Origin of the sequence: Rhizobium sp. PRIMUS64 (assembly GCF_023006465.1) — a bacterium.
GTDB classification, from domain to species: domain Bacteria; phylum Pseudomonadota; class Alphaproteobacteria; order Rhizobiales; family Rhizobiaceae; genus Rhizobium; species Rhizobium leguminosarum.
The window spans coordinates 1-57671 of sequence record NZ_JALBGX010000028.1 but is presented as its reverse complement, the minus strand read 5'-3'; the positions used below and the strand labels follow the sequence as shown (position 1 = coordinate 57671).

The following is a 57671-nucleotide window of genomic DNA, read 5'->3' as shown; positions in this document are numbered from 1 at the left end:
GGACGGCCTCTCGCTGAAGGCCGCCGGCAACGTCGCGATATCAGGCACCTCCGTTAAAACCCTCGACGTCAAGGCCGATCTCGCCAACCTGCCGGCAGGCCTCGCCAACGGCTTCGTCCCGGGTCTTGGCGCAGAGGGCACGGTGTCGGGAACGGCATCTGCCTCCGGAGCGCTTCCGAAACCGGCCGTCGATTTCAAACTCGACTGGAAGAACGCTGCGACCGCCCAGACCAAGAGCAGCGGCCTTTCGGGCCTGAGTGCTGCGGCGTCCGGCAAGTTCGCCAACGACCGGGTCGATTTCGATGCCAATCTCGCCGGCAAGGACGGCGTGTTGGCCAAGGCGACGGGCGGCGTCACGATCGCGGGAACGGCCATCCGGGACCTTTCGATCAATGCCGATATCCCGGCGCTGCCGGCAAATATCGCAAATGCTTTCGTTCCCGGTCTCGGTGCCGAGGGCACGCTTTCGGCAAGCGCCATAACGTCGGGAACGCCGGCAAATCCGATCGTCGATTTCAAGCTCAACTGGAAAGATGCCGCGACCAGCCACACCAAGGCTGCCGGCCTTTCCCGCCTTGCGCTGGCGGCGACCGGAAAATACGCCGGTGACAGGCTGGATTTTGATGCCGCGCTCAACGGCAGCGGCGGCATTGCGCTGAAAGCCACCGGCAATCTCGCCATCGCAGGCACGTCGATCAAGTCTCTCGATGTTACGGCGAATACCACCAATCTTCCGGCCAGCATCGCCAACGGCTTCGTTCCCGGCCTTGCAGCCGAGGGCGCGGTCTCAGCAACCGCAAAGGCCACCGGCGCGCTATCGGCGCCCTCCGTCGACTTCAAGGTCGACTGGAAGAACGCGGCGACGAGCCAGACCAAAGGTGCCGGCCTTTCGCCGTTCAGCATCGGTGCATCAGGCAAACTTGCCGGAAACAGGCTGACGGTCGACACCAGCCTTGCCGGTGACGCCGGCATGTCGCTGAAAGGCGGCGGCAGTGTCGTGATCACAGGCAATCGCGCCCTCGACATGCGATTCAACGGCAATCTTCCTTTCGCCGTGCTCGGCGCCCCGCTTGCGCAGCAGGGCCTCGTTGCGGACGGGGTCGCCACCGTCAACCTCCAGATTGGCGGAACGGCCGCAGCGCCCGTTATCAACGGCACTGTCTCGACATCAGGCGCCAAGCTCGTCGACGTCCGACGCAATCTTGCCGTCAACAATCTTGCGGCGACCGTGACCTTCAATGGCAGCCAGGCGGTGATATCGCGCCTCAGCGGCAACCTTGGCGGCGGCGGCACGATTTCGGCCAGCGGCACCATCGGCATCCAGCCGGCCGGCGGCTTTCCCGCTGACATTTCGATCAAGCTCGACAAGGCGGTCTATGTCGATGGAACGCTTGTCGTCTCGACCGTCAATGGCACGGTCGGCCTGCGCGGGCCGATCATGAATGCGACGCTGAGCGGCAAGCTTCGGCTCGACAAAACCTCGATCACGGTCCCGGAAAAATTGCCGACCTCGCTGAGAGAAGTCGACATCCGGCATAAGAATGCGCCGCGGGCGGTGCTTGCGCAGCTGCGCGATGACGGTGAGCGGAAACCCGGCGAGAAATCCTCCGTGATCACACTGGATCTCGAAATCGATGCGCCCTCGCATATCTTCGTACGCGGCCGCGGCATCGATGCCGAGCTTGGCGGCCGGGTGACCATCCGCGGAACAGCGGCTGCACCCATCGTGACCGGCGGTTTCATCATGCGCCGCGGTCGCATGACCATTCTCAACCGCCGCCTGGATTTCTCCGACAAGAGCAGGATCACCTTCGCCGGCGACCTGACGCCGGCGCTCGATATGGAAGCGACCTCGGCCTCCGGCTCGACGACGCTGACCGTCGACGTCGCGGGTCTCGCCACCGACCCCGCGATTACCTTTTCCTCCTCGCCCCAGCTGCCGCAGGACGAGGTGCTGGCGCAGCTGATCTTCGGCCAGTCGATGTCGAAACTCTCGCCGGTGCAGATCGCCCAGCTCGCCGACGCCGTCAGTCAGCTGGCCGGCAACCGCTCGACCTCGCTTTTCGAAGGCCTGCGCAATCAGCTTGGCGTCGACGATTTCGACGTCAGCACCGATTCCAAGGGCCAGACGAGCGTCAGCGTCGGCCGCTATCTTAACGATCGCACCTATTTCGAATTGCAGCAGGGCGGTTCGGCTGGCGCCAAGGCGGTGATCAACCTCGATGTCGGCCGCGGCGTCAAGCTGCGCGGGGGGGCCGGTGGCAACGGTGAGGGCGAAGCCGGGATTGTCTACGAACGGGAATATTGATCCATCTCGCCCGAAGCTGGCAGCGGCTTTGGACCGATGGCATGCAAAAGCTCTAACCCGGCTTAGAAACCGGTTTTGCTGGTCTTGAGAAGGATGTTGGTTTCTGTCGAATTGATTCCATTGATCAGCCGGATCCGGTGCAGCGTCTCGTCGAAGGCAGCAAGGTCGCGATCCTCGAGTTCGGCGACGAAATCCCATTTGCCGTTGGTGCTGTGAAGCGCCCGCACCTGCGGTAGGCCCCTCAACTGATCGGCCACCCTGTCGGCGAGCTTGCCGAGCACCTCGATCATGACGATGGCGCGCACGCCGGCGGACCGCGTCTCATGACCGGTGCGGATGGTGAAGCCGACGATGGTGCCGCTGGCGACCAGCCGCTCGATCCGGGCGGCAACCGTTGCCCGTGATGCACCCGTCAATGCCGCAAGCGAAGAGACGGAAATCCGGGCGTTATGGCGAAGTGCACTCAGAAGTTCAGTGTCGAGATCATCCACGCTGATCACTTTGTCAAAATAGGTTTATCAATCTGCGCAATCATAGTCCATTTCTGACACTTTTCCATCTTTTTGCCGCCAGCCCTTTATCCCACTATCGGCCGAAACAGGCCTCAACACGGAGCCCTCCAAAATGAATACCCAATCGCGATCTGTCACCCTCATCGGCGCGCCGCTGGAAGAAGGCTCCGGCCGCAGAGGGGCTGCCATGGGCCCTGCGGCCCTGCGCATTGCCGGCGTCGACCAGACGCTGATCGAGCTTGGCCATGACGTCGCCGATATCGGCGATCTCAGGATCGTGCCGGCGATGGATCTGCCGAACCACCCGAAGGCCCACAATCTGAGGATCGTCGGCGCCTTCACGCGCGCCCTCGAAAGTAGCGTCTACGACGTGGCCGCCTCCGGCCGTTTTCCGCTGATTCTCGGCGGCGACCACAGCCTTTCCATGGGCAGCGTTTCCGGCATGGCCCGCTATGCCGCCAGCAAAGACCGCCCGCTCTTCGTCCTCTGGCTTGATGCCCATGCCGATTTCAATTCTCCGGCCACGTCGCCGTCCGGCAATATTCACGGTATGCCTGTCGCCTTCTTCTGTGGCGAGGCGGAGTTCGCCGAGATCCTGCCGAAGGGACGTCCGTTCGTCGATCCAAAGAATGTCTTCCAGGTCGGCATCCGTTCGGTCGATGCGCGCGAGCGCGAGGAAATCCACGAACACGGTGTCAATGTCTTCGACATGCGCGCGATCGACGAGCAGGGCATCGGCGCCATCATGCGTGAGATCCTCGATGTCGTGACCAGGGCAAACGGCCTGCTGCACGTCAGCCTCGACCTCGATTTCCTCGATCCCGAGATCGCTCCCGGTGTCGGCACGACGGTCCCGGGTGGCGCGACTTTTCGCGAGGCGCATCTGGTGATGGAAATGCTCTCGGACAGCGGCCTCGTCTCGTCGCTCGATCTCGTCGAACTCAATCCGTTTCTCGACGATCGCGGCAAGAGCGCCCGCATCCTGGTGGAGCTGACGGCAAGCCTCTTCGGCCGCCGCATCTTCGATCGCCCGACACGCGCCGCATAAGAGCATGTCAGGCAAAAGTGTGCAGCGGTTTTGCGATAGCGACATGCGTTGAAATAAAACTAGAGGGAGAACGGCCATGAACACTTCGGAAAAACTGATCGCCACGGAACAACGGCTCGGCGCCCATAACTACAAGCCGCTCGACGTGGTGCTGACGCGTGGCGAAGGTGTTTATGTCTGGGATACCGACGGCAACCGTTATCTCGATTGCCTCTCGGCCTATTCCGCCGTCAACCAGGGCCATTGTCATCCGAAGATCCTCGCCGCCATGGTCGAGCAGGCGGGCAGGCTGACGCTCACTTCCCGCGCCTTCCGCAACGACCAGCTCGCCTATCTCTACGAAGAGCTTGCGGCTCTCACCGGCTCCCACAAGATCCTGCCGATGAATTCCGGCGCCGAAGCGGTGGAGACCGCCATCAAGGCGGTGCGCAAATGGGGATACGAGGTCAAGGGCGTGCCGGAAGGCAAGGCGGAGATCATCGTCTGCGCTGATAATTTCCATGGTCGGACGCTGAGCATCATCAGTTTCTCCACCGATCCCGAAGCCCGCGCCGGCTTCGGTCCCTATACGCCAGGCTTCCGCATCATTCCCTTCGGCGATGCCGAGGCTTTCGCCGCCGCAATCAATGCCAATACGGTGGCCGCCCTGATCGAGCCGATTCAAGGGGAAGCCGGCGTCATCATTCCGCCGGCAGGTTATTTCACCCGCATCCGCGAACTCTGCACGGCAAACAACGTCACCCTCATCCTCGACGAGATCCAGACCGGCCTCGGCCGTACCGGCAAGCTGCTGGCGGAGGAGCACGAAGGCATCGAGGCCGACGTGACGCTTATCGGCAAGGCGCTGTCCGGCGGCTTCTATCCCGTGTCGGCCGTGCTTTCGAATTCCGAAGTTCTGGGCGTGCTGCAGCCCGGCCAACACGGCTCGACCTTCGGCGGCAATCCACTCGCCTGCGCAGTAGCGCGTGCCGCGCTCAAGGTGCTGACGGAAGAGGGCATGATCGAGAACGCCGCTGTCATGGGCGACTACTTCCTCGAAGGCCTCGGGTCGATCCGCTCGAACATCGTCAGGGACGTGCGCGGCCGTGGCCTGATGATGGCCATCGAACTGGAACCCGAAGCCGGCGGCGCACGGCAATATTGCCATGCGCTGAAAGAGCGCGGCCTTCTCGCCAAGGATACCCACGACCACACAATTCGCCTCGCTCCGCCGCTGGTCATCACCAAAGAGCAGGTGGATTGGGCAGTCTCGCAGATTGAGAAGACGATAGGCTGAGTAAATCGGTGCAATTCTTCTTCACGACCTCGAACATGCATGGAAGATCCTGAATGCCGGAGATCGGCTGGAAGAGATCGACAGCAAAACCGCCTGGTTTTCATCCGAGATTAAAAACCTTCGCAATCGCGTCTCCCGATTTAGATTTGGGCAACACTCTTTCGCTAATGTCGTCGATAACCGTAACGATGCTTCGCCGAGCGCAAAGCCATCGCGTGGTATGAAGGCAAAGCTTGGCCGCGCCAATGGTGGCGCATCCGCTTCTGCCCTGGCTTACGATAGTTGGGAAGAATTCTAATGGCCACGATCAATTCGACTAACTTCAGCGGCGATACGCTCGAAATTATTGCCTTCCGCCTGCATGACCAGGAATTCTGCGTCAAGACCACGACCATCCGCGAAATCCGCGGCTGGGCGCCGTCGACGCCGATCCCGCATGCGCCGGCCGATGTCATCGGTGTCATGAACCTGCGCGGCTCGGTGATCCCGATCATCGATCTTGCTTTCAAACTCGGCATGAAAAGCACGGTCGCCAATGAGCGCAGCGCCATCGTCGTCGCCGAAGTTCACAGCATGGTCATCGGCATGCTTGTTGACCGCGTCTCGGATATCCTCACCATCTCCTCCAGCCAGGTCCAGCCGGTGCCCGAAGTGACCGCCTCCTTCGACCGCGCTTATTGCGAAGGTATCATTGCCTCGGAAAACGGAATGATCTGCTTCCTGAACCTCGCCAAGATGTTCAAGGAAAACGAGACGGATGAACTGGCGGCCTGATCGGCCAATATAATTCTCAATAAAAACCGCCCACACGGGCGGTTTTTTGTTGCGCATCGCGAGCAAGCCTCGGCCGCCACCATCCGCCTTGGCGCTTTTGATTAGAAACAGCTTCTATACCGGAAATTAACCACGTTCCGTCATCATGGGATACTCAAGGATGACACGTTTTCCGCCAATCTGGGAATGACAACCAGTACTGTCTGTCTTCTCATCACCGGCATTCCTTGTCCGATCGGCTTCGCCTTGCCAGACGAAGCAGCAGAAAACTGTGCATTTCAGAGGGACGGGAATGTTTGGTCTATCTTCCGATTCGAAATATATTCTCAATGCCATTTCCAAATCGCAGGCGATTATCGAATTCGATCTCAAGGGAAATATCCTCACGGCGAACGAGAATTTCTGCAATGCACTTGGTTATCGCCTGAGCGAGATCGTCGGCAAGCATCACAGCATGTTCTGCGAGCCGGCCTATACGGCAACGCCTGAATATCGTGCCTTCTGGGCACGGCTCGGGCGCGGCGAATATGATGCCGGTGCTTACAAGCGTCTCGCCAAGGGCAACAGAGAGATATGGATCCAGGCTTCCTACAATCCTGTTCTTAAGGGCGGCAAGCCATTCAAGGTGGTGAAATTCGCGGCCGACATCACTGCCGCCAAGAAGCAGGCGGTCGAGGATTCCGGCAAGCTGGAGGCGATCTCGCGTTCGCAGGCGGCGATCGAATTCACCCCGAAGGGCGAGATCCTGACCGCGAATGAGAATTTCTGCAAAGCCATGGGATACTCCCTGGCCGAGATCTCCGGCAAGCATCACAGCATATTCTGCGATCCGGCCTATGTCAGCACCGAGGATTACGGCAGCTTCTGGCGCCGTCTTGCCAATGGCGAATTCATTGCCAACGAATTCGTCCGCTTCGGCAAGGACGGCCGCGAAATCTGGATCCAGGCTGCCTATAACCCGATCGTCGATGCCGACGGCAAGGTCTACAAGGTCGTGAAGTTCGCAACCGACGTCACCCAACGCATGAGCGCGATTTCACTGCTTGGTGGCGCGCTGCGCCAGCTGTCCGAAGGTGATCTGACACGGACGGTGGACACGCCCTTCGTCCCGTCGATGGAACAGTTGCGGCACGATTTCAACACCGCAATCAAAGGTCTTGCCGAGACGATGAAGACGATCGGCGAGAATGCCAGCGCGATCGCCTCCGGCTCACGCGAGATTGGCGCATCGGCGGACTCCTTCTCCAAGCGGACGGAACAGCAAGCCGCATCCATCGAAGAAACCGCAGCCGCGCTGGAAGAGATCACCACCACCGTCAACGATTCCAGCCGTCGCGCCGATGAGGCCGGCCGCCTTGTCGCCATGACCAAGCAGGGCGCCGAGCAGTCCGGTATCGTGGTCCGCAATGCCGTCGCCGCCATGGGCCAGATCGAACAGTCCTCCCGCGAAATCACCAACATCATCGGCGTCATCGACGATATCGCCTTCCAGACCAATCTCCTGGCATTGAATGCCGGCGTCGAGGCGGCCCGCGCCGGCGAAGCCGGCAAGGGCTTCGCCGTAGTGGCCCAGGAGGTCAGGGAGCTCGCCCAGCGCTCCGCTAACGCCGCCAAGGAGATCAAGACGCTGATCAACACGTCGGGCGAGCATGTCAGGAACGGCGTCGGCCTCGTCGGCCAAACCGGTAAAGCGCTCGAGGAGATCGTCGCCCAGGTCGGCGATATCGACGGCAACGTCGTCGCCATCGTCGAAGCCTCCAGGGAGCAGGCAACCGGCCTCAAGGAAATCAACCAGGCGGTCAATACGCTGGATCAGGCAACCCAGCAGAATGCCGCCATGGTCGAGGAGAGCACCGCTGCCAGCCACAGCCTTGCGAGAGAGGCCGAAACGCTGCGTGTTCTGCTGACGAGGTTCCGTCTGCCAGGCCAGACCCAGACCACAGGCAGGCATGAGGCAAGACAGACGGGCTCACCGGCGCTGCATCTTGTTTCACGTGTCGCAAAGGCGCACGGGACTGCCGCTGCAACCGCCCAGAGCTGGGAAGAGTTCTGATCCCAGTCTCCGCACATCGTCATCTTACTGTGCCGCCGCCAGGCGGCACTTTGATCAGATTGCACCGTCTACGAAGATAAACGCGTCGTATGAACACCCATGCGACGCGCTTTGATGGCTCAGCCGAACAGCGCCAAAGTCGCCCGCAGCGTCACCCAGACACCCCAGAGCAACGGCACGCCGACGACGGCCCAGGCAAGCATCGCCTTGGCGTCCAGCCCGCCTGTGCCGATGCCGAAGGAACCCGTCGGACCGGCATTGACGGCCGCCGACTTCGCCTGCAGCGCAGCGACCTCGCCATCGGACATGAACCACTTGTCCGAAAGCGGCCTGATCAGCGAATTGGCAATGAGCCCGAGCGCCAGCATGCCGGCGAGGATATACATGGTGCCGGTATAGAGGGTTGGACCGGGCGCGACGCCGGCGGCGATCTGCGCTTCGCGGATATAGTTGACGACGACGGGACCGACGATGCCGGCCGTTGCCCAGGCGGTCAGCAGCCGGCCGTGGATGGCGCCGACGAACTGGGTGCCGAAAATATCGGCAAGATAGGCCGGTATGGTCGCGAAGCCGCCACCATACATCGACAGGATGATGCCGAAGGAAAGAACGAACAGCGCCTTGTTGCCCATGCCCGCGAAGGTGGGCGCCAATGCATAGAGCACGATGCCAAGGACGAAGAAGCAATAATAGGTATTCTTGCGGCCGATCTTGTCGGACAGCGACGCCCAGAAGAATCGTCCGCCGATGTTGAAGAGCGACAGCAAACCGGCAAAACCGGCGGCGATCGTGGCGATCGATGCCTTCTGGCCGGCGTCGAGCTGGGCGAAGCCGACGTCCGGCAGGCCGATCAGCGAGCCGGCGAAGATTTCCTGCAGCATCGGCGAGGCCATGCCGAGAACGCCGATACCGGCCGAAACGTTGAGGCAAAGCACGGCCCAGATCAGCCAGAACTGCTTAGTCTTGTGGGCATCGCGCAGGTGCACATGTTTGGTGGTGATCATCGTGCTCTTGGCCACAGGCGGTGTCCAACCCTCGGGACGCCAGCCGGCCGGCGGAATGCGATAGCCGAAGGCACCGCCCATCATGAAGACGAAATAGATCGCCGCCATGACGATGAAGGTCTGCCAGACGCCGACCGAACTGTCGGTCTTAAAAGTATTCATCAGCAGGTTGGCCAATGGGGCGCCGATCATCGCACCGCCGCCGAAGCCCATGATCGCCATGCCGGTCGCCATGCCGCGCCGGTCGGGAAACCACTTGATCAGTGTCGAGACCGGCGAGATGTAACCGAGGCCGAGACCGATGCCGCCGATGACGCCGGCACCGAGCCACATCATCCAGAGCTGATGAGTGATGACGCCGATGGCGGCAAGAATGATGCCGCCGCACCAGCAGCAAGCGGAAACGACGCCCGCCTTGCGCGGACCGGCCCGCTCGAGCCAGCCGCCCCAGATGGCGGCGGACGAACCAAGCAGAACGAAGAACAGCGTATAGATCCAGCCGAGGTCGGCAACACGCCAGTCGCAGGTCGTGGTGAACAGCGCCGAGGCGAGGGTCAGATCGGGGCAGGCCGTCGAGGCCGTGATTCCGAGCGACTTGGAAAGCGGCAGCCAGAAGACGCTGAAACCATAGGCCATGCCGATGCAGAGATGGATGGCGAGCGCTGCCGGCGGCACCAGCCACCGATTGAACCCGGGCCTTGCGATGATCCTTTCACGATCGAGCAGGCCTACCCCCGCCAACGCCCCATCTGTCTGTCTTTCCGCTGCGGTCATGAAAATCCTCCTTGATACAAATCTGCTTTGATTTCAGCTTTTGCGCAGGCAGGTTGCTCCTGCCTTCCCTCCCGCACGGACCGATCCTCGCTTTTTTTGAACTAAAGCATTGAAATAAATACCTAAAGCTCGAGGAACGCGCTTTAGTGTGTTACCGGCTCCGGCTTTCGGATAAGAGGAACGGCCTGAAGCACGAGTGCATCCAGGCCGTTCTCCTCATTCTCCAGAATTTCGAACAATTGCCGCCGCATGCGCGGGTCCCAGAATTTGTTGATATGGGTGGCGACCCCCTGCGCGGCCTCGCTTTCCGGCTGGCTCTTGAAGAAGGTGGCGATCTGGTTTGCCATATAGACGAGCTTGGTTTTGGTATCATGCGACATCGGCAATGCTTCCGGGCGAGATGCGGTGCGGGTGGGTGAAAATCTCGAAATCCTCACCGCGCACCAGTGCGACGAGCGTCATGCCGGCTTCTTCGGCCGTGCGGATGGCGAGAGCCGTCGGGGCGGAAATGGCGATAAGCACAGGGCTGCCGAGGATCGCCGCCTTCTGCACCATCTCGACGGAAAGCCGGCTGGTGACGACGACGGCGCCGTCGCCGCCTCTTTCACTGGCGCGGATGACGGCGCCGCAGAGCTTGTCCAGCGCATTGTGCCGGCCGACATCTTCGCGCACGGCAATCAGCCCTCTGCCGGGAAGATAGAACCCGGCGCCATGCACCGCCCGTGTCTCACGATGCAGCGGCTGTGCCTCGTTCAGAAGCGAAACGGCGCGGACGATATCCGCATGCGACAGCGCCAGCGGCGATGTCGAAACATCAGGCACCGGCCGTACCGCCTGTTCGATCGATTCGATGCCGCAGAGCCCGCAGCCGACCGGCCCCGCCATGCTGCGGCGCCGTGCCCGCAGCCGATCGGCGACATCGTCGACCAGGCTCACCTGCACATCGATCCCCGGCTCACCCTCGATGACCTCCACGCCCGATATCTCCGCCGGCCCGGCAATGATCCCTTCGGTCAGACTGAATCCGAGGGCAAAATCCTCGAGATCCGCAGGTGTTGCCATCATCACCGCATGCGAACTGCCGCCGTAGGAAAAGGCGATCGGCACCTCTTCCGGCACGATGCGAGAGCTGGTGTGCATAATGCCGTTGCGGCGGGCGGTTTCGGGCGCATGGGCAGTGACGGTGAAGGTCATAATGCGCGTTCCTGCTTACCGAGCCGCCCCCGCATCGTCACTCCGCTGCCTCGAGCTTGCCAGCGATGCGGCGTGATTGCCGCGCCTGCTCGTCATATTCCAGCTGCCATTCACTCGGCCCGTTGGAGGGCGAGACTTGCACCGCCGTCACCTTGTATTCGGGACAGTTCGTCGCCCAGTCGGAGAAATCGGTGGTGATGACGTTTGCCTGCGTATTGGGATGATGAAAGGTCGTATAAACGACACCCGGCGCGACGCGATCGGTGATCAGCGCCTTGAGCGTCGTGTCGCCGGAGCGGCTGCCGAGTTTCACCCAGTCGCCGTCGCGAACGCCGCGCTGCTCGGCATCGTGTGGATGGATTTCCAGCCGGTCTTCCGCATGCCAGACGACATTCTCGGTCCGCCGCGTCTGCGCCCCGACATTGTACTGGCTGAGGATGCGGCCGGTTGTCAGCAGCAGCGGAAAGCGCGGACCGGTACGCTCGTCGGTCGCTACGTATTCGGTGCGGATGAACTTGCCCTTGCCGCGCACGAAGCCATTGACATGCATGATCGGTGAGCCGAGCGGGTTCTTCTCGTTGCAGGGCCACTGCACCGAGCCCATTTTATCGAGATAGTCGTAGGAGACCATCGCGAAACTCGGCGTCGTTGCAGCGATCTCGTCCATGATCTCCGACGGATGGGTATAATGCCAGTCGAGCCCCATCGCCTGGGCAAGCTTCTGTGTCACTTCCCAGTCGCCATAGCCGTTGCGCGGCGACATCACCTTGCGCACGCGGTTGATGCGGCGCTCCGCATTGGTGAAGGTGCCGTCCTTCTCGAGGAAGGTCGAGCCCGGCAGGAAGACATGGGCGTAATTGGCGGTCTCGTTGAGGAACAGATCCTGCACGACGACGCATTCCATCGCCGCAAGCCCGGCTGCGACATGTTTGGTATCGGGATCGGACTGCAGGATGTCTTCGCCCTGGATGTAAATGCCTTTGAAGGAGCCGTCGACTGCCGCGTCCAGCATGTTCGGAATACGCAGGCCCGGCTCGTTGTTGAGCTTCACGCCCCAGAGCTTTTCGAAGATGTCACGCGTCGCATCGTCGGAAATGTGCCGGTAGCCCGGCAGTTCGTGCGGGAAGGAACCCATGTCGCAGGAGCCCTGCACATTGTTCTGGCCGCGCAGCGGGTTCACGCCGACGCCGGGACGGCCGATATTGCCGGTCGCCATCGCCAGGTTGGCGATCGCGATGACCGTGGTCGAGCCCTGGCTGTGTTCGGTGACGCCGAGGCCGTAATAGATCGCACCATTGCCGCCCTTGGCATAGAGCCTTGCCGCGCCGCGCAGATCCGCCGCCGGCACGCCGGTGAAGATCTCGGTCTGCTCGGGACTGTGCTGCGGTTCGGCGACAAAGGCCGCCCAATCCTCGAACTCCGACCAGTCGCAGCGCTCGCGGATGAACGCCTCGTCAAAGAGGCCTTCGGTGACGATCACATGCGCCAGCGCCGTCATGACCGCGACATTGGTGCCGGGCTTCAGCGGCAGGTGATACGAGGCCTCGATATGCGGCGAGCGGACGATATCGGTGCGGCGCGGATCGATGACGATGAGCTTGGCGCCTTGGCGCAGCCGCTTCTTCAGCCGCGAGCCGAACACCGGATGCCCGTCGGTCGGGTTGGCGCCGATGACGACGACGACATCCGAATGCTCGACGCTGTCGAAATCCTGCGTGCCCGCCGACGTGCCGAACGTCTGGCCGAGGCCGTAGCCGGTCGGCGAATGGCAGACGCGGGCGCAGGTATCGACATTGTTGTTGCCGAAGCCGGCGCGGATCAGCTTCTGCACCAGATAAGTTTCCTCATTGGTGCAGCGCGACGAGGTGATGCCGCCAATCGCCTCGCGGCCGTATTGATACTGGATGCGGCGGAACTCCATCGCCACATGCGCGAAGGCTTCGTCCCAGCTCACTTCCCGCCAGGGATCGCTGACCTTTTCGCGGATCATCGGATTGAGGATGCGGTCCTTGTGGGTGGAATAGCCATAGGCGAAGCGGCCCTTGACGCAGGAATGGCCGCGATTGGCCTGACCGTCCTTCCACGGCACCATGCGCACCAGTTCCTCGCCGCGCATCTCCGCCTTGAAAGAACAGCCGACGCCGCAATAGGCGCAGGTCGTCACGGCCGAATGCTCCGGCTGGCCGATCTGGATCACCGATTTCTCCGTCAGCGTCGCCGTCGGGCAGGCCTGGACGCAGGCGCCGCAGGACACGCATTCGGAATCGATGAAATGCTCGTGCATGCCGGGCGAAACGCGTGAGCCGAAGCCACGGCCCTCGATCGTCAGCGCGAAGGTGCCCTGCACTTCCTCGCAGGCGCGCACGCAACGCGAACAGACGATGCACTTGGAGGGATCATAGGTGAAGTAGGGATTGGATTCGTCCTTCGGCATCCATTTCAGATTGACGTCGCCATTGCTGCGCGCCTTGACGTGGTTGTCGCCCTCATAGCCGTAGCGCACATCGCGCAGGCCGACGGCGCCCGCCATGTCCTGCAATTCGCAATCGCCGTTGGCCGCGCAGGTGAGACAGTCGAGCGGATGGTCGGAAATATAGAGTTCCATCACGCCGCGGCGAATATCCTTCAGCCGCCCCGTCTGCGTGTGCACCACCATGTTCGCGGCCACCGGCGTCGTGCAGGAGGAGGGTGTGCCGTTGCGACCCTCTATCTCGACGAGGCAGAGCCGGCAGGAGCCGAAAGCGTCGACCATATCGGTGGCACAGAGCTTCGGCACCTTGATGCCGGCCTCCATCGAGGCGCGCATGATGGAGGTGCCCTCCGGCACGCTGATCTGCTGTCCGTCGATGGTGAGCGTCACCATGGCCTCGGACTTCGAAGCCGGGGTGCCGTAGTCGATTTCATGGATGAGAGACATGATTGGTCTCCTTGCTTGAGATGGTGACGTCAGCGCAGGCGTTCCATGAAAAACTCGTCATTCCGCCGCCTCCACCAGAGGTGCCGGCGAAAAATCCTCCGGGAAATGCGTCATGGCGCTCATGACAGGATAGGGCGTGAAACCACCCAGCGCACAGAGCGAGCCGAACTTCATCGTGTTACAGAGATCGGCAAGCAGCACCCGGTTCTTCTCCGGCTCGATACCGCGGGCGATCTTATCGGCCGTCTCGACGCCGCGCGTCGAGCCGATGCGGCAGGGCGTGCACTTGCCGCAGCTTTCGACGGCGCAGAATTCCATCGCGAAACGCGCCTGCTTCAGCATATCGGCCGTGTCGTCGAAAACGACGATGCCGGCATGGCCGATAAGCCCGTCCTTGGCGGCGAAGGATTCGTAATCGAACGGCGTGTCGAACAGCGCCCGCGGGAAATAGGCGCCGAGCGGTCCGCCGACCTGCACGGCTTTGACCGGCCGTCCCGTCACTGTACCGCCACCGATCTTGTCGACGATATCTCCGAGCGAAAGACCAAAGGCCGTCTCAAAGAGGCCGCCATATCTGACATTGCCGGCAATCTGCAGCGGGATGGTGCCGCGTGAGCGGCCCATGCCGAAATCGCGGTAGAAGGCCGCACCCTTTTCCATGATAACGGGTACCGAAGCCAGCGAGATCACGTTGTTGATGACGGTCGGACAGTTAAACAGCCCCTTATGCGCCGGCAGCGGCGGCTTGGCGCGCACGATGCCGCGCTTGCCCTCGAGGCTGTTGAGCAGGGCCGTCTCCTCGCCGCAGACATAGGCGCCGGCGCCGGTGCGCACCTCGATATCGAAGGCGCGGCCGGATCCGAGCACCGATGGTCCGAGGATACCGGCCTGGCGCGCGAGGCCGACGGCCTCGGTCATGACAGCGATCGCATGCGGATATTCCGAACGCGTATAGACGAAACCCTTGGTCGCCCCGGTCGCCAGCCCTGATATCGCCATGCCCTCGATCAACACGAAGGGATCGCCCTCCATGATCATCCGGTCGGCAAAAGTGCCGCTGTCGCCCTCATCGGCATTGCAGACGATATATTTACGTTCGCCGGCGGCATCGAGAACGGTCTTCCACTTGATGCCTGTGGGAAAGCCGGCGCCGCCGCGTCCGCGCAGGCCGGAATCGGTGACTTCCTTGACGATTTCGGCTGATGTCATCGAAACGGCGCGGCGAAGGCCGGCAAGACCGCCATGCGCCTCGTAATCCGCCAGCGAAAGCGGATCGGTGACGCCGCAGCGGGCGAAGGTCAGGCGAGTTTGCCCCTTGAGGAACGGGAGGTCTTCAACCTCCCCGAGACAGAGTCGATGCTCGCCTCCATCAATCATCCCGGCATTGAACAGATCAGCCACATCCTTAGACGTCACCGGTCCATAGCCGATGCGCTTTCCGGCTACCTCGATCTCGACCAGCGGCTCCAGCCAGAACATTCCGCGCGAGCCGTTGCGCACGATCTCGGCATCGAAGCCGCGGGCGGCGATCTCCTGGGCAATCGCCTTTGCCACCTTTTCGGCCCCGAGCGCCAGCGCTGCGGCATCGCGCGGAACATATATCCTTACCGTCATCGACGTACCTCCGCGACGAGTTCCGCCGCCGTCTGATCGTCGACCCGGCCATAGAGCTCGCCGTCGAGCATCACCGCCGGCGCGCAGGCGCAGAGCCCGAGACAGTAGACCGGCTCCAGCGTCACGCCGCCATCGAGCGTCGTCTGATGAAAATCAATGCCGAGCAGCGCCTTGACGCGTTCGGCCAGCGCATCGCCACCCATCGACTGACAGGCTTCGGCGCGACAGAGCTTCAGCACGTGCCGGCCGGCGGGATGGTCGCGATAATCGTGATAGAAGGTCACCACGCCATGCACCTCGGCCCGCGAGAGGTTCAATTCCTCCGCGATGACGGGCATGGCTTCCTGCGGCACATAGCCGAATTCCTGCTGAACCTCGTGCAGAATGGGAAGCAGCGGCCCTTCGAGAAATCGATGATCGGCGACGATGGCTCGGGTGCGCGCTGCAATATCGCCTTCGGCGATATGAATGGTCATAAGGCAGCCCTCCCGGCGGCTTGCTCGTTGCGGAATAGCGGGCCTCCCCCGGCCGAGTGCTATTCCGCAACTACCATTTCAGGGAAGCAGCCGGCGATCAATAAAGCTATCTCGTTGCTTGATAGGTTTTTTCTATCAGAGTTCTTCGTCTTGCACGAGCACCCTCGCCTCGTGCAGCAAGGCCGATACAAGCGGCGTAAAGGGCTCGCGATAAGGCGCAACAAGGCCGACCAGATGATGCGCCTCCGGCTCGACGATCGGGATCATGCGGATTTCCACTGGGAATCCAAAGGATTTGGCGACGTTGCGCGGCATGATGCTCGCCCAGCGTCCAGTCCTGACATGCGAGAACAGCACGATCATCGAGTTGGATTCGAGCGTCGGATGCGCTGTGGCGCCTGCTTCGGTCAAGTGGCGGTTGATGATCCGACGGTTCTGCATGTCGGCAGTCAATAGACAAAGCCGAAGATCGCCGATCTCCCGCCAGGTCACGTTGTCGCGATCGGATAGCGGACTGCCTGCAGCCGTGATCAGATTATAGCGCTCGGCATAGAGGGGAACGGTCGTGACGCGGCCGAGCGGCTCGTTTTCGAGATAGGTGATGCCGGCATCGATTTCGAGGTTTTCGAGCATGCTCAACACCTGCAGCGAATTCCGCGAGACGATCGAAAAGGTCACGCCGGGATGCCGCTCCTGAAAAGGCGTGGTGATGCGCGAAAGCATGGCGAGCGCGGTCGGAATAGCGGCGAGGCGGATGTGGCCGGAAAGGCCGCGGCGCGCGGCGCGCATCTCTTCGCGCATGGTGCGGGCATCGCCGACGATGCGTCGGGCCCATTCGAGCACGCGCTGCCCTTCCGGCGTCAGCCCCTGGAACCGCGAACCGCGCTGCACCAGCATGACGCCAAGCTGATCCTCGAGCTGCCGGATGGCAGCCGAAAGCGTCGGCTGCGAGATCCCGCACTCCTCCGCGGCGCGGCCAAAATGCTTTTCATTGGCAAGGGCGATGAAGAATTCCAGCTTGTCGATCATCCGGTCTCCCGATCCGGCATGACATCATCCGGGTCAGTTCATCTTTGACGCAGCAGCCGTGCTCCGCAAGGGCGATCGCTAACTGTTTTCTGCAGCCGGAAAAAGATCGAACAGCGATTCGAGGAAGGCAAGCACGCTGACATTGCCGATGCTGTAATAGACCAGCCTGCCCTGACGGCGCGTATGGACCAGGCCTTCGAGCCTTAAACGCGCCAGCTGCTGCGAGACCATTGCCTGCTGTATGCCGAGGATGTTCTCGATTTCACTCACCGTCCGCTCCTCGTTCGCCAGTATGCAGAGGATCAGAAGTCGGGTCTGGTGCGCTAGCGCTTTCAGCAGATCGCTCGCTTCGTGGGCTTTTCCAGCGAGTTTGTGCAATTCCTGGCCGGTCATCCCCGGCTCGGGTTTGGGCAACGGCATTCGGTATTATCTCGGAAGGGAGGCGATGAGGTAGATCAGCACAATAGCATATTCGCACAAGCGAATTGGTCAAAAGTGATGAAATGCCAAAAAAGGTCCAAACAAATCAGCAGATAAGCTGACCGCCGTTGATCTCGATCACCTGTCCGGTGATGTAGCCCGAGAGCGAGGGAGCCGCCAGGAACAGATAGGCGGGAGCGCAGTCCTCCGCCGTGCCGAGCCGCTGCAGGGGGATGGATTTTCTCGTCTGTTCCAGCTTTTCGCGGGAGGAATAGCGCTCATGGAATTCCGTCTCGATCGTTCCCGGTGACACGCAATTGACGCGGATTCCGTCCGGTGCAAGCTCACGGGCAAGCGCCTTGGAATAGGTCGCAACGAAGGCTTTCGAAGCCGAATAGATCGAGGAGCCGGGGCTGCCGCCGGTCAGCGCCGAAATCGAAACCGTGTTGACGATGGCAGCGCCTTCAGCCGCCTTCAATGCCGGCAGCAGCGCGCGTGTCAGCGCCACCACCGATGTCTGGTTGAGCCGCACGACCGCCTCATATTCTGCGTCGGTGAGCGTGGCAGCGGGAAAACGGCCAAGCATGGTACCGGCATTGTTGACGAGCACATCGACCCTGTCGAAGAAGGCGAGAGCATCTTCAGCAAATTGCGCTGCCCCACCGACTGCGGAGAAATCGGCATGCAGCAGCAGCGCCCGTCTTTCAGATTCAGCCGTCAGCAGGAAATCCGGCAGGTCGCGTCCCGGCTTGCGCCCGGTATGGACGATTACTTTCGCGCCGCAGTCCAGGAACTGCCGGGCCACTTCAAGGCCGATGCCGCGACCGGCGCCGGTCACGACCACATTGCGATTTTCGAACAGTCTGGGATGAAACACGAAGCCGTCCTCCTCGCGGACAGTGCCGCCGGTTGCGTCACTCGCCCTTAACATATGAGCACGCCGACCGAAAGAAAGGCGCGCATCGATCTTTCCCGGGAGAGACTTGGTCTCACCCCGGAAACTGCTCTTCCCAAGAAGTTCCAGCCTTTTAGTTTTCGGTCTCCAGAAGCCGCGCGCCTGGCCCCTCCTTGCCGAGCCGGTCGCAGGGATTGCGCAACGGACAGCTTTCGATCGACAGGCAGCCGCAGCCGATGCAGCCTGTCAGACGGTCGCGCAGCAGGCTAAGCCGCCTGATTCGGGCATCGAGATCATCCTTCCAGCGCGCCGACAGCGTCTGCCAGTCGGCGACGGTCGGTGTGCGTCCCTGCGGCAGGGACTCGAACGCCGCCTGGATTTCCGAAAGCGGAATGCCGACACGCTGCGCCACCTTGATAATGCCGAGCCGGCGCAGCACATCGCGGCCATAGCGCCGCTGGTTGCCGCGGGAGCGGATGCTCGAGATCAGCCCCTTGGTCTCGTAAAAATGCAGCGCCGAGACGGCCAGGCCGCTGCGCTCTGCCACTTCACCGACCGTCAGGAGCTTGCCGAGCGGCGCCGCAGGAATTGTATCCATCACCTCTTGACCTCAATATTAGTTGAGGTTTTATAACCTTGGCTCCTGCAATCGTAAAGTCCAATCGCAACAAGGAGCGACGCGTGAAAACACCCACCAGGCTGGCTGTCATCTATGGGAGCACGAGAGAGGGCCGCATCTGCGACCGGGTGGTCAAATGGCTGACGCAGGAGCTCGTCCGCTTCCCGCAATTTGATATCGACATCATCGACCCGCTGGATTTCGCGCTGCCGGCCAACCGTGACATGACGCACCCCGAAATCGACAGGCTCGCCGGACGGCTTGGCATGGCCGACGCCTTCATCATCGTCACGCCGGAATACAATCACAGCTTCACCGCCTCGTTGAAGTCGATCATCGATTTCTTCTTCGAGCCCTGGCAGGGCAAGCCGGTCGCCTTCGTTTCCTATGGCGGCATATCTGGCGGCCTGCGCGCCGTCGAACAGCTGCGGCTCGTCTTTGCCGAACTCGACGCCGTCACGATCCGCGATTCGGTCAGCTTTGCCGCACCTTGGAACCGCTTCGACACAGACGGGCGGCTCGACAATCCCGCCGAGGCAATGCGTTTGCTCGATCGGATGATGGCGAGGCTGGAATGGTGGACGCAGGCGCTCGTCACTGCCCGCAGCGATCGTCCCTATACCGACACAGAGCGCCGCGCGTCTTTTCAGACGCGCTAAGGACGCTCTATTACTTTGAATCTGCGCATAATCCTTTCCGAAAATCGATTCCGATTTTCGGGGTTATGCGCTAGCCGCCTGAGGCAGAGAGTTCCGGTTCCGTTCCCGGCAGGTACGGAACCATTGGGAACACCCGGACAGGACCTCCGTCCGGGTGTTTCCCGTCGCATCAGGTCCATCCCGACCGCGCGGACGGGTTCGCAATTTTGCTGTTGCGGGGAGGAAACCCCGGTGATAGTTTCCGCGCAAATAACAGGGGAGCTCCGTATCGCCGGGGCTGAGATGTGAGGTGCAAGCCTCTGGACCCTTCAAAGCTGATCTGGGTAATGCCAGCGGAGCGAGGTTCAGATGTTCTCAGGCGCACAAGTGTCACTCTATCCGATGTCCGGCAATTTCGTCGGCATCATTCTTGATGCCGTCAAGGCGCTCGACCCCTATCGCGACCGGCTGCGCATCGAGACCGATGACATCTCCACGCTGCTGGTCGGCCCGCCTGACATTCTCTTCGCCGCCATGCACGATCTATTCGTCGCCGCCGCAAAGACCGGCGAGCATTGCGTCCTGTCCGCCGCCGTTTCACGTGGCTGCCCCGGCGAGCCCGACGACGTCATCTGCGGCGTCAATCCTTCCCTCGGTCAGGCGGAGCCGCTTGCCGAGCGTATAACAGCCGCACTTGCCGCCGTTGAAACCACCGCCGAGACCGGCCAGCCGACCGCTGCGCAATTCTCGCTCTACGTCATGGGAACCGGTACCCATATGGACGAGATTTATGGCTGCATCGACTTCCTGAAGCGCTCCGGCACCTTCGACCGTGCCAAGAATTTCTGCACCAGGCTTTCTGGCGATGCCGGTGCCGTCTTTGCAACCATTCGTGAGGCCTTCTATCGCTTCGGCGACCCCGAGGGACATGTTACCCTCGACATCACGGCGTCTGCCAATAGCCCGACGAAAGCCTGAAATCGAACGCTGATGACACTGCCACAACCATCGGCTTCGCGCCTTGCCGCGCTCCGCGCCGCTCTCTACCGGGGCATACCCGCCCTGCTGGCCGGCTGTGTTATTTTGGCGGCATGGGAACTCTATGTCGATCTTTCCGGTATCAAACCTTCCATCCTGCCGGCGCCTTCGCGCATCGTCATCCAGGGCTGGCTGAACCGCGAGGCGCTGATATCAAACACCTGGCCGACGCTCGGCGCGACACTCGGAGGTTTCGCCCTGTCGCTGGCCTTCGCCTTCGCCGCCTCGATCCTCATGGATTTCGTGCCCTTCATGCGCCGGGCATTGCTGCCGATCTTCATCGCCAGCCAGACCCTGCCGCTGGTGGCGATCGCGCCCCTCGTCGTCCTCTGGTTCGGCTTCGGCCTGTTGCCGAAGGTCCTGCTGGTGGCGCTCGTCACCTTCTTCCCGCTGCTTGTCGCCTTGCTGCAGGGCTATGAATCGACCGACCGCGACATCGCCGAATTGCTGAATTCGATGAAGGCGAGCCGCTGGCGCATTTTCCGCCTGGCACGGCTTCCCTCCTCGCTGCCCTATTTCTTCGCCGGCCTGCGGATCTCGATCACCTATGCCGTCGTCGGCGCGATCTTTGCCGAATATGCCGGCGCCGCCCGCGGCCTCGGCATCTATATCCTCAACGCCAAGAACAATTTCCGTCCCGATCTCGTGCTCGCCGCCGTCGTCATCAGCGCCGTCCTGACACTCTGCCTCTTCGGAGCGACGCTATTGATCCAGCGCCTCGTCATGCCCTGGCAGCCAACCGCGGAGCGGCGCCGATGAGCGATGCAATGGTTGAACTGCACAATATCTCGAAGTCCTTCGACGGCATGAAGGTGCTGGGCGATATTTCGCTCGCCGTCGCAGACGGCGAGTTCGTTTCGATCGTCGGCCCCTCCGGCTCCGGAAAATCGACGGTGCTGCGACTGCTGACCCAGGCACTGCGCCCCGATGCCGGCACCATGCTTTTTAAGGGCGTGCCGCTGGAACAGGCGCCGCATTCCTTCGCCTTCATGCCGCAACGCGATGCGCTGATGCCCTGGCGCCGGATCATCGACAATGCGGCACTCGGTCTCGAGGTGAAAGGCATGAGCCGCCGCGCGGCCCGCGCCGCCGTCGCGCCGCTGCTCGAGAGCTTCGGCCTTGCCGGCTTCGAACACCACTATCCCTCCGAACTGTCAGGTGGCATGCGCCAGCGCGCCGCGCTGCTGCGCACCGTCGTCCAGACCCAGGACATGCTGCTGCTCGACGAGCCTTTCGGCGCGCTGGACGCGCTGACGCGCACGCAGATCCAGGAATGGCTGCAGGGCATGTGGACCGAACACCGTTGGACGGCGCTGCTGATCACCCACGATGTTCGCGAGGCCGTGTTCCTCTCCGACCGTATCTACGTGCTTTCGGCCCGTCCGGCGCGTATCATCCGCGAATTCCGCGTTCCCCTGCCCCGCCCGAGAAGCATTGCCGATCTCGGCTCGCCGGCGGCCCAGGCGATCGAAACCGAAATCCTGCAAACCCTGCTTCATCCGCTAGAACAGGATGATTTTAGGCCGGTCGGCCTCAAATCTGAATCCTGTTCTGATTTAAAGAGTTAGAGCATGATGTCGTCCGAAAACCGCTCACACTTTTCGGCATCATGCTCTAGAGACCTGAGGAGGTCACCATGCTGCTTCTCACCCGTCGCCAGACGATCTTCGCCGCCATCGCGGCAAGCCTCGCCGGTCGTACCGCCCTCGCCCAATCGGCGCCCGCAAAGGTTCGCATCGCGCTCGACTGGACACCCAACACCAACCATATCGGCATCTATGTCGCCAAGGCGAAGGGCTTCTATGCCGATGCCGGGCTCGATGTCGAGATTCTTCCCTTCACCGACACCAGCGCCGGAACGCTGGTGTCCAACGGCGTTGCCGATTTCGGCATCAGCAGCGAGATCGAGACCCTCACGCAGCGCGCTGGCGGCGGTGACGTGAAGATGGTCTACGGCGTCGTCCAGACGGAAACCGCACGCCTGATCTTCAAGGGCGGACGCGACGACATCAAGAGCCCGAAAGACCTCGACGGCAAGACCTATGGCGGCTTTGGCGGCACCTGGGAGAGCGCGCTGATCTCCGCGATGATCCGCAATGACGGCGGCAAAGGCGACGTCAAGACCGTCACCCTCGGCACCTCCGCTTACGAGGCGCTGGACAATGGCTCGATCGATTTCACGCTGGAGATCTACACCTGGGAAGGCATCGCCGCCGAACTGGAAAACCGGAAGATCGGCCGCTTCCACTATTCCGATTATGGCATTCCCGACGAGCAGACGACGGTCATCGTCTCAAGCGACGCCTATCTCTCCGCAAGTCGGGAACACGCCCGCGCCTTCATCCAGGCGACACGAAAGGGTTATGCCTACTCCGTCGACCATCCCGACGAAGCCTGCGAGCTGCTGATCTCTGGAAGCAACGGCGCACTGATGAACACGGAACTGGTAAAGGCTTCTCAAAAGGCATTGATCGAGGGGCACTTCCTGAAATCCGAGGCCGGCGTGATCGGTAAGCTCGACCCGGCAAAGGCCGAGGGCCTCGGCGGCTTCCTGATGGAGAATGGCATTCTGGTCGATGCGAATGGCGCCGCACTCAAGGAGAAGCCGGACTTTTCCACCTATTATACCAACGAACTTCTCGACTGAGCCCACCCCCTGCCTTGCCCGTCGCGGCTTTCCGCTGCAAAATCTCAGATACGGATTCAGCTCTTGGGCCGCTCCGGCCTAAGAGCTGAATCCGTATCTAAATCAAGGAAGTGGTGCATGATGTCGTCCGAGCACCGCTCACACTTTTCGGCATCATGCTCTGGGCAAGGTGGGGAGGCAGGATGCGACAACAGGAGAGACTGGCCGGAGCGGACTTTCTGCGCGCGACGGCCTGTCTGCTGGTGCTCGCCCACCACTTCGCGCTGCGGCTGGATATGCGCAGAATCCCTGACGAACTCGGACCGACCGCACATATCCTCCGCTTCGGCAATTTCGGCGTCGCCATCTTCTTCGTGCTCAGCGGCTTTCTTCTTGCCCATCCCTTCTGGCGCGCGCTCGACGCCGGTAGCGCCATGCCGAGCCTCCGCCATTACGCGATCCGCAGGGCGGCGCGCATCGCTCCGGGCTTCTGGTTCGCCGCCACCATCGGCTTCGCTCTCAGCCTGACGCTGCTTGCCCTGCCGCTGACGCCGGAGATTGTGCTCCGCTACGTCTCCGGGCTGCTGTTCATGAGCCAGTGGCATTGGCGTACCTTGTTTCCTGTCGAAGCCGACGGGCCGCTCTGGTCGATTGCCTTCGAGGTCACCAGCTATGTGCTCCTGCCGATCTGCTTTCTCCTGCTATTTCGTTTGCCCCCCCTGAGGCGGCGCCCGTTGCTTGCCCGCTTCGCCTGGCTTTGCGTCATCGCAGCCGTACTTCTCGCCCATGTGCTGATTCTGGCCTTCTTTCCGCTCGACGACATCGGACGCGGCTGGCAGTACGGCCTGCAGGGCGGCGCGAAGGAGTGGATGCCGAGATATAATCCGATCGGCTTCTTTGCCGTCTTCGCGCTCGGCGCGCTTGCCGCGGGCGTCGAGGTCATGCTCCCAACAAGGCGCGCCTCCTGGTTCGATGTTGTATCGCTCCTGGCCATCGCCGTTGCCGGCTACCGCCTCGTCATATCGCCCGGCGGCTCCGACGAGGCTTACGGCTGGCTCGAAATCCCCTACGGTTTTCCGGTCTTTCCGCTGGCGGTCGCAACGGCGCTCGTTTCGCTCAGCCATTCGCAACACCTGGGAAGGCTGTTCGACAACGCTCCTGTCCGCTACATCGCAAAGATCTCCTTCGGCATCTATATCTGGCAGGAGATCATCCTGATATTGATCCAGAGACTCGACCCGGGCTCGTTTGGCTTTTCCTCGGAAAATGTCGTCGCCGGCTGGCTGCAATCTTGCGGGCTGGCGGCGGCGCTCATCCTTCTGGTCGCGAGCCTCAGCTACTTCCTGCTGGAAAAACCGGCGATCGATCTCGGCAACCGGCTGACATCTCGCCTACCCAATCGGGCTACTCCTTTCAAAGTATAAATTCGCCATAGGTGCAACTACAGGCATTAAGGTTAACGCGAAATACTCCCATTTTTGGCGTCTTTAGGGTTATCAAATTCATATTTATACCGATGACAAACGATACGTGACCATGTATCTGTCTCACTGCTGTTCAGTATCGCATCTAAACTTGTGGACCTTGCGTAATGAATGCTTTTACTTCGAAGACGAATTCACGCTTCGATCCGTCTCAGCGTCAGGACAAAACCAAGACCCTGGTTATAGCGAACTCCAACATTCGCCAGCCGGATAGCTTTTCCCCTGTAGAAAGAAAAATGGCGTTGCGGCTGGCCATGAAGCGGTTGATCGACATCGTCGCCTCAGTCAGCGCCCTTCTCGTGCTGGCGCCGCTTTTTCTGGCCATCGCTCTTTTCATCAAACTCGACGATGGCGGTCCGGTGTTTTTCCGCCAGATCCGCTGGGGGCTGAACGGCCGGAAGATCACGGTCTTCAAGTTCCGGTCGATGCGCGCCGAAGCTTGTGATCCGAGCGGCGTTCAACAGACCGTCAAGGGCGACAGCCGGGTGACAAGCATCGGCGCGGTGCTCCGCAAGACCAATATCGACGAGCTGCCGCAGCTTTTCAACGTCCTCAGGGGCGAGATGTCGCTGGTCGGCCCGCGCTGCCACGCCATCAACATGCGGGCAGCCGGCAAGCTCTACGAAGAACTGGTGCCGGACTACCATCAACGCCACATCATGCGCCCCGGCATCACCGGTCTTGCGCAGACACGCGGTTGGCGGGGCCCGACGGCGCGATCGCTGCAAGCCCGCGCCCGCATCGCTTGCGATATCTATTATGTCAGGAATTTCAGCCTGCTGCTCGACCTGAAGATACTGCTCAGGACGGTCGTCATCGAGCTGCGCGGCGGTACAGGCTTCTGAGATGAACTTTGCGCGTTGCAAAAGCGGCGATATCCACCGCTTGTTCATTTCAAGCCACCAGTGGCGCTGTCTTCCGCCCCCTAAGAGATGGAACGGACACAAAAAAGGCGGCTGTTACAGCCGCCTTTCATCGTCATAGTCGATTGCGATCAGTCCTGTTGAACGATACCGCTCAGATGCGTCATTTCCATGATGAAGTGCTCGAGCTTCGACTTATGCTCGTGCAATTCGGCATGTTCGAGTTCCCTACGGGCGGCCTCGATGCGGCGGGTCAGCTCGTCCTTTTGGAGTTCTTCGACCGGAACTGCAGATTCAGCAAGCAATGTACAGCCGGTCGGCAGGATATCAGCAAAACCGCCGAACACCACATAGTCCTGTTTCTTACCGGAGGCGAAACGCACGCTTACGACACCAGGCTTGATCGTCGTCATCGTCGGAGCATGGTTTGCCATGACCGTCATTTCGCCTTCGGTCGCAGGAATGACGACCTCAGTCACCATCTCCGACAGCAGCAGGCGCTCCGGTGAAACGAGCTCAAAGTTGAAATTGTCAGCCATCAGTGACTTACCTTCTCGGCTATGGCTTTTGCATCTTGCAATTTTGTCCCGCAGAACGGGCAGTGCAGTATCGCTTGATCGAGATAGCCGAGGCCTTCCTCGCTCTGGACAAGACCTACCACCATCATCAGCACACCATTATCGGCGCGATAGACGGTGGGAGCAGCTGGTTCCGGAAGATCCGCCACGACCCCCCTCAGGGAGTCGCAGCAGAATATTTCGTCTAGCGCGTCGCTCATCAAGCAGCTACGAGCTTCTTGGCCTTCTCGACAGCTTCGTCCATAGAGCCGACCATGTAGAAGGCAGCCTCCGGCAAGTGATCATATTCGCCGTTGACGAGGCCCTTGAAGCCCTTGATCGTGTCTTCAAGAGCAACCAGTTTGCCCGGCGATCCGGTGAAAACTTCGGCGACGAAGAACGGCTGCGACAGGAAGCGCTCGATCTTGCGGGCGCGGGCGACGGCAACCTTGTCTTCTTCGGACAGTTCATCCATGCCAAGGATCGCAATGATGTCCTGGAGGGCCTTGTAACGCTGCAGCGTCGACTGGACCTTACGGGCGACTTCGTAATGCTCTTCGCCGACGACCAACGGGTCGAGCATGCGCGACGTGGAGTCGAGCGGATCGACGGCCGGGTAGATACCCTTTTCAGCGATCGAGCGCGACAGAACCGTCGTTGCGTCCAAGTGAGCGAACGAAGTTGCCGGCGCCGGGTCAGTCAAGTCGTCGGCCGGAACGTAAATGGCCTGGACCGAGGTGATCGAGCCGGTGGTTGTCGTCGTGATGCGCTCCTGCATCTGGCCCATGTCGGTTGCGAGCGTCGGCTGATAGCCGACGGCCGACGGGATGCGGCCGAGCAGAGCCGACACTTCGGAACCTGCCTGCGTGAAGCGAAAGATGTTGTCGACGAAGAACAACACGTCCTGGCCCTGGTCACGGAAGTGTTCGGCGACCGTCAGGCCGGTCAGAGCAACGCGCGCGCGCGCACCCGGCGGCTCGTTCATCTGGCCGTAAACCAGCGCAGCCTTCGAGCCTTCGCCACCACCGTGCTTGTTGACGTTCGATTCGATCATTTCATGGTAAAGGTCGTTGCCTTCGCGGGTGCGTTCACCGACGCCCGCAAAAACCGAGTAACCACCATGCGCCTTGGCGACGTTGTTGATCAGTTCCATGATCAAGACGGTCTTGCCGACGCCGGCGCCACCGAAGAGGCCGATCTTGCCGCCGCGTGCATACGGGGCGAGAAGGTCGACGACCTTGATGCCGGTGACGAGGATCTGCGCTTCTGTCGACTGCTCGACATAGGTCGGCGCATCCTGGTGGATGGAGCGCTTGTGGGCGGTAACCAGCGGACCTGCTTCGTCGACCGGCTCACCGATGACGTTCATGATGCGGCCGAGCGTCTCATTGCCGACGGGAACCATGATCGGAGAGCCCGTGTCGGTGACTTCCTGGCCGCGCACGAGACCGTCGGTCGAATCCATCGCGATGGTACGAACGACGTTTTCGCCAAGGTGCTGCGCAATTTCGAGAACGAGGCGATTGCCGTTGTTGCTGGTTTCCAGCGCGTTCAGGATCTTCGGCAGTTCGCCTTCGAAAGCAACGTCGACGACGGCGCCGATAACCTGTGTGACTCTGCCGACAGAGCCTGTCTTGGGGGTAGCTGCCTCAGCCATTTTCTGACCCTCTTTTCCTAACCTCAGAGCGCTTCCGCGCCCGAAATGATTTCAATGAGTTCCTTGGTGATCTGCGCCTGACGCTGGCGGTTGTAGCTCAGCGTCAGTTTGTTGATCATCTCACCGGCGTTACGCGTCGCATTATCCATCGCGCTCATCTTCGCACCCATCTCGCCGGCAACGTTCTCGAGGAGCGCACGGAAGACCTGGACCGAGATATTGCGCGGGATCAGATCTTCGAGGATCGATGCCGGATCCGGCTCATATTCGTAGACGGCGCCTGCATGCGCGGCATCTTCGCTCTGTACTCCGCCCGTCGAAGCCGGGATGAGCTGCTGCGCTGTTGGAATCTGGCTGATCACCGACTTGAATTCGGAATAGAACAGCGTGCAGACGTCAAATTCACCAGCCTCGTACATCTGGATGACGCGCTTGCCGATCTGGTCCGCATTCTCGAAACCGATTCGCTTGACGTCGCGCAATTCCTTGCGCTCGATGATCAGAGAAGCATATTCGCGGCGAAGGATGTCATAACCCTTCTTGCCGACGGTAAAGATCTTCACCGTCTTGCCCTCGGCAAGCAGCTTGCGGACATGCTCGCGCGCAAAGCGTGCGATTTGCGAATTGAAGCCACCGCAAAGACCGCGTTCGGCTGTGCAGACCACCAGCAGGTGAACCTGGTCCTTGCCGGTACCGGTCATCAGTGTCGGCGCGCCATCCGCATCGGTGACGGCCTTGGCGATGTTCGCCAGAACCGCACCCATGCGCTGCGAATAAGGCCGGGCGGCCTCGGCCGCCTCCTGCGCACGCCGAAGCTTCGCCGCGGCGACCATTTTCATCGCCTTGGTGATCTTCTGCGTCGCCTTGACGGAGGCGATCCGGTTTTTCAGATCCTTAAGTGAAGGCATCCGTGATCCGTCCTAACTTAGGGCCCGATTACGAGAAAGACTTTGCGAAGCTATCGAGGGCAGCGGTAAGCTTGCCCCTGGTATCATCGCTGATTGCCTTTTCCGTGCGGATCGCGTCGAGGATGGCGGTGCCTTCCGAACGCAGATATGAGAGGAGACCCTGCTCGAACTTGCTGACCGAAGCAACCGGCAGCTTGTCGAGATAGCCGTTGACGCCCGCGAAGATCACCGCGACCTGTTCCTCCGTCTTCAGCGGCGAGAACTGCGACTGCTTCAGGAGTTCGGTCAGGCGTGCGCCACGGTTCAGCAGGCGCTGCGTCGCAGCGTCGAGGTCCGAACCGAACTGGGCGAAGGCAGCCATTTCGCGATACTGCGCGAGTTCGCCCTTGATCGAGCCGGCAACCTGTTTCATCGCCTTGATCTGCGCCGCCGAACCAACGCGGGAAACCGACAGACCAACGTTCACGGCAGGACGGATACCCTGATAGAAAAGATCGGTTTCAAGGAAGATCTGGCCGTCGGTGATCGAAATCACATTGGTCGGAATGAAGGCCGAAACGTCGTTACCCTGCGTCTCGATAACCGGCAGAGCGGTCAGCGAACCGGCGCCCATGTCGTCATTCATCTTCGCAGCGCGCTCGAGCAGGCGCGAATGCAGGTAGAAAACGTCGCCCGGATAGGCTTCGCGACCCGGCGGGCGGCGCAGCAGAAGCGACATCTGACGGTAGGATACGGCCTGCTTGGACAGATCGTCGTAACCGATCAGCGCATGCATGCCGTTATCACGGAAATATTCGCCCATGGTGCAGCCGGCAAACGGAGCCAGGAACTGCATCGGCGCCGGATCGGAAGCGGTGGCGGCAACGATGATCGAATATTTCAGAGCGCCGCGCTCTTCGAGCACCTTGACGAACTGCGCGACAGTCGAACGCTTCTGGCCGATGGCGACGTAGACGCAGTAAAGCTTCTCACCTTCCGGACCGTTGTCGTGAATGGCCTTCTGGTTGAGGAAGGCATCGAGAAGGATCGCGGTCTTGCCGGTCTGGCGGTCGCCGATGACGAGTTCGCGCTGGCCGCGGCCGACCGGGATCAGCGCATCGATGGCCTTGAGGCCAGTCGACATCGGTTCATGAACCGACTTGCGGGGGATGATCCCGGGAGCCTTGATGTCGACGCGCGAGCGGCGCGTCGCATTGATCGGGCCTTTGCCGTCGATCGGATTGCCGAGCGCGTCGACGACGCGGCCGAGCAATTCAGGTCCGACCGGAACGTCGACGATGGCGCCGGTCCGCTTGACGGTGTCGCCTTCCTTGATGTCACGGTCAGCGCCGAAGATGACGACGCCGACATTGTCGGATTCGAGGTTCAGCGCCATGCCACGGACGCCGCCCGGGAACTCGACCATTTCACCGGCCTGGACATTGTCCAGACCATAGACACGAGCGATACCGTCACCGACGGAGAGAACCTGGCCGACTTCCGAGACTTCTGCCTCTTTGCCGAAATTTTTGATCTGGTCTTTGAGAATTGCGGAAATTTCCGCGGCGCGGATATCCATCAGCCAACCTCTTTCAATGCGAGCTTAAGGGTAGAGAGTTTGGTACGAAGAGACGTATCAATCTGACGGGACCCGACCTTCACGATCAGACCACCAAGAATTGACGGATCAACCGTGACGGCAATCGTCACGTCTTTGCCGGTAACGCTCTTGAGTGCCACCTTCAATTCGGTTTCCTGCGCTTGCGAAAGCGCATGCGCCGAGGTGACCTCGGCGGAAATTTCACCGCGATGGTTCGCGGCGATGATGCGGAAGGCCTTGATCATGCCCGGCAGGGCAAACAGGCGGCGGTTGCGCGCCACGACCTTCAGAAAATTGGCGAAGAAACCGCTGATGCCGGCCTTCTCGCTGATGGCGACGATCGCCTTCAACTGGTCTTCGGCGGAGAAAACCGGGCTTGCGACGAAACGCTTCAGGTCGGCGCTCTCATCCAGCATCGTCTGGAAATGGTCAAGATCGGCGGTTACGCTGTCGACGGCGCCCTGCTCGAGCGCCAGTTCGAAAAGCGACGAGGCATAGCGCTCGGCAACACCAGAAGTAAGCTGGGACGTGTCTGCCACTGGCACAAATTTCCCTGATTTCAACCCAAAATCCGGCTCTCGGCGGGCGCCGAACCTATGATCTTGAATTCGTTTTGATTTCCCCCAGAAATCACAAGAGAAGCCTCTTGCTTCTTCCGAAATTCGGGGTCCGTCTAACATAGGATGTACGGACTCGCAACACGCGTAACGCCCGAATATGCCTTTCATATGATTTTCTGTTCGCAAAATTGCGCAATGGCCTGGAAGGAGGCCAGAAATGCCGTCTGCCGGCAGAGAGAGTCACGTCTGGATGAAGCCGAAAACGTAGAGCAGCGGTAGCGCGGCCAAAGCAATCTGCACAACCAGGAGTAAATAGTTGACGAGATTACTCCCCTTATCGGACAGGATCGAGATGATACGGGCAAAGGCAGCCATCGCGAAAGAGGCGCCGAGCGCCATGTAGATCCAGTCCTGGGCGAGCAGGATCGCCGACAGGCCGAAACCGAGATAGAAACCGCCCATCGAGCGTCCCTCGCCGAAACCTTCCGGCCGCCCCTCCTGCGCCTGCAGACCGAGAAGACGGAAAGTCTGCCCCGGCGCGAACATCATGATGAAGCCGGCAAGCGCCGTGAAAGCGGCAGAGCAAAAAGCAAGCTGCTCGCCAAGCTCGGTCGGAAAATAAAACTCCATGCGTCAGCCCCAAATCACCCGGATGAATCAGTGTTTTATGGCATGGGCCGAAAAAGGAGGAAATGGCGTCTAGAGAAAACTCTGCGGATCGATATCCAGCTGCACCTGCACCGATCCGCGCTCCTTGGGTGACTGCGACAGCATCGCCCGCAGGAACCCCTGCATGTCCGAGTTCCGCCGGCCGTGCACCAGGAGGCGGAAGCGATGACGGCCGCGTACCAGCGCGAGCGGCGCTTCGGCCGGGCCTAGCACCGAGATACCCGACACCTGCGGTGCGGCGTTGCGCATGCCGCGCGCATGGTTTTCAGCATCTTGGCGGGTTTCGGCCGAAACGATGATCGACGCAAGCCTGCCGAAGGGCGGCAGCACGGCGCGTTCGCGTTCGCTGATCTCGCGCTCGTAGAAGGCGTCGGAATCACCTGATACGATCGCCTGCATGACAGGATGCTGCGGCTGATAGGTCTGCAGCAGCCCATGGCTCTTCAGTCCGGTGCGTCCGGCCCGGCCGGTCACCTGCGACAAAAGCTGGAAGGTGCGCTCGGCCGCGCGGGGGTCGCCATTGGCAAGGCCGAGATCGGCATCGACGATGCCGACCAGCGTCATCAGCGGAAAATTATGCCCCTTGGCGACAAGCTGGGTGCCGATGACGATATCCGCCTCGCCCTTGGCGATCGCTTCCAACTCCAGCCGCAGCCGCTTCACCCCACCCATAATATCCGAGGAGAGAACGATCGTTCGCGCCTCCGGGAAATGCCGTTCCACCTCTTCGGCGATGCGCTCGACGCCTGGCCCGCAGGCAACGAGATGGTCGAGCGTGCCGCATTCCGGGCAGGCCTCCGGCGTGCGCTCGGCATGGCCGCATTGGTGGCATTGCAGCTGCTTGCGGAAACGATGCTCCACCAGCCAGCTCGAACATTGCGGGCATTGGAATCGATGGCCGCAGACCCGGCAGAGCGTCAGCGGCGCATAACCGCGCCGGTTGAGAAACAGCAGCGCCTGTTCGCGCTTCTCCATTGTCTTGCCGATCGCCCGGATCAGCACCGGCGACAGGAAGCCGCCCCGCTCCGGCGCGTGCCTGCGCATATCGACCAGATGCAGATCCGGCATCGCCGCATCGCCGAAACGCGTCGGCAGGTGGACGGTGCTGTAGCGTCCGCTCTGCCCGTTGACCTGGCTTTCGACCGACGGCGTCGCCGACACCAGGATGACGGGGAAATCGCCGATTCGGCCGCGCACGACAGCCATGTCGCGAGCATTGTAAAAGACGCGATCCTCCTGCTTGTAAGCGGGATCGTGCTCCTCGTCGACGATGATCAGGCCAAGATCCTCGAAGGGCAGGAAGAGTGCCGAGCGCGCGCCCGCCACCACCCGCACTTCGCCGGTCACCGCCTGGCGCCAGACCTTTTCGCGCATGCGCGGCGCAAGATCGGAATGCCATTCGGCCGGCTTTGCCCCGAAGCGGTCCTGGAAGCGCTCCATGAAACTGGCCGTCAGCGCGATCTCCGGCAGCAGGATCAGCACCTGCTTGCCACGTTTCAGCGTCTCGGCAATCGCCTCGAAATAAACCTCGGTCTTGCCGGAGCCGGTCACCCCGTCGATCAGTGACACCGAAAATTCGCCCTTGCGGACGTCGGTAACGATCTCTTCGGCTGCCTCCTTCTGCGGCCCTTCGAGACGTGCGGCGGCAAAATCCGGATCGGGCATCGCCACAACCGGCGGCGGCGGCAGGAATATCGCCTCAAAAATGCCGAGCGTGATCAGTCCGTCGACGACGCTCGTCGAGACGCCCGCCGCATGCGCAAGACCGCTCCGTGTCCAGGAAAAGCCGTCGGAGGCGGTATCGAGCACCCGGGCGCGCGCCGGCGTCATCCGTTCCGGTTCGCCGCCGACGAGCTTCAACCCCTCCACCATCGGTTCCGGCTCGAAGGCGTTCGGCGCCCTCAGCGCCATGCGGGCGACGAGCCCGGGCGGCGAGAGTGTATAGGTCGCCACCCAATCGATGAAATCCCGCATCTCCCTGGAAAGCGGCGGGCAGTCGAAGACATGGCTGATCGGCCGAAGCTTCTTCGGATCGACGCCGTCTTCGCCGCCGTCCCAGACGACGCCGATCACCTGCCGCGGCCCGAGCGGCACCTGCACGACCGAGCCGGGCTCGACCGCCATGCCATCCGGCACCGAATAGGAATAGGGTTTGGGCGCCGGCATCGGCACCAGCACCGGAACCGTTCGGTTCGCGGGCGGCGCCTCGAAAAGCGCGCCAAAGAGATCGGACGAATCTGTGCTCATCGCGCGAGACCATGCCCGCAAATCGATGGAATTGAAACTGCAAAGACGGAGCCACGCACTGCGGGTCGCCGCAGCGATTTAAAGAGTGAAGCTCAGAAATTGAGCTTCACCTGGCAAGGCGGTCGCCATCGCCGGAATAGGCTTCATTTGCCTTGCCATTGCGCTGCCGCAGGCGAATGATCGCCGACGCCTCGCGAGGATTGGGCGGCAGGACCGCGTTCTTCAAGGCGATAGAGTAGGCGTGTTTCGGATGTTCCAGCACATCCCTGGCATCGCCGCTCTCCACCACCACGCCCTTGCGCATGATCACCACGCGGTCGGAAATGTAGTAGGCGGTCGCAAGGTCATGGGTGATGTAGACGATCGAGACGTTGAGCGCGTCGCGCAGATCCCGAAAGAGATTGACGATCGACATGCGCAGCGATGCGTCGACCATCGAGACCGGCTCGTCCGCCACGATCAGCTTCGGCTCGGGTATCAGGGCGCGGGCGACGGCAATGCGCTGCAATTGGCCGCCTGAAAGCTCATGCGAGAAACGACCTTTTATCTCCGCCATCGACAGGCCGACACGTTGAAGGGCAACGTCGGCAAGCGCCTCTTTCTCGGCGCGGCTCTTCGCGCCCTTGAAGCGATGGGCGGTGGCCAGCAGATACTCGTCGATCCGGGTCAGCGGATTGAAGGCCTCGAACGGATTTTGAAAGACCGGCTGAACCTTGGCCATGAAAGCCTCACGATCCCTACGGGAGCGCACCGCCTTCACATCCGTACCGTCGAAGCGGATGCTGCCCCGATCGGCCTTTTCGTTGCCGAGAATCATCTTTGCCAGCGTCGACTTGCCGGAGCCGGATTCGCCGACGATCGTGAAGATCTCGGGCTTGTCGGCGGTGAGGGCAAAGCTGACCTCGTCGACCGCCTTCATCTTCTCGCGCGAGAAGAAACCGCCGATCGGAAAGAGCTTGGTGACGTGGTCGAGTTCGAGAAGGAAATGGCTGCTCATTGAATCTGGTACTCCCCGGCACGGAAGCACGCGACCCGCCCTCCGGTCGCGCTCGGCAGCATGGCCGGCACCTCACGTGCGCATTTGTCGATCGCGATCGGACAACGCGGATGGAACCGGCATCCCGAGGGCGGATCCGAGAGTGCCGGCGGCTTGCCCCTGAGGCTCTTTCGCGTCGAGACATCGCCGATGCGCGGCAGGCTGCCGATCAGGTGAACGGTATAGGGATGCTGGGGATTGTCGAAGATCGCCTGCGTCGGCCCCTCCTCCGCCAGCCGTCCCGCATACATGATGGCCAGCCGGTCGGTGATGGCGGCATGCACCGACATGTCGTGGGTCACGAAGATGACCGAGGACTGCAAGCGCATCTGCACTTCCTTGATCAGCGCCAGCACGTCCTGCTGGACGAGCACGTCAAGCGCCGTCGTCGGCTCGTCGGCGATGATGAATTCCGGCTCGCAGACAGTGGCGAGAGCAATCGTCAGGCGCTGGCGCATGCCGCCCGAAAGCTGGTGTGGAAAGGCCTCGAGCACATGCGGATCGAGATGCAGGCGGGCAAGATGCGCCTCGACGCGCGCGCGGAAGGCATCTGGATCGAGGTTCATGTGGCGGGAGGCGAAATCGGTGAAGGCGTGTTTGACCCTCCTGACCGGGTTCAGCACGTTCATCGAGCCTTGCATGATATAGGAAAGGTGGCGCCAGCGTGCCGCCTTCATCTTGCTCGGTTCAGCATAGACATCGATCGGCCCGTCGGCAAAATTGAATTTCACCGTCCCGCCGACGACGCGCATCGGCGGCCGGATGGCGCCGGCAAGCGTCTTGATCAGTGATGTCTTGCCACTCGAGGATTCGCCGGCAATGCCGTAGATCTCGTTCCTGCGGATGGTCAGGCTGATATCGTCGACTGCGCGGATCTCCCGCCGTACGCCGAAATAATCATTGACGTAATAGCATTTCAGCCCGTCGATCGTCAGCGCGTCCGTGGCGTTTTCGGCAAGGGTCAAAGGCTGCGTCCTCATCAGGTTCTGCATCTCCTCAAGCTCCCATGCGGGCCAGGCGCGAGCGCGGGTCGATATATTCGTTCACCGACATGGCGAGCATGAACAGGCCGAGGAACAGGATGACGACGAAGAGCATCGGAAAGGCGACCCACCACCATACGCCCGATACCATTGCGGAATGCGCATTGGCCCAGTAGATCATGCCGCCGATCGTCGGCCGGTTGATGTCGGAAAATCCAAGCACCGAGAGCGTCACCTCGAGGCCGATCGCCCAGATCAGATTGTTCATAGTCGTGAAGAAGACGATCGGCATGACATAGGGCAGATGCTCGCGGATGAGGATCTGTCGTGTCCGCATGCCCGAGAAGACCGCGTGCCGGGTAAATTCCCGGTGGCGGAGAGACAGTGCGACGGAACGGATCAGGCGGCTGTCATGCGTCCATCCGAGCAGCGCCGCGGTGATCGCCAGCATGAACCACGTCATCTGGTCGCGAAGCACGAAGACCAGAAGCAGCAGGATCGGAATATTCGGCAGTGCGCCGAGCGTATCGTTGACCGCCATGATGATCTGGTCGGTTCGCCCACCGATATAGCCGGAGATCAGTCCGACGGCGATGGCGATGATGCGGCTGACGAAGGCGACGATGATGCCGAAGACCAGCGTATTGCGCATCGAGGCGGCGATCTGCCAGAAAACCTCCTGGCCACGCGAGGTGGTGCCGAGCCAGAATTCGGCCGAAGGCGGCATGTCGGGCGCGACGACATAGATGGCATTCTCGTCATAGGGCGAGAAGAACGATGCCGCGATCAGCGCCAGGATGATAGAGATCAGGATGGTACCGAGCAGGAACTCCTTGTTGTAGCGCAGCAGGTCTCTGAGGACTTTGAACATCACGGATTACCCCAGTTTCACACGTGGATCGATCAGCGGATAGATGATGTCGATCACGAAGACCGCGGCGGCAACCGCGATGATGGCGATTGTGGTGACACCGAGCACGAGGCTGTAATCGCCGGAATAAATGCCGGAAATCAGAAGCTTGCCGATCCCGGGATAGTTGAAGACGAACTCGACGATGACGGCGCCGCCGAAGACATTGCCGAGACTGAGTGCCAGGCCGGTGACCTGCGGCAGCATGGCGTTGCGCGCCACATATTGCGAAAAGATGCTGCGCGAGCGCACGCCACCAAGTTCGGCATAGACGACGTGATCGTCGGTGACGATGTTGGAAACCAGCGAGCGCATGGAGATGAACCAGCCGCCGATGCCGACAAGCACGAGGGTCAGGGCCGGCAGGATGCCGTGCTCGATCACCGAGCTGATGAAGGCCAAGTTGAAGGCAGGCGCGAGATTGACCTGCGCGCCGTCGCTGATCGGCAGGATCGGCCAGATGAAACCGAAGAGGATCACCAGGCTGAGGCCGATGATGTAGGTCGGGATCGGCTGCAGCGCCATGATGACGATACCGGCGACCTTCAGCAGCTTGCTGCTGTGGAAATAACCGGCAAGGGCGCCGAGAAAATTGCCGATGATCCAGGAGATGATCGTTGCGAGCGTCAGAAGCCCGACCGTCCAGGGCAGCGCCCGGCCGATAACGGTCATGACAGGGGTCGGGAAAGAGGAAAGCGATGGGCCGAAATCGCCGGTCAGGACGCGGCCCCAGAAGGTGAAATACTGCTCCAGTAGCGGGCCACCGGTGCCGTAGAGTTCACGCAGCGATTCGCGGAGGATCTCGACGGCCTGCGGATCGGTGGAGCCAAAGCTCGTCAACAGCGACACGGTCTGCTCGATCGGATCGACCGGCGAAAAATGCGCGATGAGGAAGGCCAGCGTGATGCCGGTGAAGACCACGAAGAGAAATTGCAGAAAGCGTTTTGCCGCATAGATCAGAAAGCCGTTCATGACATCGACCTTTCAATAGCAGAACGGGAACAGCCGGCGGCCGGCTGCTCCCTCGATATTGCCTCGATCAAGGCTTCGGCGCGTCCGGATTGGCCTTCAGACCGACCACCATGTAGCGGATGTTCGACCAGTTCGGACCCGAGGCCGAATACGGATTGTCCGCGCTTGGATAGTTGGTCCAGTAGGTCGTATCGAGCGGCGCGAACTTGTTGTAGGCCATCAGCGGGATCATCGGCATTTCCTCGACGGCAAGCTTCAGAAAGTCTTGGCCGAGTTTGGCGACATCGGGCGAATCGAAGGCGATCGACCGATTGCGCTCGATGAGCTGGTCGAGACGCGGATCCTGCCAGCGCTGCAGATTGCGCGGCGGCTGGATCTGCCCGACCGGCTTGATGAACTCCGAATGATAGCTGTCGAGGAAGAAGGAGAGATCGGGATGACCGCCCCAGGTCTCGATGCTCCAGTAGATCGCCGTCTCGAAATCGCCGGTGCTGAGGCGCTGGCCATTGGTCGGGCCGGCGACATCGACCTTGGTGGCGATGCCGGCTTGCGTCCATTGCTGGGCGATCACCGTGCCGGCGCGGGCAAGCGTCGGGATGGCATCGCCTTCCACCTGCAGGCGGATCGTAAAGGGCGTGCCGTCAGGCTTCATCCACTGGCGGCCGCTCTTCTTGAAGCCTGCCTTCTGCAGCAGCTCGGTCGCAGCCTCAACGTCCTTCTTCCACCAGCCGAAGCCGAAGGTTCGCTGCAGCTTGGCCGGATCGGTCGGGATCTGATCGGCCCATTGGCTGCGCACCATATTGGCGATCTGCGACGAGATGTTGGGATCGTAAGGCTTGATCTTGCGGGACCCGGTGTCGAGCTCGAAGTTCGTCAGCCAGTCCTGCATCGGTGCGTAATAATCGTCCGGGGCAGAACCCGTCGGCGGCGTGGCAAGGGCGGCGATATTGGCCGCGCCGCGATAGGAGCCAAGCGCCACTTCACGGATGTCGATCAGCAGAGCGAGAGCCCAGCGCACGTCCTTATTGTCGAAGGGCGCCTTCTTCGTATTGAAGAGAACGGAAGGCAGCGTCGGGTCCGGATGCGCGAAAGGGAAGCCCTTCAGCCAGGAGGCCGTGCTCTTGCTGTCACGCATGATCGAGAACATGCCCTCGGGCGCCATGTCGTTGATGACGTCGAGATTGTGGTTGCGTTGCTCGATGACGCGGGCCTCCGGATTGCCGGCGGCGCGATAGACGACGTACTTGACCTCGGGCGGCTGTGCTGCAGCCAGGCCGATCGACGTGCGCTGCCAGTCGTCGCGCAGCTTCCAGATCGTCCAGTTGCCGCCCTTGTCATAACTCTGCAGCTGGTAGGGCCCGAGTGAAACCGGCGGGTTGTTGTTGAAGGACAGCGGATCTGCGGCCTTCTCGAAGACGTGTTTCGGCATGATCCAGGCGGCATTCCAGCGCACGGTGAAAAGCGTATGGAAGCGCGAGTTCGGCTTCTTTAGATGGAAGACGACCGTCTGTGGATCCGGATTTTCGATACTCGCGACATTGACGGTGAAGGGCGCGCTCCAGGCCATGCCGGGATGGTCGATCTGCGTCTGCACGGTATAGACCACGTCGTCGCTGGTGAATTCGATGCCATCACTCCAGAAGATGCCCTTGCGCAGCTTCACCGTCATCTCGGTGAAATCGGCGTTGTAGCTCGGCGGTTCGCTGGCCAGCGCATTCTGCCAGGCATCCTTGCCGCCTTCGGGATTGATGAACCATAGCGTATCGGTGGTCAGCTGCTGCAGGCCGTTGAGATTTGCAGCCGCCCCGCCGCCCGGAGCCCAGAGGTTGAACCAGTCGGCATTCTGCTGCGGCGTACCCTGGATGATCAGCGTTTCATTGCGCGGTATGCCGGCAATGAAATCCTGCGCAAATGCCGGAAGGGCCATGAGAGACAATAAGGCAATGGCTGCATATTTACGGAACTTCATCGGATGTTCCTCCTCCTCAACTCGCCGCGGCGAGCGCTTCCCGTAATCGATTGACGATGGCGTCCAGCGAACCCCTGCCTGCGCGTGCCGCAGGGACACATGCACTCCTCGACGGCGGGCGAACTCACGCCACAGTTATCGACAATTTTTTGAGAAACGGCAACTGATAATTTTGTCTGTCATAAAAAATAGCGCATTTACAGGCATTTTTGGCGAACGGTGCCGATCTGATTTTTTATATTATTGACAAAGTGAGCGTTTGGCTTAGCTTTTGCAGCGAGCGCGGCGCCCTCCCAAGAGGCCGCACTTCATCACCAGACAGGTCGGCTGCTTTCGGGAGGAGGCTTTGGCATGACCGTTCAAGAGGACACCAGGATGAGCAGCCCCTATGACGTGACAATCTCCGTTCACGCCAACCGGCCAACCGGCAAATACGAACCCTTGTGGAACTGGTTCGGTTACGACGAGCCGAACTACACCTACTCCCCGCACGGCAGGAAGCTGCTCAAGGAACTCACCGAGCTGAGCCCCGAGCCACCCCGCATCCGTGCGCACAATCTTCTGACCAGCGGCGACGGCCTGCCTGCGCTCAAATGGGGTTCGACCAATGCCTATACCGAGGATGCGAACGGTAATCCGGTCTATGATTGGACGATCATCGACAAGATCTTCGACACCTATGTGGAAGCCGGCAACATTCCGCTGATCCAGATCGGTTTCACGCCTGAGGCGCTCTCCGATTTCGACGGTCCCTATCGCCACCAATGGGAGCCGGCCGACAAATACGCAACGATCACCACCGGTTGGACGGCGCCGCCGACGGATCTGAAGAAATGGGCTGACCTGATCGAAGCATGGGCGCGCCATCTGGCCGAAAGATATGGCGAGGCCGTCGTTTCAAGCTGGCCATGGGAAGTGTGGAACGAGCCGGACGGTCACTACTGGACCGGCACCATACCGCAATTCTGCGAAATGTATGATGTCAGCGCCAAGGCCCTGAAGCGTGCCTTGCCGAATGCCCGTGTCGGCGGTCCGCACACCTGCGGCGCCTTTGCCAACGAAAAGGCCCAGACTTTCCTGCGTGCCTTCCTCAAGCACGCGGTCGACAATAAGTCGCCGATCGATTTCCTCGCCTTCCATGCCAAGGGCAATCCGGTGATCTACGAGGGCCACGTCCGGATGGGCCTGCACAAGCAGCTCCGCGACATCGAGACGAACCTTGCCATCATCAACGAGTTTCCGGAACTCCGACACCTGCCCGTGGTGATCGGCGAATCCGATCCGGAAGGCTGTGCGGCCTGCTCTGCACGCGTCCATCCGCAGAACGGTTATCGCAACGGCCCACTCTACGGCGTCTATGTCGTCGAGAGCATGATTCGCACTTACGAACTGGCGAGACGCGCCAACATCCATATCGAAGGCGCGGTGACCTGGGCTTTCCTCTTCGACGACCAGCCCTATTTCGACGGCTTCCGCGATCTTGCCACCAACGGCGTCGACAAGGCTGTTCTCAACGGCTTCCGCATGCTCGGCAAGCTCGGCGGCGAATGGCTGGAATCGGAAAGCGATTATCGCCGCGATATCGAGGATATCATGAGCCATGGCGTGCGCGGCAAGCCCGATGTCAACGTCGTGGCGACCCGCGACGACAAGGGTGTTTCCATTCTCCTCTGGCACTACCACGACGATGACGAAGCCGGGCCGTCCGCCGACATCACGGTCAATCTCGACGGCTGGGGCGACAAGTCCGCCTCGCTCAAGCATTTCAGGATGGACGAGGAGCATTCCAACGCCTTCGGCGTCTGGAAGGCGATGGGCAAGCCGCAGAATCCGGCCGGCGAAGACTATGCCAGGCTGGAAGCCTCGGGAAAACTCGCCGAGATCGACGGCGAGGCGTCGGTCAAGGTCGACGACGGCAAGATCGCCCTCAAAGTCTCCCTACCGCGTCAAGGCGTGTCTCTCCTGCGCCTCGATTGGTGAGCCGGTAGGCGAAGGGAGCGCAATCGAAAGATTGCGCTCCCTTTCAAGCGGCCGGTTCGCGTCAGTTGTCACTGACATAGGCGAGATAGCGTTTCTTGCTCGGCTGCAGATGGTCGACGCAGAGCTGGGCGAGAACCCAGTTATCCCCACCGCGCAGCATCTCGATCATCAGCCGGTGATGTTCGTGCGAGATACGCAGCGATTCCTTGCTCGACATCGAATTGGCACGCACCGGCAGGCTGAGCCGCATATAGAGCTCGATCGATTGCACCAGATGCGAATTGCCGCAGGCGCCGAAGAGCGTCAGGTGGAATTTATCGTTGGCCTCGTGCACACCCCTGAGATAGCCGGATTCGATGTGGCGGCCATGCTCCTCGTGCAGCGCCAGCAGTTCCTCGATCAACGCCTCGGGCGCCGGCAGCTTTATCCACAGCGCTGCCTGCCGTTGCAGCAGTTCCCGAACGTCGTAGATTTCCTGGACCTGGCGGGCCGTCAGCGAGCGGACGGTCGCGCCCTTGTTGCGCTCGCGAACCACGATACCCATCGTCTCGAGCTGCACGATCGCCTGCCGGGCGAAATGGCGCGTGACGTGAAAGCGGGCAAGGAGCGTGTCTTCGGTCAGGCGGGTTCCAGGCGCCAGCCGCCCGAAAATGATGTCCTCCTCCAGCGCGCGGGCAATGCTTAGATCATCATGCTCGATGCCGTCTTCGCGGCTTTCGTTGAGCGTCTGCAATGTCATCTCCTCTGAAGCATAACCCCGAAAACCGGATTCGATTTTCGGAAAGGGATTATGCGCCAATCTAAAGTGATAGAGCGTCCTGGACGCGCGGCGCTCTAACGGCGAGCCATGTTACAGTGGATTGCGTTCCGGGTCGAACCGGCTCAAGCGATAGATATCCTCGACCAGAGCAAGCGTCTTGATGTTATCGCCCGGCGATGTCTCCATCGCCACCTTTCCATCGAGGCTGTCGAGGAAATGCGCAATGGTCGCGTCATAGGAACCCTGGTAGGTCTCGTCGGGATCGAAGTTCTCCCGGCACTGCCGCGCACCCTCAGCCGAGAGCAGATTGCAATTAAGTTCGAGCGTGCCGCGTGTTCCGAAGATGCGTAAGTGATCACGCGGCGCCGGCGGCGCGCCATGCACGGCGAGATTGGCGTTGATGGTGACGAGAACACCGTCGCTCGTCCGGCGCAGGACGACGCTTGCGACATCCTCCGCGACTATATCGCGATTGCTCCTCTCAAGCCGCGCACTCACCACCTCCATCTCGCCCAGAAGATATCTCAGCGTGTCGAGATGATGGATCATGACTTCCATAACCAGCAATCGCTCCTGCGTCCGGAAAAAGGGCTGGCGCACCAGCGCCGGCCTTTTTCCTTCCGCATCCGCGATCATGCCGCTGGACAGGAATTCGAACTGCACCTGGCGGATCTCGCCGGCAAGTCCCTCGTCGAGCCACGCCTTCAGCCGCCGATAATAAGCGCGGAACCGCCAGTTCTCATGGATCATCAACCTGCCCCTGCCTGAAAGACCTGCCAGCAGGTCGACAGCCTCGCCGTAGGAGGGTGCGAGCGGCTTCTGACAGATGATGTCGAGGCCTTTTTCCGCCGCCAGCCGCACCAGTTCGGCATGGAACTCCCGTGGCGCGCAGATATCCACGGCATCGAGCTGTTCGGCATCCAGCATCGCCTGCGCGCTCGCATAGTGGCGCGCGATATCGAAGGCGGCAAGCCGCGCTTCGACGGCGCTCGGCGACGGGTCGGCAAGCGCCACGACCTCGGCTCTTTCCGATTGCCGCATCCATGCAGGCAGATGGTAGGCGCTGACCCAGCCGGCACCGATAATGCCGATACGCCGTCGTCTCGTTCCCGTCATGGCGCTTCCTCTGCATACAATCTCATTTTATCAATAATCTATCCATCTTCATCGCAAAAGCCAATCGTTTGATTGTCGAACAAAAGTGCTAATTTCGCTGATTCCCATTGTAATTTATGGTGATCGCCGACGAAATCCGAAAATACGATACAGTGACGCCATCTTATTTATTGACAATCATCCGTATCCCTCTACGCTGATACCACGGCCATGGATCAATTTGGCGAGGGAGGAACAGGTTTGTCGAACGGTCTTCGTCGCAAGCTGACGAGTTACGGCGATCAGGGATTCTCCCTTTTCCTGCGCAAGGCATTCATCAAGGCCATGGGTTATTCGGACGATGCGCTCGACCGTCCGATCGTCGGCATCGCCAACACCTACAGTGATTTCAATCCCTGTCACGGCAATGTGCCGCAACTCATCGAGGCAACCAAGCGCGGCGTCATGCTGACGGGTGCGATGCCCATGGTGTTTCCGACAATCTCGATCCACGAGAGCTTTGCCTCGCCGACCTCGATGTATCTGCGCAACTTGATGGCGATGGAAACGGAAGAGATGATCCGCGCCCAGCCGATGGATGCCGTCGTCCTGATCGGCGGCTGCGACAAGACCCTGCCGGCCCAGATCATGGCGGCCGCCAGCAGCGAGATACCGGCGATCTTCCTGCCGACCGGCCCGATGGCCGTCGGCCACCACAAGGGCGAACGGCTTGGCGCCTGCACGGATTGCCGCCGTTTCTGGGGGCGCTTCCGCGCCGGAGAGATCGACGAGGCCGAGATCGCCGACGTCAACAACAAGCTGGCCAGCTCGATCGGCACCTGCACGGTGATGGGCACGGCGAGCACCATGGCGAACCTCACCGAAGTCATGGGTCTCTGCCTTCCCCGCGCCGGTTCGGCACCCGCCGTCGAATCTGAACGAGTCCGCCTTGCCGAGGAGACCGGCCGTGTCGCCGCGCGTCTCGCCATGGATGAGGCTGCACCGACGGTGCGCGATATCCTGACGCCGCAGGCAATACGCAACGGCCTCGTCGCACTGCAGGCGATGGGCGGCTCGACCAATGCCGTCGTGCATCTTGCCGCGATAACCGGCCGCCTCGGTCTGCGCCTCGACATGGCCGAGCTCGACCGGCTCGGCCGGAGCATTCCCCTGCTCGTCGACCTGCAGCCCTCCGGCCAGCATTATATGGAGCAATTCCATGAGGCCGGCGGCGTTCCGGCTCTGTTGAAGGCGGTGCGTCACGAAATCGACGCCAGCGCCCCGACCGTGTACGGTAGAACGATCGGCGAGATCATCGACGATGTCGTCGATGAGCCGGGCCAGACCATTATCCGCACCGTCGAGAAACCGTTGAAGCCGATCGGAACGATCGCCGTCTTGCGCGGCAATCTGGCGCCGCGCGGCGCCGTCATCAAGCAATCCGCCGCCTCCAAGGATCTGCTGCAGCATAGCGGGCGCGCCGTGGTCTTCGATTCCGTCGAGGATATGACGCTGCGCATCGACAGCGACGATCTCGACGTACATGCCGACGACGTTCTGGTTCTGCGCAATGCCGGGCCGAAAGGTGCGCCCGGCATGCCGGAAGCCGGCTATCTACCCATCCCCCGCAAGCTCGCCCGCCTGGGCGTGAAGGACATGGTGCGGATTTCCGACGCCCGCATGAGCGGCACGGCCTTCGGCACGATCATCCTCCATATCACGCCTGAAGCCGCCGATGGCGGCCCGCTGGCGATCGTCCGCACCGGCGATCGCATTCGACTCGACGTCGAGGGCCGGCGCATCGATCTCGACATCGACCAGGCGGAATTCGATCGCCGCATGCTTGATGTCGTCAACCGGCCCTCCCCGGCCCCGTCGCGCGGCTATGCCAAGCTCTATCAGGAGCGCGTGCTCCAGGCTGACGAAGGCGCCGACTTCGACTTCCTGCAAAGCGAGGAGCTCGACGCGCGATGAGTGCCGCTGATATGGAGGCGCCGCTTTGCCTGCCCCGCCGGCAGCTGACGCGGCTGCCGCGGGCGGCGCTGCCGCAAGGCACGGTCGATGCGCATTTCCACGTCTTTCGCGCCGGCGCTCCGCTCAACACTCCACGCAGCTACACGCCTGACATCGCGACGATTGCCGACTGGATCGAATTCTCCGGCAGTCTTGGCATCGCCAGGGGCGTATTGGTGCAACCAAGCGTCTATGGCCTCGACAATAGGGTGCTGCTGGAGGCGCTTGCCGCCTATCCAGATCGTCTGCGCGGCATCGTCGTCATCGATCCTGACACCACGGCGACCGAGATGGAGCGTCTGGATCGGCTCGGCGTGCGCGGCGTGCGGATCAATACGCGCAACAAGGGTGGCCTCCCGCTCGCCGCCGCCAAGACACTGGCGGAAAGCATTGCCCCTCTCGGCTGGTCGCTGCAATTGCAGATCAATCCCGAACAACTTCCCGATATTGCGGCAACGCTGTCCGGCATCCGCCTGCCCCTCGTCATCGACCATCTCGGCTTCATTCCACTTGCCAGAGAGACGAGATCGTTGCATGTCGATGCTCTGAAAAGACTGATGGACAGAGCCGAGGCCTACGTCAAAGTCACCGCGCCCTACCGTTTGACGAAGGACATGAATGACCAAGGTTTCGCCGAGGTCGGCCGCGCCCTTGCCGCCAGCCATGCGGAAAGGCTGCTCTGGGGCAGCGATTGGCCGCACACCGAATTGTGGGACGGCATGCCCGATGACGCCGATCTGATCGAGACCATACGGGCCGCCATTGACGATCCCACGATTGCCGAAAAGATTTTTGTTCGAAATGCCGAGGCGCTGTTCTTCGGCCGCTGAATTGGAGAGTACGAATGGCCAGACTGACCGAAGATGCCAAGGGCGTCTATGTGATCGCCGTAACCCCCTTCACCGATGACGGCGCGCTCGATCTCGCCAGTATCGACAGCATGGTCGATTTCTACGAGGGCGCCGGCGTCACCGGCCTGACGGTGCTTGGCCAGCTCGGCGAGGCCCCGAAGCTGACCGCCGAGGAATCGCGGACAGTCGTCCAACGGGTGCTGAAGCGCCTCGACGGGCGCCTCCCCGTCGTTGTCGGCGTTTCGGCGCCAGGGCTTGCGCCGATGAGCGAACTTGCCGAAGCCGTTATGGGCGAGGGGGCGGCCGGTGTCATGGTTGCGCCGCCCTGGACCGTCAAGACTGACGATCAGGCCTTCGCCTTCTACCAGTCGGTTGGCGAGACCCTGGGCGATACGCCATTCGTGCTGCAGGATTATCCGCTCACCACCAATGTGACCATCGCGCCTAAGGTCATCGAGCGTATCGTCAACGAGGTGCCGAATTGTGTCATGCTCAAGCACGAGGATTGGCCGGGTCTATCGAAAATCACCGCGCTTCGCGCCGCCAGCGACAAGGGCGCCATGCGGCGTATCTCCATCCTCTGCGGCAATGGCGGGCTTTTCCTGCCCGAAGAGATGGGCCGCGGCGCCGATGGCGCAATGACCGGCTTTTGTTATCCGGAGATGATGGTTGGCGTCGTCGAGGCCTATGCAGGCGGAAATCCCGATCGCGCCCATGCGATCTTCGACGCCTATCTGCCGCTCGCCCGCTACGAACAGCAGCAGGGCATTGGCCTTGCCTCGCGCAAATATGTGCTTGCCAAGCGCGGCGTGATCAAGTCGGCCACCCTGCGCAAGCCGGGCGCCAAGCTCTCCGCACTCGATATTGCCGATGTCGAGCGGCTGTTGGCGCGCCAGGCCATCCGCCTCAAGGAGATCGGGGCGTAACACACTGGCGCAAATCCGAAGCCGCTGGACCACCGTTATGGTGCTGCAGCGCGAGCAGATGGCTATGTCCATCTCGTCCGTGAGGCTGAAACCCGAGCGACTCCCAGAACCTTGCCGCACCATCGTTTCCCGCATGAACGGTGACGACGGTACAGAAGGACGACGCATGATCAACCAGAGCCATGGCAAGCATCCGGCCGATGCCGCGCCCGCGCATTGCGGGACTGATGTAGAAACGCCGCATCCGCAGCGCCCCTGACATGGCCGTTTCAACAGTCATGCCGCCGACGCCAGCAAGCGCCTCCTCGGCATAGGCGCCAAGCAGCCTTTCGCCGTCACGATCGAATCTGACGGCGCCGGTCGACCATTCGTCGATAAGGCGGGCGATATGGAGATAGCCTTCTTGCCGGGCCTCGCTTTCGAGATCTGCGATCTCCTGCGGCAATCGATCGCGGAACGTGCGGATATCGATTGTCATGGCAATGCCGGTGGTTCTAGATTGCAGGAACCGGAACCTCGCGGTGCATCGCCGCCGGCAGGCCGACCGGGACGAAGGTCGCGTCGCCATCCCCAGCCATATCCTGCACCGTATGTTTCTCCAGAGCCTTCGTCACCTCGTTGAGGTCGCCGTCTAGCTGTTCGGCGGGAATAAGATTGCCGATCACGAAATCGAAGCGGTCGCCGCGTTTGTTCAACAGTTCGTGGAACACGGTCATGTCGCGAAGCTCCGTCGACCATTTCGCCAGCCAGTAGAACAGCCCCGAATTGCGCGCCGTCACATGCACGGGAAGGATCGGCAGATTGTATTTGCGCGCCAGCCCGACGGCCGAGGTCTTCCATGGCCGTTCGTTCAGCCGGCCGTTTGCCCAGTAGGCGATGCGGCCTGAGGGAAAGAGCACTGTCGCCTTGCCTTCCTTCACCGCATGGTTGGTCAGTTGCAGCGTTTCGCGCGCCTTCAGCTTGCTCTTATGCTCCTCCCGCCATTCGACAGGAATGATCATCTCGGCGAACCGCGGATTGACGCGGATGGCATCGCGATTGGCAAAGAACATCATGTCCGGCCGACGCGCTTTCAAGAGATCGAACACGGCAACGCCATCGGCGATGCCTGTGGGATGGTTGCTGACGAGGATGAAGCCGCCGGTATCAGGGATGCGTTCGCCATTGGTGATGCCGATGTCGAGCTTCAGCACATCACTCAGATATTCGAACGACTGGAAACCCGGCATCTTGGCAACCGCATTGGCGAATTCGAGCGCCTTGTTGTAACGCAGCAGCGTGTAGAGGAATGGCCGCATGACCGGCCAGAGCGGATTTTTCACGATCCTCTGGCCGCGTTCGGCAATCAGCGTATCGACGATATGACCGGGCTTTCCCTGTGAAACGAGAGCGATCGCTTCCGCGAGCTGTCCGAAAGCCGTCATGGAATCGCGCCGTGCCATGAAAGATCCTGTCTATGGGGTATAAGCTATCGCAGTACAATATGATCGAAGGATGACAAAGGCTTGGCCGGCATTAGCAATTCCATAACTGTTCCTGCTCCAAATTGGCGGACTTGAAGGCAAAATCAAGGCCAGCCACGTGAACGAACTGCTTGTTATCGCCGATCCGCGCCTGATGACGGAGCGTGCCGCATGGCTTGAAAATCTCGCCCGTGAGCGCCGTCTTTCCGAGCATACGCTCGACGCTTACGAGCGCGACACCCGCCAGTTCCTGACCTTCCTGACCGGCCATCTCGCCGGCCCGGTGACGCTCCGCGACATCAAGGAGTTGCGCCCCGCCGATTTCCGCGCCTTCCTGGCGGCCCGGCGCAAGCAGGGCTCCGGCGCTCGCTCGCTCGGCCGCAATCTCGCCGGTCTCCGTTCGCTGCTGCGCCATCTCGAAAAGAAGGGCCTGGTCAACGCCGCCGGCGCCGGCGCAGTGCGCTCGCCGAAACAACCGAAATCGCTGCCCAAGCCGCTGTCGGACACGCAGGCGATCACCGTCGTCAGCGACGACGCCCAACTGCATGACGAACCCTGGATTGCGGCGCGCGATGCGGCTGTCATGACGCTGCTCTACGGCTGCGGCCTGCGCATCTCCGAAGCACTTGATCTTGCTCCCGCCGACCTGCAGAAGGGCGCAACGGTGCTGCGCATCACCGGCAAGGGCAACAAGACGCGGCTGGTGCCGTTGCTCTCTGTGGTTTTCGACGCGGTCGAGAAATACCGCGCGCTCTGCCCATACCATCTCGAAAGCGGCGAACCGCTGTTTCGCGGCGCCCGCGGCGGCAAGCTGCAGGCGGCGATCATCCAGCGCACCATGCAGAAGATGCGCAGCGCCTTCGGTCTGCCGGAGACGGCGACACCGCATGCCCTGCGCCATTCCTTCGCCACCCACCTGCTTGCCGGCGGCGGCGATCTGCGCACCATTCAGGAATTGCTCGGCCATGCCAGCCTTTCCACAACGCAGGTCTATACCGGAGTCGATGCGTCACGGCTGCTCGAGGTGTATGATCGGGCGCATCCGCGCGCCTAGCGCATCGGCCCGGAAATCGGAATTGATTTTTGGAAGCACCATGCGTTGATTTAAAGTGCATCGTCATGAATCCGATTTGATGTGATGCACTTTAACTTTCGTTAAGGCATTCTCTTAAAGGAATATGCGCAAGCCGGGCGTAGACCATGAAACGCACAAGGCATGTGATCGGAACACCCATCATGACGACATCAATCGGCCGCCGGACGTCTTACCTCGCAGTGCCGGCCAATCTGTTGCTCTGGCTGATCGCAGCCTTTCACATGCTGCTTCTTGCCGCGCTGTTTGTCGCTTTCCTGGCTGCAAGGCCGGCGGCGGCCGAAGACGTGGCCTGCACTGGCCGCAACCTGATGATCGAGTTGCAGCAGAACGACCCTGCCCGCTATGCCGAGGCGCTGAAGGAAGCAGACGCCACGCCGAACGGCAAGGGCATCTTCTGGAAGGTCGAGAAGCCGGGACTTGCACCTTCGTGGCTGCTCGGCAGCATGCATGTCACCGATCCGCGCGTGCTCGCCCTGCCGCCGCGCGCCCAGGCAGCCCATGACGCTGCCGACACGATCATCATCGAATCCGACGAGATCCTCGATGAGCGGAAGGCGACCGCCGCCCTGCTCGCAAAGCCGGAGCTGACGATGTTCACCGACGGCACGACGATCGACAAGCTGCTTTCTCCCGAGGATTACAAGCGTCTCGAAACCGGCCTCAAGCAGCGCGGTATCCCGCTCAGCGCCGTTTCCCGTATGCGGCCCTGGATGATCTCGAGCGCCGTCGCCCTGCCGGCCTGCGAAATCGCCCGCAAGGCAAAGGGCGTGCAGTTCCTCGACCAGAAGATCGCCACCGACGCCGTTGCTCAGGGCAAGCAGGTCAAGGGGCTGGAAACCCTTGCCGAACAGATCCAGGCCATGGCCGATCTGCCGGTCGAATTCCATCTGAAGTCGCTGATCGAGACGCTGGAACTCGGCGACAAGATGAGCGATGTCGTCGAGACGATGACCGATCTCTACCTCTCCGGCGACATCGGCATGACCATGCCGATGCTGAAAACGGTGACGCCTGAAGAAGAGGGCGAAAATAACGATTATGCCGCCTTCGAGCAGCGCATCATCCTCGACCGCAACAAGGTAATGGCCGAACGCGCCGCCCCCATCCTCGACGGCGGCAACGTCTTCATGGCCGTCGGCGCCCTGCATCTGCCCGGCAAGGACGGCGTCATCGAACTGCTACGCCAGCAGGGCTTCACGGTGACAGCCGTCAATTAGGTCCAACCTCAGTAATTTGCGGTGGCGGCAGCTCTCTGAGATTGACAACCCCAGTTTGCATACGTCACATGGCGGCATTTACAGCCCTTTGTTCCCAAAAGAGTTTCAATGCTCAGCCAGAATATGGTTTTCACCTCGAGAGCGGCCTCGAAAGGTCTTCCCACGTTCGGTAACGGCGCAATGCTAGTGGCGGCGGCGATGCTAACGATATTTTCCTTTTCGCCTGCCTTGGCCGATGACGAACTGGCTTGCCCGGGTCAGAACCTTTTGACCCAACTGGAAAAGGAAGATCCCGTCCGTTTCAGGAAGGCTGTCGAGAAAGCCGAGACGATACCGAACGGCAATGCGATCTTCTGGAAAATCGAAAAGCCCGGTCTCCAGCCTTCCTGGTTGCTCGGCACGATGCATGTGAGCGATTCCCGTGTATTGGATATGCCGGAAGGATTTTACGAGGCGTACGACGCTATCGACACTCTGACTGTCGAGTTAGCGGAAATCGCAGAGCCGGAAAAACTTGTGCTGGAGATCTTCAAGCATCCCGAGCTGACCACGCTCCACGGTGACAAAACCCTCGATCACATCTTGCCCCCTGACGCGACCAGCGAAGTCGCTGCCGGCTTGAAGAAAAAGGGCATCAACGTGAACCTGATGGCCAAGATGCGACCTTGGTTCATCTACGCCAGCCTCCAGACACGTGGCTGCGATATCAAGCGCAGAGCAAGCGGCCTCAGGGTACTGGACGAATCTCTCGCCCTCGAGGCGCTAGATGATGGTGTCAATCTGGTCGGCCTGGAAACGCCAGTCGAGCAAATTAAGGCCCTGTCGGATGTCCCGGACGACCGCATGCTTCAGAACCTGCGGGAGTTGTTGGCGTTTCCGAATGGTATGGATGACATAACCGAGACGATGATCAGCCTCTACGATCAGGGTAAGATCGGAATGATCTTCTCGCTCATGGAGGTCGTCTCGACAGATCTCGCTGCTGAAAAAGCCTTCGAAAACCGTATGATCACGGATCGAAACAAGGTCATGGCGGAGCGGGCGAAGCCCTACCTCGACAAGGGGCGCACCATGATCGCCGTCGGAGCGGCGCACCTGCCCGGCGACGACGGCTTGGTTGAACTGCTACGCCAGCAGGGCTTCACCGTCACCGCGGTGAACTGAACCCGCTGGCGGTCAGCCGAGCGTCATGCGGCGCAGAACATTGCTTTTCCAATAGAACTGATGGACGAGGGCGCCGGCGACATGCGCCGCAATCAGCGCCCAGAGAATGATCTTCAGGACATCCGCGTGGAACGAACCGGCGGGATAGATACCGAAATAGTAGGCGGCGATGCCCGAAAGCGGCATCGAGAAGATCAGGATGTAGAGGCCGGCATGGGCAAGCCTCGCTGCAAGACGGAAGATCGCCGGCTCCTGTGCGACCTCGTCCGGGACGCCCTTGGTAAAACGCAGCCCGAGCCTGAGGACGGCAAGCATCAGGATGGCGATGCCGACATAGGCATGGATATTCGCCGACGAAATCTGCTCCGGCGTCGGTACCTGGCCTCTGCGCATCAGCCGATGCCAGATATTCATGCCATCGGGAAACAGCAGGTTGAAGAAGATCAGCAGCGCCACGGCCCAGTGAAGAAAACGCTGGCTCAGGCTGTAACTCACGATGGACGGCTGCTGCATTTCTGGACCTTCACGGATGCTGAACTCAACGATAGGCAACAACTAAAACAGCCGCCTGCCTTTCGGCAAGCGGCTGTATGCTTTGTTACGAATATGTAAGATTACATATGGATCGGCTTGAAGAAGGTTGCGAGCGCAGCCTCTTTCACCGCTTCCGACATTGTGGGATGCGCGTGGCAGGTACGGCCGAGATCTTCTGACGAACCGCCGAACTCCATCAGCACGGCGATCTCGTGGATCATCTCGCCGGCGCCGAAGCCGACGATATGGCCGCCGAGCACGCGGTCGGTTTCCTTGTCGGCAAGAATCTTGACGAAGCCGTCCGTCGCCAGCATCGCACGCGCCCGGCCGTTCGCCGTGAACGGGAACTTGCCAACCTTGTAGGCGATATCAGCCGCCTTGAGTTCTTCCTCGGTCTTGCCGACGGAAGCGATTTCCGGCTGGGTGTAGACGACGCTCGGAATGACCTCGTAATTCACATGGCCATGCTGCCCGGCAAGGATTTCGGCAAGCGCCACGCCTTCGTCCTCCGCCTTGTGCGCCAGCATCGGACCCTTGACCACATCGCCGATCGCATAAATGCCGGCAACATTGGTCTTGAAGTGACCGTCGATCTCGACGCGGCCGCGATTGTCGAGCGTAACACCGGCCTCTTCGAGGCCGAGACCCGATGTATAGGGCTTGCGGCCGGTGGCGATCAGCACGACTTCGGCCTCGAGCGTCACCTTGTCGCCGCCCTTGACGGGCTCGAAAGTGACCTTGGCGCCCTTGTCGCCCTTTTCAACGCCGGTGACCTTGGCGCTGAGATTGAAATCGATGCCCTGCTTGGCAAGCATACGCTGGAATTGCTTGGAGACTTCGCCGTCCATACCGCCAAGGATGGTGTCGAGATATTCGACGACGGTGACTTTGGCGCCGAGGCGCGACCAGACGGAACCGAGCTCGAGACCGATAACGCCGCCGCCGACGACGATCAGCGTTTCCGGCACCTTCTCCAGCGCAATGCCGCCGGTAGACGAGATGATGGTCTTTTCATCGATCTCGACCTGCACGCCAGGAATGCCGGCGACGTCGGAGCCGGTGGCGATGACGATGTTCTTGCCTTCGATCTCCTGCACCTTGCCGTCGTCGGCGGTGACGGAAACCTTGCCGACCGAGACGACCTTGCCGATGCCCTGAAAGGTATCGATCTTGTTCTTCTTGAAGAGGAAAGCGACGCCGTCGACATTCGACTTCACCGTCGCATCCTTGTGGGCCATCATATTGCCGAGGTTGAGCGTCGGCGCCGGAATATCGATACCGAGCGCGCTCATTCCGTGGCCGGCCTGATGGAACATTTCGGAGGCATGCAACAGCGCCTTCGACGGAATGCAGCCGACGTTCAGGCAGGTGCCGCCATAGGTCGCCCGCTTTTCGACGACGGCGACCTTGAGGCCAAGCTGGGCCGCCTTGACGGCGCAGACATAGCCGCCCGGGCCGGTTCCGATAATGATCACATCGTAGGACATTGCTTCTTTCCCTTTGGATTTTTCGTTTAATCGGCCGCGCGCGACAAAGCGAGGCGGAAGCCGAAGCCGACAAGTGCCGCTCCGGTGATGCGGTTGAACCATTTGCCGCTGGCGATGAAGCGGTCACGGATCGCCTTGACCGTGAAGAAATAGGAGACGCCGGCAAACCAGGCGACCAGCGCCGTCGCCATGCCGATGCCATAGGAGAACTGGATCAGCGCCGGCGTGTCGTGATGGACGAGCGTCGAAAACAGCGACAGGAAGAACAGCACCGGCTTCGGGTTCAGCGCATTGGTGATGAAGCCCATGCCCAGGCATTTCAACATTGAGACCGGCTTGCGGTCTTCCGCCGTCACCTCGATATCCCTCACCTTGAAGCCCGGTTCGCGGAAGGACTTGATGCCGAGATAGACCAGATAGGCGACGCCTGCCCATTTGATGACAGCAAACAGCATCAGTGATTTGGACACGATCAGGCCGAGGCCGAGGATGGTGTAACTGATGTGGAAGAGGAGGGAGAAGCCCATGCCGAGCCCGGTCATGATGGCGGCGCGTCGCCCATGCACGATGCTCTGGCGCAGGATAACGGCAAAATCGGCGCCCGGCACGACGATGAAGATCGAAAAGACGGCCATCAGGCCGAGGAATTCGAGAATATATTGCATGCTGTTTTTCGCCCTGTCGTTCTAGCGGCCGCCGCTCACATTGAGGATCGCGCCGGTTATATAGGAAGCCGAAGGTGACAGAAGATAGAGGATCGCATCCGCCACCTCCTCGGGTGTGCCCGCACGCTGCATCGGAACCGCCGGCGCCATCTCGCGTGCCCGGTCAGGCAGCCCGCCCGAAGCATGGAGGTCGGTCTCGATGATGCCGGGCCTTATCGCATTCACGCGGATGCCCTCGGCAGCGACTTCACGCGCCAAGCCGACAGTGAAGGTGTCGATCGCCGCCTTCGAAGCGGCATAATCGACATACTGCGTCGCCGAACCGAGGATCGCCGCCATCGACGAGATATTGACGATCGCCCCGCCCTGCCCGCCATGCCGGCTCGACATCCGGCGTATGGCCTCTGCGGCGCAGAGGATGGAGCCGGTCACATTAACGCGCAGCATGCGTTCGATTCGCTCCGCCGACATCTCATCGATGCGCTGCGGATAGTCGACGATGCCGGCATTGTTGACGAGCGCGTCAAGCCGGCCGAAATGCCGGTCGACAGCCGTAAACATCGAGACGATATCCGCAGCCCTGCCGACGTCGCCCTGGATCGCCACGGCCTCGCCGCCGCCTTCTGTGATCGAAGCCACGACCGCATCCGCGGCTTGGCGGTTGGCGGCATAATTCACCGCAACACGCCAGCCCTGGCGCGCGGCGAGCCTTGAGGCCGCGGCGCCGATACCCCGGCTTCCGCCGGTGATGAGAACAACAGGTGCATCGCTCATGTCGCACACTCCTTGAATGTCAGTACGTCCCAAGGCGCTACCGAAGCTTTGCCCTCGCCCCAGGCACTGGATTCGCGGATGGCGGGACCAAGGCCGGGGAGCACGAGCTTTTCGGCCGCCGCAGCACCTTCGGGCTGCAGATTGTCCATCTCACCCTCGGCATCCATGCCGTAGACGGCGCCCTGCCAGACCGTGCAGGCATCGAGATCGGCGCCGGTCGCATCGCCCTCGGGGCAGTTGAACATCAGGATGCCGATGGCGCGCACCGGATCTTCCGATGGCATGACATAACCTTCCATCACGACAGGTGTCTTGAGCGCGCTGACCTTGAACTGGTTGCTGGCGGCGGCCGATGGAGAATTCAGCGGTGCGAAGCGCAATTCATAGGCACCGTCGCGATCGACGTAGACGGCTTGTTCCTGCTTACATGCGGCGCCGAAGGTGGATGCCGGAACGGCAAAAAACGCGGCAGCTGCGACCGCAGCCACACCTTTCCGTCCCGCCATGATCCCGATCCTTCCGCTCATTGCAACTTCGGCTCCTTCCGCCCGTCGGCGTTTTCGACAACGCTGAAATCCGTCAGCAGCACCAGCGCGCGGCCGTCCTTGTCGAGCCCCCAGAAAACCGGGTAGAAACCGTCGCCCCAGCCGCTCCAGAACACGGCGACATTGCCTCGTCTGCCGGCAACCGGCCGGTGCAGTGCATAGATGCCCTTGTTGGCGTCGAGGTCCGACGCCAGCACGTCATCGTAATAATTGACGTCGGCATCCGGTTTCTGCGCCTGTACCTGCCCTTCACGCTCTCCGATCAGATCAAACGTATCGGCATCCATGTAGCAGCCGAGGCCGGCATCGACGGGATAGCCGAAGATCTCGCCGTCCTTCAGCGTCGCCGGGTCCTGCCCGGGCAGGACTGCAAGCTCCCAATGATCCGGCCTGCCCTCGGCAAACCGCATGCTGGCGGCGGCGATGCGCCCGAAGGCCTGGTAGAGCGTCACCGGATAGTCGCCCGGCGCAACCGTTCTTGCGAGCGCCGGACGATCGGGCTGGGCCAGCGGATCGGCGGCAACGATGCGCCCCGATGTCAGCTCGACATTGCCCATATGGATCGCACCGATCGACCGGCCGGAGAGTTCGGCATCGCTCAGCGCCACCAGCTCGAAATTGCTGCTTGCCTTGCTGATGTCCCAGCCGGCAGCCGATGCGGAGACCGGAATATGCGCGGCGGCAGCGCAAAGAAGAAGGCGCGCCGCTCGCATGATCCGGTTCCGCATCGAAAGCGCTCCCTTAGAGATCGAGAACCAGACGTTCCGGATCTTCCAGGCTTTCCTTGACGCGCACGAGGAAGGTGACCGCTTCCTTGCCGTCGACGATGCGGTGATCGTAGGACAGCGCCAGATACATCATCGGACGGATGACCACCTGACCGCCGATCGCCACCGGCCGTTCCTGGATCTTGTGCATACCGAGAATGCCGGACTGCGGTGCGTTGAGGATCGGCGAAGACATCAGCGAACCGTAGACGCCGCCATTGGTGATGGTGAAGGTGCCGCCCTGCATGTCGGCCATGGAGAGCGAGCCATCACGGGCTGCCTTGGCAAGACGGCCGAGTTCCTTCTCGATTTCGGCGATCGACATCTGGTCGGCGTCGCGGATGACAGGAACGACGAGGCCCTTGTCCGTGCCGACGGCCATGCCGACATGGCAGTAGTTCTTGTAGATGACGTCGGTGCCGTCGATTTCGGCGTTGACGGCCGGCAACTCCTTCAGCGCATGCGTCACCGCCTTGGTAAAGAAGCCCATGAAGCCGAGCTTGACGCCGTGCTTCTTCTCGAAAATGTCCTTGTACTTGTTGCGCAGGTCCATGACCGCCTTCATGTCCACCTCGTTGTAGGTGGTCAGCATGGCGGCGGTGTTCTGCGCGTCCTTGAGGCGCTTGGCGATCGTCTGGCGCAGGCGCGTCATCTTCACGCGCTCTTCGCGCGAGGCATCCTCGACCGTCGACGGGCCACGCGCGGCGGCAGGCGTTGCCGCGGGT

At 61.1% G+C, this 57671-nt stretch carries 54 protein-coding genes and 1 riboswitch (1 of these 55 running past the window's edge); of the genes, 19 read left to right on the top strand and 35 right to left on the bottom strand.

The features are described 5' to 3' along the window. Positions 1-2308 carry the end of a translocation/assembly module TamB domain-containing protein gene (locus MOV76_RS14105; RefSeq protein ID WP_247264729.1) on the top strand. The gene continues 4115 nt to the left of window position 1, outside the view, so 2308 of the gene's 6423 nt are visible here — the last part of the coding sequence; the start codon falls outside the window, past its left edge; it ends in the stop codon at positions 2306-2308. Between the two features lie 62 nt (positions 2309-2370). Here MOV76_RS14105 and MOV76_RS14100 read toward each other — a convergent pair whose 3' ends face one another. Continuing rightward, a complete protein-coding gene (locus MOV76_RS14100; RefSeq protein ID WP_018243835.1) occupies positions 2371-2808 on the bottom strand; it encodes an Lrp/AsnC family transcriptional regulator in 438 nt (145 codons plus the stop codon). Between the two features lie 124 nt (positions 2809-2932). Here MOV76_RS14100 and rocF point away from each other — a divergent pair, with 124 nt between their 5' ends. The 4 genes from rocF to MOV76_RS14080 all read left to right on the top strand — a co-directional run bounded on the left by rocF (position 2933) and on the right by MOV76_RS14080 (position 7971). Continuing rightward, positions 2933-3868 (top strand): arginase, encoded by a 936-nt coding sequence (rocF, locus tag MOV76_RS14095; protein ID WP_018243836.1) that lies wholly within the window; start codon positions 2933-2935, stop codon positions 3866-3868. Positions 3869-3944: 76 nt separating this feature from the next. Further along, a complete protein-coding gene (gene rocD, locus MOV76_RS14090; RefSeq protein ID WP_047620339.1) occupies positions 3945-5144 on the top strand; it encodes an ornithine--oxo-acid transaminase in 1200 nt (399 codons plus the stop codon). Between the two features lie 297 nt (positions 5145-5441). Beyond that, positions 5442-5918 (top strand): chemotaxis protein CheW, encoded by a 477-nt coding sequence (locus MOV76_RS14085; RefSeq protein WP_003543427.1) that lies wholly within the window; start codon positions 5442-5444, stop codon positions 5916-5918. A gap of 292 nt (positions 5919-6210) precedes the next feature. Further along, complete coding sequence (locus MOV76_RS14080) at positions 6211-7971, top strand: PAS domain-containing methyl-accepting chemotaxis protein (RefSeq protein ID WP_131646867.1); 1761 nt, start codon at positions 6211-6213, stop codon at positions 7969-7971. A 119-nt stretch (positions 7972-8090) separates the two neighbouring features. Here the strand turns inward: MOV76_RS14080 and MOV76_RS14075 are convergent, their stop codons facing one another. The 10 genes from MOV76_RS14075 to soxR all read right to left on the bottom strand — a co-directional run bounded on the left by MOV76_RS14075 (position 8091) and on the right by soxR (position 18892). Beyond that, positions 8091-9749, bottom strand: coding sequence for an OFA family MFS transporter (locus tag MOV76_RS14075; RefSeq protein WP_247264726.1), 1659 nt, complete (start codon positions 9747-9749; stop codon positions 8091-8093). A gap of 143 nt (positions 9750-9892) precedes the next feature. Continuing rightward, positions 9893-10129 (bottom strand): formate dehydrogenase subunit delta, encoded by a 237-nt coding sequence (locus MOV76_RS14070; RefSeq protein WP_018448151.1) that lies wholly within the window; start codon positions 10127-10129, stop codon positions 9893-9895. Next, positions 10119-10943 (bottom strand): formate dehydrogenase accessory sulfurtransferase FdhD, encoded by an 825-nt coding sequence (gene fdhD / locus MOV76_RS14065; protein ID WP_222285024.1) that lies wholly within the window; start codon positions 10941-10943, stop codon positions 10119-10121. Before fdhD ends, MOV76_RS14070 begins: the two co-directional genes overlap by 11 nt. 37 nt (positions 10944-10980) lie before the next feature. Further along, a complete protein-coding gene (gene fdhF, locus MOV76_RS14060) occupies positions 10981-13860 on the bottom strand; it encodes a formate dehydrogenase subunit alpha (RefSeq protein WP_247264725.1) in 2880 nt (959 codons plus the stop codon). 57 nt (positions 13861-13917) lie between these two features. Further along, complete coding sequence (locus tag MOV76_RS14055; RefSeq protein WP_247264724.1) at positions 13918-15474, bottom strand: NADH-quinone oxidoreductase subunit NuoF; 1557 nt, start codon at positions 15472-15474, stop codon at positions 13918-13920. Next, a complete protein-coding gene (locus MOV76_RS14050) occupies positions 15471-15950 on the bottom strand; it encodes a formate dehydrogenase subunit gamma (RefSeq protein ID WP_247264723.1) in 480 nt (159 codons plus the stop codon). Before MOV76_RS14050 ends, MOV76_RS14055 begins: the two co-directional genes overlap by 4 nt. 135 nt (positions 15951-16085) lie before the next feature. Then, positions 16086-16979, bottom strand: a complete 894-nt coding sequence (locus tag MOV76_RS14045) for a LysR family transcriptional regulator (RefSeq protein WP_003543441.1) — start codon at positions 16977-16979, stop codon at positions 16086-16088. A gap of 78 nt (positions 16980-17057) precedes the next feature. Further along, positions 17058-17399, bottom strand: coding sequence for a helix-turn-helix transcriptional regulator (locus MOV76_RS14040; protein ID WP_018069028.1), 342 nt, complete (start codon positions 17397-17399; stop codon positions 17058-17060). Between the two features lie 106 nt (positions 17400-17505). Continuing rightward, positions 17506-18276 carry an SDR family NAD(P)-dependent oxidoreductase gene (locus tag MOV76_RS14035; protein WP_018517248.1) on the bottom strand — a complete coding sequence of 257 codons (771 nt, stop codon included), beginning with the start codon at positions 18274-18276 and terminating at the stop codon, positions 17506-17508. Positions 18277-18427: 151 nt separating this feature from the next. Then, positions 18428-18892 carry a redox-sensitive transcriptional activator SoxR gene (gene soxR, locus MOV76_RS14030; RefSeq protein ID WP_017995352.1) on the bottom strand — a complete coding sequence of 155 codons (465 nt, stop codon included), beginning with the start codon at positions 18890-18892 and terminating at the stop codon, positions 18428-18430. 83 nt (positions 18893-18975) lie between these two features. Here soxR and MOV76_RS14025 point away from each other — a divergent pair, with 83 nt between their 5' ends. The 7 genes from MOV76_RS14025 (at position 18976) to MOV76_RS13995 (ending at position 25544) form a co-directional block, all read left to right on the top strand. Beyond that, positions 18976-19572 carry an NADPH-dependent FMN reductase gene (locus MOV76_RS14025; RefSeq protein WP_247264722.1) on the top strand — a complete coding sequence of 199 codons (597 nt, stop codon included), beginning with the start codon at positions 18976-18978 and terminating at the stop codon, positions 19570-19572. Between the two features lie 244 nt (positions 19573-19816). Continuing rightward, a riboswitch (TPP riboswitch) is annotated at positions 19817-19930 on the top strand. Next, positions 19921-20529: a YkoF family thiamine/hydroxymethylpyrimidine-binding protein gene (locus MOV76_RS14020; protein WP_113543706.1), complete on the top strand. Its 609-nt coding sequence runs from the start codon at positions 19921-19923 to the stop codon at positions 20527-20529. Its footprint overlaps the riboswitch before it by 10 nt. Before the next feature lie 12 nt (positions 20530-20541). Continuing rightward, a complete protein-coding gene (locus MOV76_RS14015; RefSeq protein WP_247264721.1) occupies positions 20542-21348 on the top strand; it encodes an ABC transporter permease in 807 nt (268 codons plus the stop codon). After that, a complete protein-coding gene (locus tag MOV76_RS14010) occupies positions 21345-22157 on the top strand; it encodes an ABC transporter ATP-binding protein (RefSeq protein ID WP_247264720.1) in 813 nt (270 codons plus the stop codon). Before MOV76_RS14015 ends, MOV76_RS14010 begins: the two co-directional genes overlap by 4 nt. Positions 22158-22225: 68 nt before the next feature. Then, a complete protein-coding gene (locus tag MOV76_RS14005; RefSeq protein ID WP_018243849.1) occupies positions 22226-23236 on the top strand; it encodes an ABC transporter substrate-binding protein in 1011 nt (336 codons plus the stop codon). A gap of 182 nt (positions 23237-23418) precedes the next feature. Further along, the gene (locus MOV76_RS14000; RefSeq protein WP_247264719.1) at positions 23419-24639 is read left to right on the top strand and encodes an acyltransferase; all 1221 of its coding nucleotides are present in this window, start codon (positions 23419-23421) and stop codon (positions 24637-24639) included. Between the two features lie 167 nt (positions 24640-24806). After that, the gene (locus MOV76_RS13995) at positions 24807-25544 is read left to right on the top strand and encodes a sugar transferase (RefSeq protein WP_018243851.1); all 738 of its coding nucleotides are present in this window, start codon (positions 24807-24809) and stop codon (positions 25542-25544) included. 149 nt (positions 25545-25693) lie between these two features. Here the strand turns inward: MOV76_RS13995 and MOV76_RS13990 are convergent, their stop codons facing one another. The 13 genes from MOV76_RS13990 to MOV76_RS13930 all read right to left on the bottom strand — a co-directional run bounded on the left by MOV76_RS13990 (position 25694) and on the right by MOV76_RS13930 (position 39609). Continuing rightward, positions 25694-26101, bottom strand: a complete 408-nt coding sequence (locus MOV76_RS13990) for a F0F1 ATP synthase subunit epsilon (protein WP_018243852.1) — start codon at positions 26099-26101, stop codon at positions 25694-25696. After that, a complete protein-coding gene (locus MOV76_RS13985) occupies positions 26101-26340 on the bottom strand; it encodes a hypothetical protein (RefSeq protein WP_018243853.1) in 240 nt (79 codons plus the stop codon). Before MOV76_RS13985 ends, MOV76_RS13990 begins: the two co-directional genes overlap by 1 nt. Then, positions 26340-27776, bottom strand: a complete 1437-nt coding sequence (gene atpD, locus MOV76_RS13980; RefSeq protein ID WP_018243854.1) for a F0F1 ATP synthase subunit beta — start codon at positions 27774-27776, stop codon at positions 26340-26342. Before atpD ends, MOV76_RS13985 begins: the two co-directional genes overlap by 1 nt. Positions 27777-27799: 23 nt before the next feature. After that, positions 27800-28684, bottom strand: a complete 885-nt coding sequence (locus MOV76_RS13975; protein ID WP_018243855.1) for a F0F1 ATP synthase subunit gamma — start codon at positions 28682-28684, stop codon at positions 27800-27802. Between the two features lie 28 nt (positions 28685-28712). Continuing rightward, positions 28713-30242, bottom strand: coding sequence for a F0F1 ATP synthase subunit alpha (gene atpA / locus MOV76_RS13970; RefSeq protein WP_018243856.1), 1530 nt, complete (start codon positions 30240-30242; stop codon positions 28713-28715). Beyond that, on the bottom strand, positions 30242-30808 hold the full coding sequence (locus tag MOV76_RS13965) for a F0F1 ATP synthase subunit delta (protein ID WP_018243857.1): 567 nt from the start codon (positions 30806-30808) through the stop codon (positions 30242-30244). The genes atpA and MOV76_RS13965 overlap by 1 nt, the downstream gene beginning before the upstream one ends. A gap of 255 nt (positions 30809-31063) precedes the next feature. After that, positions 31064-31453, bottom strand: coding sequence for a hypothetical protein (locus MOV76_RS13960; RefSeq protein ID WP_018243858.1), 390 nt, complete (start codon positions 31451-31453; stop codon positions 31064-31066). A gap of 69 nt (positions 31454-31522) precedes the next feature. Next, positions 31523-33739, bottom strand: coding sequence for a primosomal protein N' (locus MOV76_RS13955; protein ID WP_247264718.1), 2217 nt, complete (start codon positions 33737-33739; stop codon positions 31523-31525). Positions 33740-33845: 106 nt separating this feature from the next. Beyond that, positions 33846-34736 (bottom strand): ABC transporter ATP-binding protein, encoded by an 891-nt coding sequence (locus MOV76_RS13950; protein ID WP_247264717.1) that lies wholly within the window; start codon positions 34734-34736, stop codon positions 33846-33848. Then, positions 34733-35755 (bottom strand): oligopeptide/dipeptide ABC transporter ATP-binding protein, encoded by a 1023-nt coding sequence (locus MOV76_RS13945; RefSeq protein ID WP_020493412.1) that lies wholly within the window; start codon positions 35753-35755, stop codon positions 34733-34735. The genes MOV76_RS13950 and MOV76_RS13945 overlap by 4 nt, the downstream gene beginning before the upstream one ends. Positions 35756-35771: 16 nt before the next feature. Then, positions 35772-36629 carry an ABC transporter permease gene (locus MOV76_RS13940; protein ID WP_247264728.1) on the bottom strand — a complete coding sequence of 286 codons (858 nt, stop codon included), beginning with the start codon at positions 36627-36629 and terminating at the stop codon, positions 35772-35774. Between the two features lie 6 nt (positions 36630-36635). Continuing rightward, complete coding sequence (locus MOV76_RS13935) at positions 36636-37640, bottom strand: ABC transporter permease (protein ID WP_247264716.1); 1005 nt, start codon at positions 37638-37640, stop codon at positions 36636-36638. A 67-nt stretch (positions 37641-37707) separates the two neighbouring features. Next, a complete protein-coding gene (locus MOV76_RS13930) occupies positions 37708-39609 on the bottom strand; it encodes an ABC transporter substrate-binding protein (protein ID WP_028734231.1) in 1902 nt (633 codons plus the stop codon). A 351-nt stretch (positions 39610-39960) separates the two neighbouring features. On the opposite strand from MOV76_RS13930, the gene MOV76_RS13925 reads away from it, so the two are divergent. Continuing rightward, positions 39961-41589: a GH39 family glycosyl hydrolase gene (locus MOV76_RS13925; RefSeq protein ID WP_247264715.1), complete on the top strand. Its 1629-nt coding sequence runs from the start codon at positions 39961-39963 to the stop codon at positions 41587-41589. A gap of 61 nt (positions 41590-41650) precedes the next feature. On the opposite strand, the gene MOV76_RS13920 is transcribed toward MOV76_RS13925, so the two are convergent. Together MOV76_RS13920 and MOV76_RS13915 are read right to left on the bottom strand one after the other, a co-directional pair. Further along, a complete protein-coding gene (locus MOV76_RS13920) occupies positions 41651-42322 on the bottom strand; it encodes a GntR family transcriptional regulator (RefSeq protein WP_018243866.1) in 672 nt (223 codons plus the stop codon). Positions 42323-42439: 117 nt separating this feature from the next. After that, complete coding sequence (locus MOV76_RS13915; protein WP_247264714.1) at positions 42440-43465, bottom strand: Gfo/Idh/MocA family protein; 1026 nt, start codon at positions 43463-43465, stop codon at positions 42440-42442. Positions 43466-43705: 240 nt separating this feature from the next. Between MOV76_RS13915 and MOV76_RS13910 the strand changes: the two genes are divergently transcribed. From MOV76_RS13910 to MOV76_RS13900, 3 genes are read left to right on the top strand one after another with little or no spacing between them, the layout of a single operon-like run. Beyond that, on the top strand, positions 43706-45418 hold the full coding sequence (locus MOV76_RS13910) for an IlvD/Edd family dehydratase (protein ID WP_028734229.1): 1713 nt from the start codon (positions 43706-43708) through the stop codon (positions 45416-45418). Next, on the top strand, positions 45415-46287 hold the full coding sequence (locus MOV76_RS13905) for an amidohydrolase (RefSeq protein ID WP_028734228.1): 873 nt from the start codon (positions 45415-45417) through the stop codon (positions 46285-46287). Before MOV76_RS13910 ends, MOV76_RS13905 begins: the two co-directional genes overlap by 4 nt. A 14-nt stretch (positions 46288-46301) precedes the next feature. Next, the gene (locus MOV76_RS13900) at positions 46302-47234 is read left to right on the top strand and encodes a dihydrodipicolinate synthase family protein (RefSeq protein WP_028734227.1); all 933 of its coding nucleotides are present in this window, start codon (positions 46302-46304) and stop codon (positions 47232-47234) included. On the opposite strand, the gene MOV76_RS13895 is transcribed toward MOV76_RS13900, so the two are convergent. Both MOV76_RS13895 and MOV76_RS13890 read right to left on the bottom strand, forming a co-directional pair. Further along, positions 47215-47712, bottom strand: a complete 498-nt coding sequence (locus tag MOV76_RS13895; protein ID WP_028734226.1) for a GNAT family N-acetyltransferase — start codon at positions 47710-47712, stop codon at positions 47215-47217. The genes MOV76_RS13900 and MOV76_RS13895 overlap by 20 nt on opposite strands. A 16-nt stretch (positions 47713-47728) precedes the next feature. Further along, entirely contained in the window at positions 47729-48676 is a 948-nt protein-coding gene (locus MOV76_RS13890) for a GNAT family N-acetyltransferase (protein ID WP_028734225.1), read from the bottom strand. 139 nt (positions 48677-48815) lie between these two features. Here MOV76_RS13890 and MOV76_RS13885 point away from each other — a divergent pair, with 139 nt between their 5' ends. From MOV76_RS13885 to MOV76_RS13875, 3 genes are all read left to right on the top strand, one after another. Further along, complete coding sequence (locus MOV76_RS13885) at positions 48816-49751, top strand: tyrosine recombinase XerC (protein ID WP_028734224.1); 936 nt, start codon at positions 48816-48818, stop codon at positions 49749-49751. Positions 49752-49933: 182 nt separating this feature from the next. After that, complete coding sequence (locus MOV76_RS13880; RefSeq protein ID WP_247264713.1) at positions 49934-51010, top strand: TraB/GumN family protein; 1077 nt, start codon at positions 49934-49936, stop codon at positions 51008-51010. A gap of 108 nt (positions 51011-51118) precedes the next feature. After that, positions 51119-52174 (top strand): TraB/GumN family protein, encoded by a 1056-nt coding sequence (locus MOV76_RS13875; RefSeq protein WP_247264712.1) that lies wholly within the window; start codon positions 51119-51121, stop codon positions 52172-52174. 12 nt (positions 52175-52186) lie between these two features. Here the strand turns inward: MOV76_RS13875 and MOV76_RS13870 are convergent, their stop codons facing one another. From MOV76_RS13870 to odhB, 7 genes are all read right to left on the bottom strand, one after another. After that, the gene (locus MOV76_RS13870) at positions 52187-52687 is read right to left on the bottom strand and encodes a cytochrome b (RefSeq protein WP_131646879.1); all 501 of its coding nucleotides are present in this window, start codon (positions 52685-52687) and stop codon (positions 52187-52189) included. Positions 52688-52788: 101 nt separating this feature from the next. Beyond that, on the bottom strand, positions 52789-54195 hold the full coding sequence (gene lpdA / locus MOV76_RS13865) for a dihydrolipoyl dehydrogenase (RefSeq protein WP_018448180.1): 1407 nt from the start codon (positions 54193-54195) through the stop codon (positions 52789-52791). A gap of 26 nt (positions 54196-54221) precedes the next feature. Beyond that, on the bottom strand, positions 54222-54860 hold the full coding sequence (locus MOV76_RS13860) for a LysE family translocator (RefSeq protein ID WP_018243878.1): 639 nt from the start codon (positions 54858-54860) through the stop codon (positions 54222-54224). 21 nt (positions 54861-54881) lie between these two features. Further along, a complete protein-coding gene (locus MOV76_RS13855) occupies positions 54882-55634 on the bottom strand; it encodes an SDR family oxidoreductase (RefSeq protein ID WP_247264711.1) in 753 nt (250 codons plus the stop codon). Beyond that, the gene (locus MOV76_RS13850; protein WP_028733518.1) at positions 55631-56161 is read right to left on the bottom strand and encodes a hypothetical protein; all 531 of its coding nucleotides are present in this window, start codon (positions 56159-56161) and stop codon (positions 55631-55633) included. Before MOV76_RS13850 ends, MOV76_RS13855 begins: the two co-directional genes overlap by 4 nt. Continuing rightward, complete coding sequence (locus tag MOV76_RS13845; protein WP_247264710.1) at positions 56158-56907, bottom strand: DUF4241 domain-containing protein; 750 nt, start codon at positions 56905-56907, stop codon at positions 56158-56160. Before MOV76_RS13845 ends, MOV76_RS13850 begins: the two co-directional genes overlap by 4 nt. A 13-nt stretch (positions 56908-56920) precedes the next feature. Continuing rightward, positions 56921-57671: 2-oxoglutarate dehydrogenase complex dihydrolipoyllysine-residue succinyltransferase (gene odhB, locus MOV76_RS13840; RefSeq protein ID WP_247264709.1), on the bottom strand; the 751-nt coding region annotated here is incomplete at its 5' end.

Bases quoted from the DNA above. Each gene is read 5' to 3' on its own strand.
- rocF (WP_018243836.1), top strand. From the start codon at position 2,933: ATGAATACCCAATCGCGATCTGTCACCCTCATCGGCGCGCCGCTGGAA.
- rocD (WP_047620339.1), top strand. From the start codon at position 3,945: ATGAACACTTCGGAAAAACTGATCGCCACGGAACAACGGCTCGGCGCC.
- MOV76_RS14085 (WP_003543427.1), top strand. From the start codon at position 5,442: ATGGCCACGATCAATTCGACTAACTTCAGCGGCGATACGCTCGAAATT.
- MOV76_RS14080 (WP_131646867.1), top strand. From the start codon at position 6,211: ATGTTTGGTCTATCTTCCGATTCGAAATATATTCTCAATGCCATTTCC.
- MOV76_RS14075 (WP_247264726.1), bottom strand. From the start codon at position 9,749: ATGACCGCAGCGGAAAGACAGACAGATGGGGCGTTGGCGGGGGTAGGC.
- MOV76_RS14070 (WP_018448151.1), bottom strand. From the start codon at position 10,129: ATGTCGCATGATACCAAAACCAAGCTCGTCTATATGGCAAACCAGATC.
- fdhD (WP_222285024.1), bottom strand. From the start codon at position 10,943: ATGACCTTCACCGTCACTGCCCATGCGCCCGAAACCGCCCGCCGCAAC.
- fdhF (WP_247264725.1), bottom strand. From the start codon at position 13,860: ATGTCTCTCATCCATGAAATCGACTACGGCACCCCGGCTTCGAAGTCC.
- MOV76_RS14055 (WP_247264724.1), bottom strand. From the start codon at position 15,474: ATGACGGTAAGGATATATGTTCCGCGCGATGCCGCAGCGCTGGCGCTC.
- MOV76_RS14050 (WP_247264723.1), bottom strand. From the start codon at position 15,950: ATGACCATTCATATCGCCGAAGGCGATATTGCAGCGCGCACCCGAGCC.
- MOV76_RS14045 (WP_003543441.1), bottom strand. From the start codon at position 16,979: ATGATCGACAAGCTGGAATTCTTCATCGCCCTTGCCAATGAAAAGCAT.
- MOV76_RS14040 (WP_018069028.1), bottom strand. From the start codon at position 17,399: ATGCCGTTGCCCAAACCCGAGCCGGGGATGACCGGCCAGGAATTGCAC.
- soxR (WP_017995352.1), bottom strand. From the start codon at position 18,892: ATGGATACAATTCCTGCGGCGCCGCTCGGCAAGCTCCTGACGGTCGGT.
- MOV76_RS14020 (WP_113543706.1), top strand. From the start codon at position 19,921: ATGTTCTCAGGCGCACAAGTGTCACTCTATCCGATGTCCGGCAATTTC.
- MOV76_RS14015 (WP_247264721.1), top strand. From the start codon at position 20,542: ATGACACTGCCACAACCATCGGCTTCGCGCCTTGCCGCGCTCCGCGCC.
- MOV76_RS14010 (WP_247264720.1), top strand. From the start codon at position 21,345: ATGAGCGATGCAATGGTTGAACTGCACAATATCTCGAAGTCCTTCGAC.
- MOV76_RS14005 (WP_018243849.1), top strand. From the start codon at position 22,226: ATGCTGCTTCTCACCCGTCGCCAGACGATCTTCGCCGCCATCGCGGCA.
- MOV76_RS14000 (WP_247264719.1), top strand. From the start codon at position 23,419: ATGCGACAACAGGAGAGACTGGCCGGAGCGGACTTTCTGCGCGCGACG.
- MOV76_RS13995 (WP_018243851.1), top strand. From the start codon at position 24,807: ATGAATGCTTTTACTTCGAAGACGAATTCACGCTTCGATCCGTCTCAG.
- MOV76_RS13990 (WP_018243852.1), bottom strand. From the start codon at position 26,101: ATGGCTGACAATTTCAACTTTGAGCTCGTTTCACCGGAGCGCCTGCTG.
- MOV76_RS13985 (WP_018243853.1), bottom strand. From the start codon at position 26,340: ATGAGCGACGCGCTAGACGAAATATTCTGCTGCGACTCCCTGAGGGGG.
- atpD (WP_018243854.1), bottom strand. From the start codon at position 27,776: ATGGCTGAGGCAGCTACCCCCAAGACAGGCTCTGTCGGCAGAGTCACA.
- MOV76_RS13975 (WP_018243855.1), bottom strand. From the start codon at position 28,684: ATGCCTTCACTTAAGGATCTGAAAAACCGGATCGCCTCCGTCAAGGCG.
- atpA (WP_018243856.1), bottom strand. From the start codon at position 30,242: ATGGATATCCGCGCCGCGGAAATTTCCGCAATTCTCAAAGACCAGATC.
- MOV76_RS13960 (WP_018243858.1), bottom strand. From the start codon at position 31,453: ATGGAGTTTTATTTTCCGACCGAGCTTGGCGAGCAGCTTGCTTTTTGC.
- MOV76_RS13955 (WP_247264718.1), bottom strand. From the start codon at position 33,739: ATGAGCACAGATTCGTCCGATCTCTTTGGCGCGCTTTTCGAGGCGCCG.
- MOV76_RS13950 (WP_247264717.1), bottom strand. From the start codon at position 34,736: ATGAGCAGCCATTTCCTTCTCGAACTCGACCACGTCACCAAGCTCTTT.
- MOV76_RS13945 (WP_020493412.1), bottom strand. From the start codon at position 35,755: ATGAGGACGCAGCCTTTGACCCTTGCCGAAAACGCCACGGACGCGCTG.
- MOV76_RS13940 (WP_247264728.1), bottom strand. From the start codon at position 36,629: ATGTTCAAAGTCCTCAGAGACCTGCTGCGCTACAACAAGGAGTTCCTG.
- MOV76_RS13935 (WP_247264716.1), bottom strand. From the start codon at position 37,640: ATGAACGGCTTTCTGATCTATGCGGCAAAACGCTTTCTGCAATTTCTC.
- MOV76_RS13930 (WP_028734231.1), bottom strand. From the start codon at position 39,609: ATGAAGTTCCGTAAATATGCAGCCATTGCCTTATTGTCTCTCATGGCC.
- MOV76_RS13925 (WP_247264715.1), top strand. From the start codon at position 39,961: ATGACCGTTCAAGAGGACACCAGGATGAGCAGCCCCTATGACGTGACA.
- MOV76_RS13915 (WP_247264714.1), bottom strand. From the start codon at position 43,465: ATGACGGGAACGAGACGACGGCGTATCGGCATTATCGGTGCCGGCTGG.
- MOV76_RS13905 (WP_028734228.1), top strand. From the start codon at position 45,415: ATGAGTGCCGCTGATATGGAGGCGCCGCTTTGCCTGCCCCGCCGGCAG.
- MOV76_RS13900 (WP_028734227.1), top strand. From the start codon at position 46,302: ATGGCCAGACTGACCGAAGATGCCAAGGGCGTCTATGTGATCGCCGTA.
- MOV76_RS13895 (WP_028734226.1), bottom strand. From the start codon at position 47,712: ATGACAATCGATATCCGCACGTTCCGCGATCGATTGCCGCAGGAGATC.
- MOV76_RS13890 (WP_028734225.1), bottom strand. From the start codon at position 48,676: ATGGCACGGCGCGATTCCATGACGGCTTTCGGACAGCTCGCGGAAGCG.
- MOV76_RS13880 (WP_247264713.1), top strand. From the start codon at position 49,934: ATGACGACATCAATCGGCCGCCGGACGTCTTACCTCGCAGTGCCGGCC.
- MOV76_RS13875 (WP_247264712.1), top strand. From the start codon at position 51,119: ATGCTCAGCCAGAATATGGTTTTCACCTCGAGAGCGGCCTCGAAAGGT.
- MOV76_RS13870 (WP_131646879.1), bottom strand. From the start codon at position 52,687: ATGCAGCAGCCGTCCATCGTGAGTTACAGCCTGAGCCAGCGTTTTCTT.
- lpdA (WP_018448180.1), bottom strand. From the start codon at position 54,195: ATGTCCTACGATGTGATCATTATCGGAACCGGCCCGGGCGGCTATGTC.
- MOV76_RS13860 (WP_018243878.1), bottom strand. From the start codon at position 54,860: ATGCAATATATTCTCGAATTCCTCGGCCTGATGGCCGTCTTTTCGATC.
- MOV76_RS13855 (WP_247264711.1), bottom strand. From the start codon at position 55,634: ATGAGCGATGCACCTGTTGTTCTCATCACCGGCGGAAGCCGGGGTATC.
- MOV76_RS13850 (WP_028733518.1), bottom strand. From the start codon at position 56,161: ATGAGCGGAAGGATCGGGATCATGGCGGGACGGAAAGGTGTGGCTGCG.
- MOV76_RS13845 (WP_247264710.1), bottom strand. From the start codon at position 56,907: ATGCGGAACCGGATCATGCGAGCGGCGCGCCTTCTTCTTTGCGCTGCC.